At 35.3% G+C, this 45866-nt stretch carries 44 protein-coding genes; 33 read left to right on the top strand and 11 right to left on the bottom strand.

Going from position 1 to position 45866, the window contains the following annotated elements; all coding sequences use genetic code 11:
- Positions 1-387 precede the first annotated feature (387 nt).
- The 8 genes from LDM92_RS08180 to LDM92_RS08145 all read left to right on the top strand — a co-directional run bounded on the left by LDM92_RS08180 (position 388) and on the right by LDM92_RS08145 (position 9760).
- Positions 388-1236 (top strand): helix-turn-helix domain-containing protein, encoded by an 849-nt coding sequence (locus tag LDM92_RS08180; protein ID WP_223902805.1) that lies wholly within the window; start codon positions 388-390, stop codon positions 1234-1236.
- Between the two features lie 506 nt (positions 1237-1742).
- Complete coding sequence (locus tag LDM92_RS08175) at positions 1743-3224, top strand: hypothetical protein (RefSeq protein WP_223902804.1); 1482 nt, start codon at positions 1743-1745, stop codon at positions 3222-3224.
- 410 nt (positions 3225-3634) lie between these two features.
- Complete coding sequence (locus tag LDM92_RS08170) at positions 3635-4840, top strand: ABC transporter substrate-binding protein (RefSeq protein WP_373868658.1); 1206 nt, start codon at positions 3635-3637, stop codon at positions 4838-4840.
- A 27-nt stretch (positions 4841-4867) separates the two neighbouring features.
- Positions 4868-5746 carry a branched-chain amino acid ABC transporter permease gene (locus LDM92_RS08165; RefSeq protein WP_034979008.1) on the top strand — a complete coding sequence of 293 codons (879 nt, stop codon included), beginning with the start codon at positions 4868-4870 and terminating at the stop codon, positions 5744-5746.
- An 8-nt stretch (positions 5747-5754) separates the two neighbouring features.
- Positions 5755-6711, top strand: a complete 957-nt coding sequence (locus tag LDM92_RS08160) for a branched-chain amino acid ABC transporter permease (protein WP_223902802.1) — start codon at positions 5755-5757, stop codon at positions 6709-6711.
- A gap of 3 nt (positions 6712-6714) precedes the next feature.
- Complete coding sequence (locus tag LDM92_RS08155; RefSeq protein WP_046331508.1) at positions 6715-7497, top strand: ABC transporter ATP-binding protein; 783 nt, start codon at positions 6715-6717, stop codon at positions 7495-7497.
- A complete protein-coding gene (locus LDM92_RS08150) occupies positions 7498-8208 on the top strand; it encodes an ABC transporter ATP-binding protein (protein WP_223902801.1) in 711 nt (236 codons plus the stop codon).
- Positions 8209-8557: 349 nt separating this feature from the next.
- A complete protein-coding gene (locus tag LDM92_RS08145) occupies positions 8558-9760 on the top strand; it encodes an ABC transporter substrate-binding protein (protein ID WP_370448879.1) in 1203 nt (400 codons plus the stop codon).
- A gap of 72 nt (positions 9761-9832) precedes the next feature.
- Here the strand turns inward: LDM92_RS08145 and LDM92_RS08140 are convergent, their stop codons facing one another.
- From LDM92_RS08140 to LDM92_RS08130, 3 genes are read right to left on the bottom strand one after another with little or no spacing between them, the layout of a single operon-like run.
- Positions 9833-10687, bottom strand: coding sequence for a class I SAM-dependent methyltransferase (locus LDM92_RS08140; protein ID WP_223902800.1), 855 nt, complete (start codon positions 10685-10687; stop codon positions 9833-9835).
- Between the two features lie 27 nt (positions 10688-10714).
- On the bottom strand, positions 10715-11359 hold the full coding sequence (locus LDM92_RS08135) for a histidine phosphatase family protein (RefSeq protein ID WP_223902799.1): 645 nt from the start codon (positions 11357-11359) through the stop codon (positions 10715-10717).
- 24 nt (positions 11360-11383) lie between these two features.
- A complete protein-coding gene (locus tag LDM92_RS08130) occupies positions 11384-12043 on the bottom strand; it encodes a M57 family metalloprotease (RefSeq protein ID WP_223902798.1) in 660 nt (219 codons plus the stop codon).
- 201 nt (positions 12044-12244) lie between these two features.
- Between LDM92_RS08130 and helD the strand changes: the two genes are divergently transcribed.
- Positions 12245-14539 (top strand): RNA polymerase recycling motor HelD, encoded by a 2295-nt coding sequence (gene helD / locus LDM92_RS08125; RefSeq protein ID WP_223902797.1) that lies wholly within the window; start codon positions 12245-12247, stop codon positions 14537-14539.
- A gap of 9 nt (positions 14540-14548) precedes the next feature.
- Entirely contained in the window at positions 14549-14998 is a 450-nt protein-coding gene (locus LDM92_RS08120; protein ID WP_223902796.1) for a GNAT family N-acetyltransferase, read from the top strand.
- Positions 14999-15013: 15 nt separating this feature from the next.
- Here the strand turns inward: LDM92_RS08120 and LDM92_RS08115 are convergent, their stop codons facing one another.
- The gene (locus LDM92_RS08115) at positions 15014-15586 is read right to left on the bottom strand and encodes an SGNH/GDSL hydrolase family protein (RefSeq protein WP_223902795.1); all 573 of its coding nucleotides are present in this window, start codon (positions 15584-15586) and stop codon (positions 15014-15016) included.
- Between the two features lie 94 nt (positions 15587-15680).
- On the opposite strand from LDM92_RS08115, the gene coaA reads away from it, so the two are divergent.
- The 4 genes from coaA to efp all read left to right on the top strand — a co-directional run bounded on the left by coaA (position 15681) and on the right by efp (position 18430).
- Complete coding sequence (coaA, locus tag LDM92_RS08110; protein ID WP_045927456.1) at positions 15681-16595, top strand: type I pantothenate kinase; 915 nt, start codon at positions 15681-15683, stop codon at positions 16593-16595.
- Positions 16596-16669: 74 nt separating this feature from the next.
- Positions 16670-16867, top strand: coding sequence for a hypothetical protein (locus LDM92_RS08105; RefSeq protein ID WP_223902794.1), 198 nt, complete (start codon positions 16670-16672; stop codon positions 16865-16867).
- The gene (locus LDM92_RS08100; RefSeq protein WP_238480662.1) at positions 16864-17658 is read left to right on the top strand and encodes an ornithine cyclodeaminase family protein; all 795 of its coding nucleotides are present in this window, start codon (positions 16864-16866) and stop codon (positions 17656-17658) included. The genes LDM92_RS08105 and LDM92_RS08100 overlap by 4 nt, the downstream gene beginning before the upstream one ends.
- Positions 17659-17857: 199 nt before the next feature.
- Positions 17858-18430: an elongation factor P gene (gene efp, locus LDM92_RS08095; RefSeq protein WP_223902792.1), complete on the top strand. Its 573-nt coding sequence runs from the start codon at positions 17858-17860 to the stop codon at positions 18428-18430.
- An 82-nt stretch (positions 18431-18512) separates the two neighbouring features.
- Here efp and LDM92_RS08090 read toward each other — a convergent pair whose 3' ends face one another.
- From LDM92_RS08090 to LDM92_RS08080, 3 genes are all read right to left on the bottom strand, one after another.
- On the bottom strand, positions 18513-19055 hold the full coding sequence (locus LDM92_RS08090; RefSeq protein ID WP_223902791.1) for a helix-turn-helix domain-containing protein: 543 nt from the start codon (positions 19053-19055) through the stop codon (positions 18513-18515).
- An 83-nt stretch (positions 19056-19138) separates the two neighbouring features.
- Positions 19139-19390, bottom strand: coding sequence for a hypothetical protein (locus LDM92_RS08085; protein ID WP_046331516.1), 252 nt, complete (start codon positions 19388-19390; stop codon positions 19139-19141).
- An 11-nt stretch (positions 19391-19401) separates the two neighbouring features.
- Positions 19402-20844, bottom strand: a complete 1443-nt coding sequence (locus LDM92_RS08080) for a sugar porter family MFS transporter (RefSeq protein WP_223902790.1) — start codon at positions 20842-20844, stop codon at positions 19402-19404.
- Between the two features lie 623 nt (positions 20845-21467).
- Here LDM92_RS08080 and LDM92_RS08075 point away from each other — a divergent pair.
- The 9 genes from LDM92_RS08075 to LDM92_RS08035 all read left to right on the top strand — a co-directional run bounded on the left by LDM92_RS08075 (position 21468) and on the right by LDM92_RS08035 (position 31618).
- Complete coding sequence (locus LDM92_RS08075) at positions 21468-22868, top strand: sugar porter family MFS transporter (RefSeq protein WP_223902789.1); 1401 nt, start codon at positions 21468-21470, stop codon at positions 22866-22868.
- Between the two features lie 39 nt (positions 22869-22907).
- On the top strand, positions 22908-23822 hold the full coding sequence (gene iolE / locus LDM92_RS08070) for a myo-inosose-2 dehydratase (protein WP_223902788.1): 915 nt from the start codon (positions 22908-22910) through the stop codon (positions 23820-23822).
- 156 nt (positions 23823-23978) lie between these two features.
- Positions 23979-25841 carry an FAD-dependent oxidoreductase gene (locus LDM92_RS08065; protein ID WP_223902787.1) on the top strand — a complete coding sequence of 621 codons (1863 nt, stop codon included), beginning with the start codon at positions 23979-23981 and terminating at the stop codon, positions 25839-25841.
- A gap of 115 nt (positions 25842-25956) precedes the next feature.
- Entirely contained in the window at positions 25957-26670 is a 714-nt protein-coding gene (locus tag LDM92_RS08060) for an isocitrate lyase/phosphoenolpyruvate mutase family protein (RefSeq protein WP_223902786.1), read from the top strand.
- Complete coding sequence (locus LDM92_RS08055) at positions 26660-27535, top strand: isocitrate lyase/PEP mutase family protein (protein ID WP_223902785.1); 876 nt, start codon at positions 26660-26662, stop codon at positions 27533-27535. Before LDM92_RS08060 ends, LDM92_RS08055 begins: the two co-directional genes overlap by 11 nt.
- A 14-nt stretch (positions 27536-27549) precedes the next feature.
- Positions 27550-28713, top strand: a complete 1164-nt coding sequence (locus tag LDM92_RS08050) for an MFS transporter (RefSeq protein WP_223902784.1) — start codon at positions 27550-27552, stop codon at positions 28711-28713.
- Positions 28714-28834: 121 nt separating this feature from the next.
- On the top strand, positions 28835-29857 hold the full coding sequence (locus tag LDM92_RS08045; protein ID WP_122051852.1) for a Gfo/Idh/MocA family protein: 1023 nt from the start codon (positions 28835-28837) through the stop codon (positions 29855-29857).
- Positions 29858-29883: 26 nt separating this feature from the next.
- Positions 29884-30747, top strand: coding sequence for a sugar phosphate isomerase/epimerase family protein (locus tag LDM92_RS08040; RefSeq protein WP_122051853.1), 864 nt, complete (start codon positions 29884-29886; stop codon positions 30745-30747).
- A gap of 19 nt (positions 30748-30766) precedes the next feature.
- Positions 30767-31618: a TIM barrel protein gene (locus LDM92_RS08035; RefSeq protein WP_223902783.1), complete on the top strand. Its 852-nt coding sequence runs from the start codon at positions 30767-30769 to the stop codon at positions 31616-31618.
- Positions 31619-31953: 335 nt separating this feature from the next.
- On the opposite strand, the gene LDM92_RS08030 is transcribed toward LDM92_RS08035, so the two are convergent.
- Both LDM92_RS08030 and LDM92_RS08025 read right to left on the bottom strand, forming a co-directional pair.
- Positions 31954-32802: a TIM barrel protein gene (locus LDM92_RS08030; RefSeq protein ID WP_223902782.1), complete on the bottom strand. Its 849-nt coding sequence runs from the start codon at positions 32800-32802 to the stop codon at positions 31954-31956.
- A gap of 11 nt (positions 32803-32813) precedes the next feature.
- The gene (locus LDM92_RS08025) at positions 32814-33671 is read right to left on the bottom strand and encodes a TIM barrel protein (RefSeq protein ID WP_223902781.1); all 858 of its coding nucleotides are present in this window, start codon (positions 33669-33671) and stop codon (positions 32814-32816) included.
- A gap of 378 nt (positions 33672-34049) precedes the next feature.
- Here LDM92_RS08025 and LDM92_RS08020 point away from each other — a divergent pair, with 378 nt between their 5' ends.
- The 10 genes from LDM92_RS08020 to LDM92_RS07975 all read left to right on the top strand — a co-directional run bounded on the left by LDM92_RS08020 (position 34050) and on the right by LDM92_RS07975 (position 44740).
- Positions 34050-34910, top strand: a complete 861-nt coding sequence (locus LDM92_RS08020; protein WP_223902780.1) for a PRD domain-containing protein — start codon at positions 34050-34052, stop codon at positions 34908-34910.
- A gap of 12 nt (positions 34911-34922) precedes the next feature.
- Positions 34923-36797 carry a glucose PTS transporter subunit IIA gene (locus tag LDM92_RS08015; RefSeq protein WP_223902779.1) on the top strand — a complete coding sequence of 625 codons (1875 nt, stop codon included), beginning with the start codon at positions 34923-34925 and terminating at the stop codon, positions 36795-36797.
- Positions 36798-36811: 14 nt separating this feature from the next.
- A complete protein-coding gene (locus LDM92_RS08010) occupies positions 36812-38239 on the top strand; it encodes a 6-phospho-beta-glucosidase (protein ID WP_223902778.1) in 1428 nt (475 codons plus the stop codon).
- A 250-nt stretch (positions 38240-38489) separates the two neighbouring features.
- On the top strand, positions 38490-40589 hold the full coding sequence (locus LDM92_RS08005; RefSeq protein ID WP_238480661.1) for a BglG family transcription antiterminator: 2100 nt from the start codon (positions 38490-38492) through the stop codon (positions 40587-40589).
- Positions 40546-41001: a PTS sugar transporter subunit IIA gene (locus LDM92_RS08000; RefSeq protein ID WP_223902776.1), complete on the top strand. Its 456-nt coding sequence runs from the start codon at positions 40546-40548 to the stop codon at positions 40999-41001. Before LDM92_RS08005 ends, LDM92_RS08000 begins: the two co-directional genes overlap by 44 nt.
- Complete coding sequence (locus tag LDM92_RS07995) at positions 40998-41276, top strand: PTS sugar transporter subunit IIB (RefSeq protein WP_034978948.1); 279 nt, start codon at positions 40998-41000, stop codon at positions 41274-41276. The genes LDM92_RS08000 and LDM92_RS07995 overlap by 4 nt, the downstream gene beginning before the upstream one ends.
- 14 nt (positions 41277-41290) lie before the next feature.
- Positions 41291-42556: a PTS ascorbate transporter subunit IIC gene (gene ulaA / locus LDM92_RS07990; RefSeq protein WP_223902775.1), complete on the top strand. Its 1266-nt coding sequence runs from the start codon at positions 41291-41293 to the stop codon at positions 42554-42556.
- 10 nt (positions 42557-42566) lie between these two features.
- Positions 42567-43199 carry a beta/alpha barrel domain-containing protein gene (locus tag LDM92_RS07985; RefSeq protein WP_223902774.1) on the top strand — a complete coding sequence of 211 codons (633 nt, stop codon included), beginning with the start codon at positions 42567-42569 and terminating at the stop codon, positions 43197-43199.
- Positions 43200-43206: 7 nt separating this feature from the next.
- The gene (locus LDM92_RS07980; RefSeq protein ID WP_223902773.1) at positions 43207-43824 is read left to right on the top strand and encodes a KpsF/GutQ family sugar-phosphate isomerase; all 618 of its coding nucleotides are present in this window, start codon (positions 43207-43209) and stop codon (positions 43822-43824) included.
- Positions 43825-43849: 25 nt separating this feature from the next.
- Positions 43850-44740: a dihydrodipicolinate synthase family protein gene (locus LDM92_RS07975; protein ID WP_223902772.1), complete on the top strand. Its 891-nt coding sequence runs from the start codon at positions 43850-43852 to the stop codon at positions 44738-44740.
- Positions 44741-45074: 334 nt separating this feature from the next.
- Here LDM92_RS07975 and LDM92_RS07970 read toward each other — a convergent pair whose 3' ends face one another.
- Positions 45075-45296, bottom strand: a complete 222-nt coding sequence (locus LDM92_RS07970) for a hypothetical protein (protein WP_122051959.1) — start codon at positions 45294-45296, stop codon at positions 45075-45077.
- Positions 45297-45314: 18 nt separating this feature from the next.
- Positions 45315-45734, bottom strand: a complete 420-nt coding sequence (locus LDM92_RS07965; RefSeq protein WP_223902771.1) for a hypothetical protein — start codon at positions 45732-45734, stop codon at positions 45315-45317.
- Positions 45735-45866 lie beyond the last annotated feature (132 nt).

Here is a 45866-nt window from a genome sequence, read left to right as displayed (position 1 = left end):
ATTCATCATTACGATCCAGAAGAACTGCAAAAGTATGATGTAGTTGTTGATTTTAATCAATACCAATTTAACGATAAAAAATAAATTATAAAAAATTTTAAAATTATTTACTTAGTGTCGGTATCGAATAACATCAAAAGAAGGCTATTTATCCTGCTAGTATGGTCATAAACGAGATTTCAATAATTATATTTGTTTATAGAGTTTGTCATAGTAGGGTAGATAATTTTCTGATTTACAACTTTTAAAGCTGCATGCAATAACCCAATTTACCTCAGTATTATATAATCTTTATTTTTAATTTTATGATACTTTTATATTTTTTGATTATAATAAAATTAAAAAGTGTAATATTTGATAGTTAATCAAATAGTTGAGGAAATTAAAATGACAATTGGTGAATTACTAAAAGACTGTCGCATTCAGCAAAAGAAAACACAAAAACAATGGGTTAATGATGTGGTAAGCCCGTCATTTTATGCAAAAGTTGAAAAAAATTTAAGCAGCATTTCAGCAGATAATTTAATTGAGCTATTAAACGTTAACAAAATTTCATTAACTGATTTCTTCGATAAGTTAAACCACCAGGCGAAGACTGTACATGATGAAAATCTAGAAATTGATAGGATGGTTAATGAAGCATATTATCAAAATTCTGTGCATGATCTGCAGCAAATACGAAATTTTGTTGCAGAAAGTGATTTTCCAAATAAAGAAGATAAATTAGATATAATTGATATCTTTATTGCAATAATCAACAAAAATCTTTCCAGTATTGATAGTGGCGTTATAGATAGATTGAAAGAAAGAACGTTTGATGTTTCTCATTTTAATTCTGATAGTTTAAGACTGTACTGCAACCTTATGAGTTTTTATGATTTAGATAGTAATTTATTGATTTCAAAAAGAGTAATACGTCAGTTTATTGGTTCAAGTAGCATAGATATTCAGAAGTTAGTTTTATCTATAATTATTAATATGATGATTTTGTGTATTCGTAACAAAAAATTCGAAGAAACAGCATTTTATGTTAGTAGTGAACAACAAATCAAAACAAAACCAGATATATTTTTCTATAAAACTATTGCTCCAGCTTATGAGAATATAATCAAATATCATTATGATCAAAATCCCAAGTATCTTGATGAAGTACAAACAATAACTAAATGTGTAAAAATTGCTGGCATGCCCAGTTATGGTAAAGAACTTGAAGAACTAATGATTGCTAATAAATAAAATTTTTAAATGTCATATTAAACCATTAAGAGTTAAATATGACATTTTTTATATGCTTATATAAAATCGTAATAAACTTGAAGTAAATAGAAAGGAGTAAGAAAAGGGAGCAAAATTATTACGTGAATTAATTCCAATTGGAATCAATTTAGATTAATTAGAAACATGGGAAAAATGTTTTGTAAGTTAAGCGAAGATTTAAAAATTAGGTCTAAAGTAGACGATCATATTTATGAAGCATTTGTAGATGGATTATTTATAAAGTTTAGACCAGGAAAAAATTATAAAGAAAGATGATAGGAAAAATGTTTTAAAAATGGCAATCAAGCTGGAGGGAATCGACACTAACAAAAAACAATATTTAAAAAAGAATAATGGTTTAAAAAGCAAATATTAAAATATGTTCAAGAAACTGATCAGGTCATTTGAAAAATGACAGCGCTAACTATAATTAAGTTAAAAGGTGGTCTGCTTGAAGGAGCTGAACAGAAAGTTTGGTGATCTTGATGCAAAAATTAAAAAATATGCGCGTTGGACTAATAGAACTTTGTGCGACACTTATTATTGGCGGTTTGATGATAATTGCCGGCACTATTTTAGGCTTGGATTTAGCTTCCTTAATTATTAAGTTATTTAGCGGTTTAATAAAACCAAATGTGCCGAATTTTAACGTCATTAACAGTTTTCTGCGGATCAATTGGAGCATGCAAGTGGCTATGTTACTGGCAGTTCTAATAATTGTTGGCGGCATAGTAGTAACTTATAGGCTAACCAGAACCATTTTAAACAGTTTAGAAAAAGAAGATATTCCTGCTTTTCATAAACAGAAGTGGCTAGAAATAATTGCACTGGCAGCTGGACTAGCTCTAATAGGTGGCGGCTATTTAGTATTGAATTTGCCCGTCCAAAATCTGTTTAATCCTTTATTACCGGCATTTGTCACAATTGTGTCAGGTACTTATTTACTTTGCCACTCGTTATTAAGCTTGCTGCCTGCAACTTGGTTTAACAAAATTAAGTTAACTAAAGGAAAAACGCTGCTGGGACTCCATCATTATGCTGGCGTTTTTACTATCATTTCACTACTCTTCGCCTTGACTATGGGCGCTCTTGCTTTAAGTCATGACGTTAATGCTTTTCCCCAAGATATTAAAAGGGGAACTTATTATGATGGCGTAATTGTCAGCAACACCGCCAATATTAAAAACGATGTTGCTCAATTAAAAATTAAAAAGCAACAAACTTATCATTATAAAGAAACAAAAAGACACTTTTATTTTGTTCATAATGAATTGGCAGATAATCCAATTAAGTACGTGAAAAGCACCGGCCGACGCAATTTTCAAGTCAAATCTATTAAGTTAGACCAATTGAATAAAAATTCTCTAGCAGATGACAGTTTCCGCGAACTCGTCCCTAATAGCAGTCAAACAAATAAAACAATTGCACTTTGTTCAACTGCAGAATTAAATAAGATTAAAGGTAAAACTAAATATCTGACTTTGGTGCAGCTAAACAGTTTTGATAGAGATTGGCCATTTTTACTAAAAATTGAACATAAACAGGCTCAAAGTAGTCTTACCTATAGTCGACTCTACAGCAATTCCAAGGCAGCTCTTTATCAGCTGGCACTGGGGATGACCAGAGAAATGAAGATTTTGGGCTTCTCAATGGCATTTGTGTTTGGTGCAACTCTGTTTGCTATTTTGATAATAGAGGTAATAAAATTTGCTAAGAAAAACCGGGATGTTGATCAAAAATTAAAGACCCAAAAAGTATCGCAGGAAAGCAGCACTTATGGAACGGGACTGTTGTTCTTAATTCCAGCGGTTTTTGGTGTCTTTGATGCTTTGTTTGGTCTAAAAATCTTTAATCAGGTTTTGCCAACAGCATATTATGAAGTTTGGCTGCCAATGGTGCTCATGATTATAAGTTATTTCGTTTTATACGTCATTGTTGTATTTTGGCGAAAAAAAGCTGTATTTTAAAAAATCTAATTAGTAAAACGCACGCCGTCAACAGCGTGCGTTTGTTTTCACAGGCAAAGCAACAAAATTAATAAAAAATACTGAGAACTTAGATAAAAAAATTGCAAAATTTTCTTGACATGCTAATGTTCTTTTTTTATAATTCTAAGTATTAAATTAAATTTTGGGAGGCGATTTTAATGAAAGCTAAATATTTAAGTAAACGAACTAACATTAAAAATATTATTGCCCAGAGTTTAATTGCCTTGTTGTTGTCGTCTAGGACTTAGCATGATTAAATTACTTTTAGTGATTTTACATGAAAAGCCCTTGTTTGCGTCTTAATGAATGGGGCTTATCTAATAACTGATCTAAGCCTCATTCATTAAATGAATGAGGTTTTTAGTTACCAGACTATTGAAAAGGAGAAAATGATGGGTAAATTTTCAAAAAGATTGTTGCGTGTTCTGACAGTGGGAATGGCTGGCTTGGCACTAGCTGGCTGCTCAGTTGCAAAAAGTGGGGGCGGCAAGGGTACGCACCAAGATAAAGATGTTGTCAAGGTTGGTATTAACATAGAGCTGTCTGGTACTGCTGCTGGATATGGTAGTGCTGAAAAGCAAGGGATAGTGTTAGCAGCTTCTGAAATTAATAAAGCTGGTGGAATTAACGTCAACGGGCATAAAAAGAAGCTTAAATTACTTATCCGTGATAACAAATCCGCAATTGCTACTTCGGCTTCGGTTGCTGCACAACTGGCAACCAAGGATAAAGTGGCTGCAGTTATAGGGCCGGCTACTACTAATTGTGGTACCGCTGAAATTCCTAATATTACCAAGGCTTCTGTTCCCGGCATTAGTCCATCTGCAACGGATCCAAACTATACCAGACAGAAAAATGGCAAGGTTCAGCCTTATGTCTTTAGAGCTTGCTTCCAGGATACTTTCCAAGGAAAGAGCGCTGCTAAATTTGTCACCGATAAATTAAAAGCCAAACGAGTAGCAGTTTATGCTGATAACTCCAGTGATTATGGAACTGGTTTAGCAAAAGCCTTCAAAGATACTTATAAAGGCAAGATAGTTGATAGCCAAACGTATTCTGCAGGTGATAAAGATTTCAATGCTGTTTTAACTTCATTTAAATCTAAGAAAATCGATGCTATTTATGTACCGGGCTACTACACAGAGTTGGGTTTGATCATTAAACAGGCACGGCAAATGGGTATTAAAGCTCCAATCGTTGGTGGTGACGGTATGTGTGACCCTAAACTTGTTCAAATATCAGGTGCTAAAAATGCAACCAATATTTACTACACCACACCATTTTCAACTAATGTAGCTGCCAAGAATCCAGATTCAAAAGCTGCTAAGTTTATCAAAGCATATAAAGCTCGCTACCATGCAGATGCACCTACATTTTCAGCATTAGCATACGATGCAGTTTACTTAGTAAAAACTGCTATTGAAGAACAAAAATCAGATGATTCGGTTAAAATTACTGAAGGTCTAGCTAAGATTAAAGACTTTGACGGTGTTACTGGCAGAATTACTATGGACAAATTCCACAATCCAGAAATGCCAATTGCTATTGAAAAATTGACTAACGGTAAAGTAAGCGACTCATTCCGTGTTGAGTAAATAAGAAAAAGAAAGGAGTGCTTAAATTTGCAAACAGTTTTACAGCAAATCATTAACGCCTTGTCGCTAGGTTCGATTTATGCCCTGTTGGCTTTAGGTTACAGCATGGTTTATGGCATTATTAATTTAATTAACTTTGCTCACGGCGATATTTATATGCTAGGTGCATTCTTTGCCTACTATGTGATTAATGCTTGGCATTTTAACTTTATTACAGCACTGCTTTCTGCAATGATTATTGGTGCAGTTTCAGGCGTAGTGATTGAGTATTTTGCTTACCGGCCACTACGTAAGTCGCCTCGTATAGCTGTACTGATTACGGCTATCGGCGTATCGTTTTTACTGGAAAATGGCATGTCATACTTTGTAGGATCAAATGCTCGCAGCTTCCCCCAAGTAATTGAACAGGTTAATTACAATATCGGTGGAGTGCAAATTTCAAATGTTCAGATTTTGATTTTGGCTACTGCTTTAATCTTGATGGTTTCCTTGCAGGTCATTATTCAAAAGACCAAAATGGGTCGGGCGATGCGTGCAGTATCTGTAGATCCTGCTGCGGCTGAACTAGTTGGTGTTAATGTTAATCATACGATTTCATTTACCTTTGCTTTAGGTTCGGCTTTAGCCGGTGCCGCAGGTATTTTAATTGGAATGTATTACAACCAAATCGATCCTTTAATGGGAATGACACCAGGAATTAAAGCCTTTGTTGCTGCTGTACTGGGTGGAATCGGCTCAGTGCCAGGAGCTTCTATTGGTGGTTTCTTAATCGGTATCTTGGAAACATTCTTCCAGTCTATCGGTTTGTCGGCATATAAAGACTCAGTTGTTTATCTAGTATTAATAGTCATTTTGCTGTTCTTACCTGCTGGTATTTTTGGCAAAAATGCTAAAGAGAAGGTGTAGGTGGCAAAATGAAATCTAATTGGAAATACATTTTGTCGTGGCTGTTATTAATGGTAGGCGGCTTTTACTTAATCAATGCGTTGATTATGGTTGGCGTGATAGATGATTTTATTGAAAACATGCTGGTCACGATTGGAATAAATATTATCTTAGCTACCGGTTTAAACCTGATTATCGGTTTTAGTGGTCAATTTTCTCTGGGTCATGCCGGTTTCATGGCAATTGGAGCATACGCTACGGCGATTATTACTCAACGCATGAGTAGCGAAGCTGGCTTTTTAATCTCAATGTTTGTAGGAGTGCTGATAGCTGTTGTGATTGCTGCGATTATCGGTACGGCAACTTTCATTCGCTTAAAGGGCGACTATTTAGCTATTGCGACTTTAGGAGCAGCTGAAATTATCCGTAATGTCATTAATAACTTGAAAATTACTGGTGGAGCGGCAGGATTATATAATATCCCTCAACTATGCTCATGGCCGACTGTTTATATCTTGGTTTGTGTGACCACAATCATTTTGACCAACTTTATTCGCTCAAAAGATGGTCGGGCAATTAAAGCCGTTCGTGAAGACGAAATTGCCGCTGAAGCAATGGGAATTAATACTACTAAATGGAAGCTGGCAGCTTTCGTTCTAGGTGGTGCAACTGCTGCAATAGCTGGCAGTCTACATGCTTCATTTTTACAAACAATCTCACCTTCAAACTTTGGCATCATGGAATCTATCTCTATCTTAGTTATTGTTGTTTTGGGTGGTGTTGGCAGTATGACTGGCACGTTTGTTGCAGCAATTGTTTTAGGCGTTTTAGATACCGTTTTACAAAGTTTCGGTGCGTTAAGAATGGTTATCTATGCTATAGTTCTGATACTCATCATGATTTTCAAGCCATCAGGACTTTTGGGTAACTGGGAATTCTCTCTTAAAAATTTAGCGCGCCATTTTGGCAAAAAGGAAAGGGGCTAGTATATGCCACACTTATTAGATGTTGACCACGTAGTGCGCAAGTTCGGTGGGTTAACTGCAGTTAATGATGTCTCACTTCATCTGGATAAGCACGAACTAGTTGCCTTGATTGGTCCTAATGGTGCAGGTAAAACCACTTTGTTCAACTTGCTAACTGGAATGGTCCAAGTTACTAGTGGAAAGATCAACTTGCAAGTTGATGATCAAAATTATGATTTGACGCATAAAAGTGCTGTGCAAATTGCAGACTTAGGTTTATCCCGGACATTTCAAAATATTCGCTTATTTAAAGACTTAACTGTTATGGATAATGTCCTGACTGCAATGACAAATGAATACAAAGAAAACTTTTTAACAACAGTTTTTCGTTTACCCAGTTTTTATAAAACGGAAAAGGAAATGAAAGAAGCTGCGCAAAAGCTATTAGCAATCTTTGATTTAACGGATAATGAACAAACCTTGGCTAAGAACTTGCCCTACGGAACACAAAGACGCTTGGAAATAGTACGTGCTTTGGCTACTCACCCGCAGATTCTTTTCCTGGATGAACCTGCAGCTGGTATGAACCCAGAAGAAACAGCGGATTTGACTAATCTTATTAAGTATATTCAAAAAGAATTTCAGATCACAGTTTTGTTAATTGAGCATGACATGTCTTTAGTTATGAACCTGGCTGAAAGAATTTATGTACTTGATCAAGGCGAGATATTGGCTACCGGATCTCCTGAAGAAATTAAAGCAAATCCTAAAGTTGTTGAAGCATATCTAGGAGAGGGTGATGACTAGATGGCAATGTTAGAAGTTCGTGACCTGTCTGTAAATTATGGTGTTATTCAAGCTGTTAAGAATGTCAGTTTTGAAATTAACCAAGGTGAAATCGTAACCCTAATCGGAGCTAATGGAGCTGGTAAGTCAACTATTGTCAAGACAATTTCTGGCTTACTTAAGCCCAAAAGTGGACAAATTTTATACCTTGGTGAAGAAATAGATCACAAAAGTGCTCCGCAAATTGTCAGCGCAGGTATCTCTCAAGTAGCAGAAGGTCGGCATATTTTTGCTGGAATGACCGTAATGGAGAATCTGCAGATGGGTGCGTTTTTGCAAAAGAATCATGATGAAGTTTCAAAAACCTACAAAGATATTTTTGAACGCTTTCCAATTTTGCAAAAAAGACGTAATCAAGATGCAGCTACCCTGTCTGGTGGTGAGCAGCAAATGTTGGCCATGGGTCGTGCCTTAATGGCAAAGCCAAAATTATTGCTGCTTGATGAACCCTCAATGGGTTTGTCACCCCTGTATATTCAAGAAATATTTAAAATTATTAAAGAACTAAACGAAAAAGGTACAACTATTTTGTTGATAGAACAAAATGCTAAACAAGCTCTATCTATTGCCGATCGTGGTTATGTATTGGCGACAGGAGTAGTGCAATTAAGTGGTACTGGTCAAGAATTGTTGGCTAACCCGGAAGTACAGAAAGTGTATTTTGGTGGTTAGTGGTAATCAAGTTGTTGTAATGGCAATGATGTTAATTCATTGTTAAGTCAGATAGTGAAAACTATAGAGTTTACATAAAATTCTGAGGAGGTAATTGTGATGGAAACGAACTATTTTAAACAAAAAAGTAATATGAATATCTTTCAAACTCAGGATTTAGTTGCCTTGTTGTTGGAGCGCAGGACTTAACATACATGAATTACGTGATGTAATTTAAAGTAGTTAAGCCCTAGTTTGCGTGCCAATGATTGGGGTTTAACTAATTGATAATTTAAGCCTCATTCATTGATTTGAATGAGGCTTTTTTGTTGGCAATTTTAGTTAAAGAATAGTTAGAAGGAACAAGATGATGGATAATATTAGCGGTATTAAAAAGGTAATGAATGTTGTAATCACTGGCATGGCAGCTTTTATGCTGGCAGGCTGTACTGTTGCTAAAAGCAGTAGTGGGGATGGAACTAAGCAAGATAAAGATTCAGTCAAAATTGGCGTCAACATGGAGTTGTCTGGAGCTGCAGCTGGTTATGGCAACGCTCAAAAGCAAGGTATTCAATTAGCAGTTAGTGAAATTAATAAAAAAGGCGGCATTGATGTTAATGGTCGTAAGAAAAAAATCAAACTGATCATGCGTGATAATAAAACTGCTATTTCTACTTCTGCTTCAGTTGCCGCCCAATTAGCTACAAAAGAAAAGGTAGCAGCAATTGTAGGACCAGCAACTACTAATGCCGGCACAGCTGAAATTCCTAATATTACTAAAGCTAAGGTACCAAGTGTCAGCCCTTCAGCGACAGATCCAAATTACACTTTACAAAAGAATGGTAAAGTTCAGCCATTTGTTTTTAGGGCATGTTACCAAAATAATTTTCAAGGTGGTAGTGCAGCCAAGTTCGTAATGAATAACATTAAGGCAAAGAGAGTGGCTGTCTATACTGACAATTCAAGTGACTATGGTAACGGTCTTGCTAAAGCATTTAAGAAAACTTATAAAGGCAAGATAGTTGATAGTCAAACATTTTCAGAGGGTGACAAAGATTTTAACGCTGTATTAACTTCGTTTAAAGCTAAGAAAGTCGATGCTATCTACGTTCCCGGCTACTACACTGAAGTTGGCTTAATAATTAAGCAAGCGCGTCAAATTGGAATTAAGGCACCAATTGTCGGTAGTGATGGCATGGCTGATCCGAAGCTGGTACAGATTGCTGGTGCTAAAAATGCAAGTAAAATCTACTATACTACGCCATTTTCAACACAGGTAGCTGCCAAGGATCCAACTGCTTCTAAATTTATGCGTGATTTCAAAAACCGCTACCATGAAGAAGCACCAACTTTTTCTGCTTTAGCTTATGATGCGGTATATATGATTAAAGAAGCAATTGAAAATGAAAAATCTGATGATTCTGCAAAAATCACGAAGGGTCTGGAACAAATTAAAGATTTTACTGGCGTAACTGGAAAAATCACTGTAGATAAAGATCATAATCCTGAAAAACCAATTGCTGTAGAAGAATTAATTAATGGTAAAGTGGGTAAAACTTTTAAAATTGAATAAGACTTATTTTTAGGTAATAAAAAGGTTAGCTTTGCTAGAAAGCTAACCTTTTTGATTGTATTAATACTGATTTTACAATTTTTGTGCAACTACTGAAAAAGTCAATGGAATCTGTGGTGAATCAGCTGGAAGTACCCAACCTTCTAGGCTTTTATCATAGATTAGTGATGGCAAAGACTTCCAATCACTAATTTTATGCTCTCCTACGTTTTTAATGGTTAAACCAGCAGCAATTAATGAATTAATAATTTCTGCAAAATCATGAGCCCAATTATGGTTTGTCTGATGCTTTATTTTCCCATTAGAATTTGGTGTATATGAAGCATCTGATTGATAAGTAATCTCAGTGCCGCTAAAGTAACCCAGCTTAATTTCTAACCCGGCATTATCAAGTGCAAATAACAAAGGGTGATTGTCACGAATCATGAATATTCCACCAGGAGCCAGGAGTTGACCAATAGATTTTGCCCATGATTTTAATTCTGGCAGCCAAGTAATTGTACCTGCGCTAGTCACAATTATGTCGAATTGTCCTAATTTTTCCGGCATAGCTTTTGTGGCATAGCGGGCGTCGCCTTCAACGTAGGTAATTGAAGTATTAGCCTCTTGGGACAATTTGCGTGCATACTTTAAGGCAGCAGGTGAAAAGTCCAGGCCGTAAACGTCTTTAGCTCCTAAGCGCGCCCAACTGAGCGTATCATCTCCAATATGGCATTGCAAATGAAGTAGTCGCTTATTTTCAACTGAATTATGAGTCAAAAATGGTCTGAGTACGTCTAAATCACGTTTAACAGTTGTAGTTATAGCATTTTGGTCTTTAGCAAACTGAGTAAGATCGCCATAACCACCATTTGCATGTACATCAGCGCGATCATTCCAGTTATTTAAGTTGTCAGCAACGTCAGAGATATCATTTTTTGATTGCATAAAATATTCTCCTGTTAATTGAGGGCATCAAAGCTTTAATTTGTCATAAGAAACAATTTTCTTCTCTTGCTCCGTCATATTCATCACTGTAATTGAAGCGTTACGAGGTCGTTCTTTAATATCAAAATCGCTGTAACGATCGGCAATACTATGAATGGTAAAACCGTGAGTTACGAGCAAAATATTTTCAGCCCCATCTAATTGACTGATTAATTTAAATCCCTTATTTATTCTGTGCCAATACTCTTTTGCATTCTCTGCATCATGAAAAGGGTCGGCTTCTTTAATCCAGTCTTTCACCGTGTCTAATGATTCATTTTTGAGCATTTCAGCATGGCTTTTATAACCGTGAGGACCACTGATCATTTGCCAAGCAGCATCTGAATCCATACCCTCAAAATAGCCGTAAAAATGTTCACGGAAAAAAGGAGTTGCGATATGTTGAATTTCATCACGGTTAACATTGTGTTTAATGATGATATCACAAGTGTCGCTGGCTCTTTTCATATCACTTGATAATGCAATGTCAAAAGGCACATCTTTTAAAGCTTCACCAACTTGGTCAGCACCTGCTATTCCTTTTTCTGTTAGTGGCGTATCACACCAGCCTTGCATTTTATTATAGCGGTTAATAAAGGTTTCACCGTGACGTACTATATATATTCTTTTCATTTTACTCCTCACAAATCTAATTTTTTATTCTTTGTATAACTTTTGAACATTTTCAACGTCAACAGGCTCAATTGGATACAAAGAACCGGTAGGATACATTACAGACACTCCATTATTATGTTTTAGTCCGATTGCATGTCCCAATTCATGTTCTACAGTATTTAAAATACGTTGGTAAGTATAACTATATGGTGAAAAATTCTGTAAATAATAAATATTTAACCTGGTAACTGCGGAATACATCATTCCGGTTTTCACATAATAATGAAAAGTAGTATAACCCGCATAATTAGTATTTGGGCTGTAAACCTGCTCAATTACGATATTAGCTTTTTTCTTGCTTTTGGTTTCAGTAAAAGTAAAGGCTTTGGTATCATTCCATGCATCAATTGCATCTTTAGTGGCTGAAATTAATTCTTCATTATCATTAAGATCAATGTAAACAGTGGCTTTAGGCTTTTTCCAGTGCCAAGAAGAAGCTATAGCAGCTGTATTCTTTTTCTTGGTCTTTTTAGTTTTCTTTTTAGCTTTTTTTGCCTTTTTAGTAGTTTTCTTAGCATAAACAGTCTGAGAAGGCCAACTGAATACTGAATTTTCAGCAATCGGAGCAACTGTACTTTCAATTGTAAAAGTTACAACCAGCGCACATGCTAATTTTGATAAAAAATGACCAAATTTTTTCATACCTTAATCAACTCCATTACCTTACATTATATAGGAAAAATAGAAAAAGTTTCATAATTTACTGATTTTAACGCATAAATTATAATTATTATCAAAAAAATTTGGAGATTGTACTGTTTAGCAAAAAACAAATCCGAGATTTTAATATAAACCGATTTCATGGTAAAATAGAATGCAAGTTTTGGAAAATTAGGTGAGTTTATGACAAAAGCGATGGATGATAAAGAATTTGAGCAAAAGCATCTCGACAAGATTTTAAAAATGATACGGGCTAAAAAAGCAGAGTTGTCCTCGTCAATTAAGTCGGCCGAAGGAGAAGCCCAAGATCTTAATTCACACTTTTTTGATGATGTAAAATTAGATTATGACGGCTATTCAACATCTATGGAGACTGCGTTGTCTATTCACCAGCAACAGCAGTTGCTTGATGAACGTCAAAATGCTTGGCAGCATGCCGCAAAGCAACTAAGCACTGTTCAAAAATTAGAGCAAAAGCCATATTTTGCCAGAGTTGATTTTAAAGAAACTAATGAAAAACCAGAAACTATTTATATTGGTCTGGGTTCTTTTGCGGACAAAAATAATCATTTTTTGATTTATGATTGGCGCGCCCCAATTTCATCAATTTATTATGATGGTAAGATTGGTAAGGTTTCTTATATGTCGCCTGAAGGTGAAATTACCGTTGATATGACCAAAAAACGGCAGTTTATGATTGAAAACGGTAAGATTATCAACATGTTTGACACCAATGAGTCTATTGGTGATCAGATGCTGCTGGAAGTTTTAGGTGAAAAATCCGGCACGCAAATGAAATCAATTGTGACAACGATTCAGCGTGAGCAGAACAAAATCATTAGGAACACCAGTGCAGACTTATTGTTTGTTCAAGGAGCGGCCGGTTCAGGTAAAACTTCTGCAATATTACAGAGGATTGCCTATCTGCTGTATCGCTATCGTGGCAACCTTACCAGTAGTGACGTCATCATGTTTAGCCCTAATCAACTGTTCAACGATTATATCAAGAATGTTTTGCCCGAGATGGGTGAACAAAACATGGTGCAAATGACTTACTGGCAGTTTGTGGCTAGAAGACTGCCGGGTATGACCGTTGAAAATTTGTTTGATCAATTTGAAGATAGCCAGGCTGATTCCGCAATTAGTCAATTTAAAGATTCTACAAATTTCTTTAATTTACTGCATCATTATGCTAAACACCTCAACAATCATGGTGTAATTTTTAAAAATATTTACTTCCGCAATAAAAAGAAACCATTTTTTACTAAAGAAAAAATTAGTGAACTCTATTATTCATTTAATTCCAATTATAATTTGAGCAATAGAATTGATGCTACGCGAGAAGGATTAATAAAATCACTCAATCGCAAGATTAACAGCGAAACAAAAAAGGCCTGGGTGTCAGACGCCATCCAAAATCTTAGTCAAGAGCAGCTAAATGCTTTATATGATCGTCCAGACCAAGAATTTGAATCAGAGGAAAAAGAGGAAAAGTTCCTCAGCCGTAAAATTGTCGTTAAGGCACTTGATAAGGTTTTCCAGCAAATTAGGCGGAATAATTTTATTAATATGCGTGCACAATATTTAAGCTTTTTACGTGCTGTTCCTAAAATGACTGATCTAAGTAAATGGCAAATTGAAGAAGCAGATTGGCAAAAACACATCGAAGAAGTTAAGCAATGTTTTATGAAGCATTATATTCATATGAATGATGTTTCAGCCTACTTGTATCTTTATGATCTGATCACAGGCCGTCATGTAGATTATGAAATGCGTTATGCTTTTATTGATGAGATTCAGGATTATACGCCGTTTCAGCTGTGCTATCTGAAATATAATTTTCCTCGCGCTAAATTTACGATGTTGGGTGATTTAAACCAGGCTATTTTTACCAAAGATGAAAGTAGAAGTCTGCTTAAGCAGATCAGTGGTTTATTTGATCCTGAAAAAACTGATGTCGTCCAATTAACCAAATCGTATCGTTCAACTAAGCAGTTGACTGAATTTACCAAACAAATCCTGCGACAAGGTGAAAAAATTGAGTCATTTAACCGTCAAGGGCCAAAGCCAGCTCTTTGGCCACGTTCTGATGATGCTGCTGCAATCAATGTACTGGAACAAATATTAAATGAAAATAGTCAAGCTAACATGACAACCGCAATTATTACCAAGGACTTGGCTAGTGCCAAAATTGTGGCAGAAAAGCTCAAAGAAGACAAAGTGAAAGCAACGTTAATTGCCACTGCCAATCAGCGACTAGTTGATGGCACGTTGGTCATTCCATCTTATTTAGCTAAGGGCTTGGAGTTTGATGCCGTCATTATGTGGGCTGCCTCAAAAGAAAATTATCATCGCATTGATGAAACGCAACTTGTGTATACAATAACTTCGCGGGCGATGTACAAGCTTGATATTGTTTATACTAACGAAAAGAGTCCACTTCTTGAAGTAGACCCGAAAACTTATATAGAAAAGTAGGAATTTTTGATGACTGACAGTGAGAAATTCACCTTCAAGCGGATTGCGCAAATGACAGGACGCGAAATGTTTTGTGTAGCTCGTTTACGAATAGATACGTTTGTAACCGAACAAGAAATAACAGTACCAGAGCTTGACGATCAAGATTTGGACTCAATTCAGGTTTATTTGCTCAATGCTGAAAAAACAAATGCATTGGCCGTTTGTCGTATTTTTCATGAAAATGGTAAGTGGATGCTAGGTAGAGTAGCAGTAGCTGCAGCAACGCGTGGGCAAAAATTAGGAACCAAAATGATGACACAGGTTCATGAATACCTGCGTGATCACGGTGCTGATCGGCTTTATTGTCATGCACAATGGCAAGCAAAACCCTTTTATGATTTTTTAGGCTATCACACTGAAGGCGAGCCATTTGTAGAGGCTGACATTAAGCATGTTATGATGTATAAAGATTTATAAAAATGATAACTTGCACTATATTTGTGCAAGTTTTTCTTTAATTGCCGTCACTACCAGATCAATTAAAATTTTGTTTCCGGCAGAAGTGAGATGCTGCCCATCTTCTTGATAATATGAAGATAAATTTTCTAACTGGCAAAAATTGGCGATCAGGTTAATAAAGGGAATATTATACTTGCGAGCACAATCTGCGGCAATTTGATTGTATGCTTTCATATCTTCAAGATTATAGTATTGCATGATGTCCTTGTTTTTAGGGTCTTCATAAGAGGGACCTGCAATAATCATTCTAGCAGCACCGATATTTTCAACCATGTAATTCAGGTTCTTAGCATAATTAGTGCTGCTAATCCCCCAAGCACTTGACATGTCGTTTGTACCATATTCAAGCACTACTATGTTTGCATCTTGCGGAATTAAATTTAAGCGTTTCTTGCCTTCAGCAGTAGTGGCACCGCTTAAAGATAAGTTTATAATTTGCGCATTTGCACCTAATTCTTTTTGCACGCCAGCAGTTATGACATTAGTATCACGGCCAGCATGGTAGCCATTAAATATAGAATCGCCAAATAGAATTATCTTTTTCATAGTTTTGCCTTTCTTTTTGATTAGAAGAATTAATTAGGAAACTTTATACTTTTATTCTACTATATTAATGAACATAAAATTTAAGGACATTAGGATGAAAAATTATTTACAATTTAACAGAGAAAAATGGCAGTCTTTTTCTGCCACTGAATCAGTTAAGATTACTAAAGAAGAACTGGCAAAGATAAAATCTTTAGGAGATATTATTAATTTAACTGATGTTCAAGAAGTTTACAGCAGTTTAATTAAGTATCTTTATTTAGTTTATCAAGGGAAACGGTCATTGCAACAAAAGCAAAGCGAGTTTTTGCAGCAGAAAGTTGCCAGCGCGCCTTTTATTATTGGTATTTCCGGTTCAGTAGCAGTGGGTAAATCTACCACAGCCAGACTTTTACAATTATTGCTTAGCCGGACATATCCTGATTTGAAAGTACACCTGATGACCACAGACGGTTTTATTTATTCTAATCAGGAATTGGAAAGACGTAATCTGACTGACCGTAAGGGCTTTCCTGAAAGTTATAATATGAAATTACTTACCGACTTTCTGCAAGATGTATTGAGTGGCAAAAAAGATATTGTTTATCCCCTTTATTCTCAAGAATTGAGTGATATTGTGCCTGGGGAATATGGTCATGTGTGTGAACCCGATATTTTAATTATTGAGGGCATTAATACGTTGCAGCTGCCAACCAATGGCCAAATTGTGACGAGTGACTTTTTTGATTTTTCAATTTATATTGATGCTCCTGAGGACCTGATTGAAAAGTGGTTTATGCAGCGTTTTGTCAGGGTAATGGAACTAAATAAGAATAATCCGCATAATTTTTATTATGAGATGGCTAATGGCCCTAGGGATGAAGCCTTAAAGTTTGCAGAGGAAACTTGGCAAATGGTGAACTTGGTCAACTTGCGTGAATATATTGCTCCAACCAAGCAACGCGCCAATTTAATTTTGCATAAAACTGCAGGTCATGTTATCGATCAGATTTATCTTAAACAAATCTAATGTGTACCTTTTAAAAGAGTAACTTATAATAGGCTTTGAAAGTGTGAAGTTAAGAGTAAATACAGGAGGAACAAATGTTACTGTTAAACAGAAGTGATATTGAAAAATGTTATTCCTTAAAAGACTGCATTGCTGCAGTGGCCGATGCTTTTAAATATTTTTCTGCCGGTAAAGTAGACGTGCCGTTAAGAACTCAGATTCTTAAGCAAAATGGTAAAGATACCTTCTTGTGTATGCCGGTTTTTGTGAAGAGTATGATGCGGCATGTGTGAAAGTGTTGAACATGTTTCCTGAAAATATTAATCAAGGCTTGCCTTCAATTAATGCTCAGGTGTTAAATATTGATACCAAAACTGGAGTAGTTAATGCTATTTTGGATGGTAATTATGTTACCCAATTGCGCACAGGTTCTGCTTCTGGCGTGGCGCTGAAATATTTGGCAAAAAAGAAATGCAGAAAAGGTGCATTAATTGGTACGGGAGGTCAAGCTGCTACACAGCTTGAAGCAATGCTGATCGTACGTGACCTGGATGAAGTTGCAGTCAGTGACCTTGATTTTGACCGAGCCCAAAAGTTTGCTGGAAAAATGCAAGAACAATTAGCGCAATACCATACCAAAATCACTGCAGTTAAGACAGGAAATGAAGCCGTGAAGAATGCAGATGTGATTATTACTGTTACGCCTTCAGCTAAACCAGTTTATGATGCTCAGTTTATTAAAAAAGGCGCAACAATCTGTGGTGTTGGTGCTTACCAGCCACAAATGGAAGAGACCCCGGCCGAGCTAGTCGCTAAAGCAAATAAAATTTACTTTGATTCTAAAGATGCTGTTTTAGCAGAATCTGGTGACATAATTATCCCTTTAAATAAGGGCATGGTTGCAAATACTAGTTTTACTGGCGAAATCGGTCAAGTAGTCAGTGGCGACTTAATTGGGCGTGAAAACGATGACGAAATAATTTTCTTTGAAACTGTTGGCATTGCAGCTCAAGACCTGATGGCAACGAAGTCTATTTATGATAAAGCCGCAAGGCACAAAGTAGGTACACAAGTTAATATGTAATTTCATTACAAGTAAATATTTTTGGTTTATATTAAAATCATAAATCATTGATTTAGTGGTGTTGATAAAGTCCAAATTTTGTTATACTAATCATTATGAATGAGATTTATTTACTATTAATTAAAAAATTTGCTTTACCTCCAGCGTGGTTTTCTTGAAATCAGTAATTAATTCAGAAAAAGATTTAGAGGAGTAAAAAATGGTACAAGCAATTAACTTAAAAAAAGGTATGGTCTTTAGTCAAGATGGTAAACTAATTCGTGTTTTAAAGGCTAATCACCATAAACCAGGAAAAGGCAACACTGTTATGCAAATGGATTTGCGTAATGTTGAAAGTGGTGCTGTGGTTCATAAAACTATGCGTCCAACCGAGAAAGTAGATTTAGTCGAAATCACCAAAAAAAGTGCGCAGTATCTTTATAATGAAGGTGATATTTATACTTTCATGGATACTGAAACTTATGAACAATATGAAGTTTCAGCGGAACAACTAGGTGATGATAAACTTTACCTGATGCCTAATATTGAGGTTCAATTGGAATTTGCTAATGACAGCAAGCTGCTTGGTGTGGAATTACCATCAACTGTCACAATGAAAGTAGCTCATACTGAACCGGGCATTAAAGGCGCTACTGTTACCGGTTCTGGCAAACCAGCTACTATGGAAACAGGTTTGGTAGTTCAAGTCCCAGACTTCATTAAGGAAGGTGAAGAACTGGTTATCAATACTGCAGAGGGTGCCTACAAGTCAAGAGCCGAAGGTGGCAAGTAATTTTTAAAATATAATATAAGCTAACAAAGCACTTCACAAAATTAATAGTGGAGTGCTTATTTTTTGATGTTTAAGTTAAAAATTAGTAATACTTTTTTCTGAACTGCCCAGGTGACATTCCTGTTGCTTCCCTTATTTTCTTATATAAATGGGATGCATCTGTAAAGCCACAAGATATAGCTATTTTTTCTAGAGGAATAGTTGTATCTTTCACAAGTAAACTTTCAGCCTGCTTTACACGTATTTTTAGTAAATAACTATGAATACTCAAACCAGTATATTTTTTAAAGTCACGTGCTAATTGCGAGGGACTCATTGAGCACTTTAAAGCAATGTCATTAACAGTAATTTTCTTATAGTAATTCTGATCCATATATTTAATAGCAATTTTAATATAATTAGGAGCAGAATGAAATTCACTGGAATGGTTAGTAAGTTCGTGCTCTTGAGTAGCAAATAGGTCACAAACTAAACTGTAGGTTAGATTAGATAAAAAGGGATCATTTGTACCATCAGAGTTTGTGGAAATTAGCCGAAAAATGCGACTAAATAAGTTTTCAGTATTTTTGTAGGGTGTAAAGACCGGAAGAGTGTTTTCAATAACTTCATTGAAAATCTTTTGCATAAAAGGACTGTTAAAGTGTAGAAAATAAAAATCACTGTCCGTTACAGCCTTATAATAATTGAATTCTTTACAATCTAACAAAACTATTTGCTGTTTCGCAATAAACACCTGGTTACGAAAAAAAATTCCATTTCTCCTTTTTTGATATATATTATTAAAAAAGAATCCATAAAATCTCTTTTTACTTTATAGGGGTAAGTCACTAGATATTCTGCCCCAAACATAGGGTAAAAGAATATTTCATGTGCTAAATCGCTGGGATTATTAAAATAAATTCCCTTTTCAATAGTAACGCCACACTCATTTTGGGGAATAAAATCCGAGTATTTATTCATTTTGTTCCCTCTTATTTATCTGAACTTTGATTTACATGACGATTCTGAAAACAAGATTGAAGCTCTTCAAGAGATTTTCCTCTTGTTTCAGGAATAAATTTAATCGCATAAAATAGCGAAAAGATGTTTAGTACAGTAAATACAATAAAGGTATTACTAAAGCCAATATTAGTCAATAATATTGGGAATATATAACCTACTAAAAAATTTGACAGCCATAAGAAGAAAGTCGCAATTCCCATAGCCATTCCGCGAATGCTTTGAGGAAAAATTTCTGACAGAAGTACCCAAACAATGGGTGAAACTCCTCCTTGGAAAAACATTAGAAAAATAGCCATCAGTAAAAGCATAACATAGGGGAAAATCGGACTTTTAATTAATAAAATCGAAAGTATGCTGATTGCCAACATCGTTATAGTAGTTCCACAAATAGCAGTTATTACCATTTTCCGTCTATCTATTTTGCCCATTAAATGAATGCTGGCAATGGTTGCAAGAGTTGAAATGATACCATTGCTAATATTTGCAATTAAAGCAGCAGAATGGCTAAACCCGGCATTGCTTAAAACAGTTGTGCCATAAAACATAATTATGTTTATACCAATAGCCTGTTGCATTACCCCCAATCCGATACCAATCAATATTAGACGACGAATCCAAGGAATTTTTAAATCCTTAAAGGTTGCCTTTTTCTGTTTGCTGCTCAAAGCTAAAGATTGCTTAATTCTGACGATTTCGGCTTTAGCATCTTCTTTACTGTTACGAATTTTCTCTAAGACTGAAAGTGCCTGATCGTTTTGGTGCTTAGTTACTAACCACCTTGGCGATTCAGGTACTTTATGTATACCAAATAAAAGCAGAATTTCGGGTATGAGACCCACAGCTAGCATGTATCTCCAAATGCCGCGATAACTTCCCAGCATTACTCCGAATAATGCATTGATTACATAAGATAGTAATTGTCCACTTACTATCATCAATTCATGATGATTGACAAATTTGCCTCTTATTTCTGGTGTAGACAATTCAGCTAGAAAAACAGGACTAATAACGGACTCTGCACCAACTGCCAAGCCTAATATAAAACGACATAAAATCATTACTAGAGCATTAGGGGCAAAAGTACAACCTAAGGTACCCAGAATAAAGACCCAGGCAGAATACATTAATACACGTTTTCTGCCAAAATGATCTGAAAGTTTGCCTCCAATGACTGCACCAAAAGCAGCGCCTAGAGTGATACCACTGGTAACCAAACCTTCATCTGAAGCGTTTAAATTAAGCTGATCAGGTTTACTCATGAAAGAGAGAGACCCATTTGTGGCTCCAGTATCTATACCAAATAGCAAGCCACCTAAAGTAATTATCCAACCATAACGTTGTAATCTTTTTTGCTTATCTTTATTTATGTATACATCTGCTTGATTGGGAGATGTATCTTGTTCATTGTTCATTGAATCACCATATTCCTAATTTTAAAAAATCAAGTTATAAGTGATGCAATAACCAAAAATAGGCTCGTGAGTAATTTTTATCATTTTTTACAGGCTATTTCAAGGGTATTCATTTTTTAAAAGAAAAATAAATATAATGAAAACCGCAACACATAAGAGATAAAAGAAGCTTATATGTTTTTAAAATATTTGTTAATGAAAGAGCAAACTTGATCAAAAAATACTTTTTTTACTTAATAAAAAGATTAAAAGTACATTTTTTAAGCATGAAAATACATCCTTCTAATTTAAAATTGCTTTTTTAGCAGTGTAAAATCTACTTTTTTAAAAATATTTTATATATATTTTATTTATTAATACTAAAAATAAATAATAAATAGAAGCATTTATATGTACTTTTAAAAATATGATTTTTATAAAATATGTTTATTAATAAATAAAAGCGTTTGCAAAAGAAATAACGAACTTTACAGTAGGTTCCAGTGATTGCAATCACTGAAAATAGAAGAATTTTTCTATATTTCTTAGATTTTTATTATTTGCTCGTAATAAGAAATAGTCATATTAAGGTTTTAGTGTGCTTTAGTTGTTAAAGCATATTAGATAAAAAATGGAGATTGTAAATGCAAGAAGATAGTTATGAAAATAATCACCATGGTTATTTAGTTTTAGTTGCATGGATTGCATGTATGGGTGCCTTGTGTTTTGGCTTTGATACAGGAGTTGTAAATGGTTCCTTAGATTTTTTAGCTAAACCAAGCCAATTAAACTTGTCATCTTTTGAGCAAGGAGTCGTTTCCAGTGGTCTTACTTTCGGTGCTGCGTTTGGTGCCGTTTTTGGTAGCCCATTGAGCGACAAAATGGGCCGCAAGAAATTAATGATCTGGCTAGGTGTTTTATTCACGCTTACAGGGTTAGGCTGTGGTTTCGCACCTAATACTGGTGTCTTAATAATACTAAGAATAATCATGGGGTTGGCAGTTGGTGCAACTTCTGCTTTGGTTCCTGTTTATCTAGCGGAAATTTCACCGGCAAAAGAGCGTGGTAAATTTGTCAGCATGAATCAGTTACTAATTGTTGGTGGTCAAGGCTTATCATTTCTTATTAATGCCATTTTAGGCAATACGATCGGTGTCCACAATGCAGGTGTTTGGAGATTGATGTTGGGAATTACAGCAATTCCAGGTATTTTACTTTGGTTTGGGATGTACTTAGTGCCTGAAAGTCCGCAATGGTATGCCAATAAGGGAATGTTTGGCAAAGCGCTACAGGCTTTGTATCGTGTTAGAACCAAGGCTCAAGCTGAGGCAGAGATTGATGAACTAAAAGAAAATGCTGCTGAACTAGAGCGGGAAAATGCTGAAAAAGCATCGTTTAAGGATTTTAAAAAACCGTGGATTTTTCAAATTGTTATTACTGGTTCCTTATTGGGAATTTTTCAACAATTCGCCGGTATTAACTCTGTAATGTACTACGGCACAAAAATTCTGACCTCTGCAGGATTTGGTAGTAATACGTCATTATATATGAATATTGCTAATGGCGTATTTTCAGTCATTGGTGCCATAGTTGGTATGTATACAGTTGATAGGCTGGGTAGAAAGCCATTATTGTTAATTGGTTATATTTTCTGTGCCCTTGCCTTGATAGTTGTAGCGCTGATTGGCAGTTTTGCGCTCCATACCTCTTGGGCTCCGTATGCTGTTTTGCTAATTTTGCTAGTTTATATAGTTATTGACCAAGGTACTTTGGGTCCTGTAACTTGGTTACTTAACTCTGAAATCTTCCCAGCCCGTTATCGCGGATTAGGAACCGGAATTACCATCTTCGTTTTATGGATGGCTAACTTCGTAGTAGGGCTTTTATTCCCAGTTATTCTATCAGTTTTGGGCATTTCATCATTCTACATTTTTGCTGCATTTTGTTTGCTTGGTGCATGGTTTGTCAAAGTCAGAGTACCTGAAACAAAAGGGGCCTCTTTAGATAGTATAGAGAAGTTCTTCCATAACAGATACGACAAATAGGAAATTGTGATTAATAAAGAAATATGAAGGAGAAAAATTATGTCTGAATATGATGTAAATAAAAATATAAAGTTAGGCATTTGTCCTATTGGCTGGCGTAATGATGATATTCCATCAATTGGTGCAGAAAATACTTTTCCCCAACTTTTAAGTGATGCCGCTTTGGCTGGCTTTAAAGGAGTAGAGATGGGAGGATTTTTCCCAGGACCAGATGAAATTAATTATGAGCGTAAATTACGCCACATTGAAATTGCTGGTCAATGGTTTAGTAGCTTTATTATTAGAGACGGACTTGAAAAAGCAACAGCGGACTTTGAAGAACATTGTAAAAAACTGCAGGCTCTTGGTGCACATATTGCAACTGTTTCAGAGCAAACTTATTCCATTCAACAAACAAGTAAGAACATTTTTAAAGACAAGCCGTATTTTACGGATGAAGAATGGGAAAAAGTGTGCGCTGGTTTGAATAAGTATGGTGAAATTGCTAAAAAGTATGATGTTAAAGTTGCATACCACCACCATTTAGGTACTGGTATCCAAACTTTGGCTGAAACGAAGAGACTAATGGATAACACCGATCCTGACAAAGTTGGACTTGTTTTTGACACTGGTCATGCCTATGTTTCAGAAGGTGATGTCATGCCTATGCTTAATGAATTTGTCGATCGCGTTGTTCATGTTCACTTTAAAGATGTCCGTAAAAATAAAGAAGATGATTCAAGAAAGAAAGGTTTGTCCTTCCAAGATTCTTTCATGAATGACATGTTTACCATTCCTGGTGATGGCAGCATTGACTTTAGGCCGGTATTTAAAACTTTAGCAGACCATAAGTATACTGGTTGGATTATGGTTGAGGCTGAGCAAGACCCTAAGAAGCATAATCCATTTGAAATGGCGTTAAAAGCTCATAAATATATGGAAGATGAGTTATTTGCACCATACCAAAATAACTAGAGTTAGATTAAAGATAAATTTAAATGAATTAAAAGGCATGCTTATATTACTTGTACACTTAATTAATAACAGAGCACACTTGTTTAATTTGATTTTATTAAGTTAGTTTTCGCCTAAATTGCCTTTTTATAAAAAATAGTGAGGTTTTTAATATATATGATTATTGATAAGTCCATTAAATGGGATAAAGTCTATGACGTAGTAGTTTTAGGATTCGGTGGCGCAGGCGCCAGCGCAGCAAGGTTTGCTGCTGATAATGGGGCTAAAGTACTTCTTGTTGACAAAGCACCTGAAGGCCATGAGGGAGGCAATACTAGGTATTCAGGTCAAAATGTTGGTTATACACCTGACCCACAAAAATTCAGAACCTATTATAAAGCCCTTGCACAAGGTTTTCACATTGATGAAGACGTAGAAGATACTGTCATTAACGGTTTGGCAAACATGAAAGATTACTTTTCTAAATACTTGGAAGTTGAACCTTTTGTATTTGGTGAGCATCCAGATGACAACCCTTTGTCTCATACAGCAGATAACCAAACTACTGCCACACACCCGGAATTTCCTGATTCTTCTGCTTCAGAGCTAATGACTGTTCATAATGGTATGTTTGATTCTGCTTTATGGACTGTACTAAGGGAAAGGGTTTTAGATAGGATTGATAATATTGATGTTTGGTACGATTCACCAGCAGTACATATTCTTCAAACTCCTGATAAAACTGTAGTTGGTGTTCAGATTAAAAGAAAAGGCAAGATCAGAAATATAGGTGCCCGCAATGGTGTGGTTTTGTCAACTGGTGGTTTTTCAAACAGTAAAATTAAGATTCAAGACTTTATTGGTGAACACCATTTAGCTCCTGTTGGTACGCTCTATAATACTGGTGATGGTATTGATCTTGCGCTTGAAGCTGGTGCCAGATTATGGCATATGACGACTTATAACTCTGCCGGCATTGTGGGAGACCTGACTTTGCCTGTCAAAGAAGGAGAACGCAGTGTTTTTCAACCAGCAGATATTGATGCCAAAGAAATGTACACTGGCAGCATCTTTGCAGTTGGTGATGATGGTACAAGATATTGTCGTGAAGATATTTTCAGTATTGAAGGCTGGTTTTACAATCACGGTCAATGGCGTACACCTCAGGCCCCGATCAAGCCATACGTTGTCTTTGACCAAAAGCAATATGAAAGGCTAGCCCAAATTGATCATGTTCCTTATCAGCGTGCGCTAAATAACTTCCTAATTAGCGCAAATAGTGTTGCTGAATTAGCTGCAAAAATTAATGTCAAACCGGAAACGTTAACTTCAACAATTGATACTTTCAATTCTTATGCAGAATCGGGTAATGACTTAGATTTCCACAGAGCAGCTGCAACTTTAGAAAGATTTGATACATCAGATACCATTTATGCTTTGCCAATGGTCCAATCTGTTGCTCAAACTCACGGTGGTCCAAAAAGAAATGGCAAAGCCGAAATCATGGATCCGTTTAACAATGCCATACCGCATTTATACGGAGCAGGAGAATTAGGTAGTAATATTGTTAGAATTTATCAAGGCGGAGAAAACCTGGCTGACTGCTTGATATTCGGTAAAGTCGCCGGTGAAAATGCGGCTAAGGCTAAGCACGATAAAGATGATCTGTTTGGTAATGGTAATGATGTTGCTACAGGTGCTTCTGCCAAGGAAGATCCTGATTTGGCAAGTGATTTAAAGAAAAAATACACTTTTGAGCTTGGTAAGAACCAATATCTTGGCGTAAGTTCTGCCGGTATGGGTAATGATATAGTAGTGCGCGTTACAGTAGATGACAATCAAAACCTTAAAAACATTGAAGTTTTACAAGAAAGCGAAAGTGAAGACTACGGTAAAAGAGCGGTTAAAGCTTTACCAAAAATCATGGTAGAGAAAAATACTTATGATGTTGATGCAATTTCTGGTGCATCTTCATCCAGCAGAGCTATGAAAGAAGCTGTTAAGCAAGCTTTAGACTCAGCCAAAGAAAAAAATAAATAAAGTATAGTGTTTTAGCAAAATGTAATTTATAGAACTCGCAGTTGACTTTTCAGGATGGCACAGTATACATTCAGAAATTAATCTCTGCGAGTTTTTTTAATAATTGGAGAAAATAATGTTAAAAGGAATAATACCTGTAACTATCTCTGCTAACTTAATTAAAAACTTGGAAAGTGACCAACCGCTTTTTGTCAGTGGTAGATTACTAGCCATAATGACTTTAGGAAAAGATAATGAAGGTTTAATTACCAGGCGTGAGTATTTGCAATATTTTAATACGCTTAGTATAGAAACAGGAGCAGCTTTAATTGCAGATGGTCAGTCCGGTTTTGGCAATGAACTTAGTGCCTGGACTACCGCAAAGGAATTGGGAAATGCAGGGGCACGTTACCTAGTCCTTAATGATCAAAAGTGGCCATCCACCTCTATTGAAATAGCAGGAACAATATCGGAAAAGGTTTTTATAAATATGGTTAAAGCAGCAGTAGCAGGGGGTAAGGACTACGATTTACAAATTATTCCAAAATTAGAAGGAATAACAAAATATGGTTATGCAGAATTAATAAGCAGAATCGAATTACTTTTAAAGATGGGGATTAAGCAAATTATTGTTGCTAGATTAACCCGAAAAGAATTGGTGCAATTAAAAGCTGAAAAATTTTTCTCAAAAATTGGAATTGAATTGGACAATACGGACTTAGATCTAAAAGAGGTCCAAAAATTTAAGCCAACATTTATAGTGCCTGTAGAATCTGTTATTGCAAATACTTTAAGCTCAGAACAACAGTTGTACGAATTTTATAGTAAGGAGAAGAATTATGAAGAATAAAGGCAAAACGATGCGCTTAATGTTTAAAAAGCTTGTTCATAACAGAACGGAAATCCTTAAAATGCCTGTAGTTGGGGACGGCTTATCAGCTAAAATAAGTGCAAAAGCAGGCTTTAAAGCAATCAATGTAACCGGATCTGCTACTAATTTCGCATATGGTAAACCTGATATGGGTTTTGCTGATTTTTATATATTATTCGATCAGGCCCGCAAAATTATTGAAAATGTTTCTATTCCAGTTTTATGTGATGTGGGCACTGGCCATGGTGCAAAGGAAAATATAGCACGAACAGCTCGTAGCTATGAAGCGATTAACGCGGCTGGAATTTACCTTGATGATGGTGTCTGGCCTAAGAGCTGTGGTCAAATGTCTGTGACACAAATAGCGTCAGTTTCCGAAATGGAGAAAAGAATACATGCTGCAGTTGAAGCTCGAAAAGACCCTGACTTTATCATTATGGCTCATTCTTCGGCTAGAGCAGTTTGTGATATTAATGAAACTATTGCTAAACTGCGTTCTTATTGCATTGCAGGCGCTGACATGTTATATATTGACAATGTTTCATCTGAAAAAGAATTACAGCAAATAGCAAAAGAATTTTCAAAAATACCACTATTAATCAATTCTATTAATTTAGCAAAAACTTTTAGCTGGAATGATTTGCTTAAAATGGGTTATAGCATGGCAACTTTCAAAGAAGAAGCAATTTATGCGAGAGTAAGTGGTGAGCAAGAAGTTTTAAAACAAGAAGAAAGTAATACCGCTACTGTTTCACTAAAAAAGAAAATTATTAGTGCGCCGGCATTCGCAGAATTAGTTGATACTGAGCAGATGAACAGGCTTGAAAAAGAACTAATTTTATAAACTGGGATAGTAATATGAAAAATAAACATCAGATAATCAAGTTTATCATTATTATTATTCTGTTTTGGTTTGCACAATATGTTTATGTACCTTACCAAACACCATTTCTAGCTGCTATTAATGTTGCTTCCAGCTTTATCGGAATTGTGGTTGGGGCCTATGGCTTCTCGCAAATGCTATTGAGAATTCCTTTGGGAATGCTGGCAGATTGGCATTTAAACCATAAGTTGCTAATTACGTTAGGAACGTTATTAGCTGGCCTGGCTTCAATTATGAGGGTACTTTTTCCTAGCGGTATTGGTTTTTTATTAGGTAACATCTTTTCAGGAATAGCTAGTTCAACCTGGCTCTCTTTTATGGTTTACTTTTTAAAACTACGTTCAGATGTGAGCAAAGTAGAAAACATGGGTATTCTGGTAATGGCCAATAATTTAGGAATGCTGCTCGGCTTTGTGATTTCAAGTTTATTTTATGAAAAAATAGCCATGAAAGGCCTATGTATTTTAGGCGTACTAGCCGGTATATTAGCCTGCATTATGACCATAACGTTACCAACTTTTCAGTTCAGCTATAGTTCTGGAAAGAATTCTTTTATCAACTTAATCAATGTCTTTAAAAATAAAACTTTGCTAATCTGTGGCGTATTAGCTTTTATTCAACAAGGAATACAGATGGCTACTACCATGTCCTTTACCAGCCAGGTGATTAAAGAAATCAATGCACCGTCTTATGCTGAAGGATTATCCTCGATCATTTATATGTGTTCGGCTGTTTTATTTGCCCGCATAACGTCTTCAAAGTATATTGCCAAATTTAGTGACCGAAGTATTTTAATAGTTAGTTATATTTTACTGGCGCTTTACTGCTTTGCTATTCCTTTGGCTAGGCAAATCTATTTAATATATTTGTTACAGGTTATACCTGGAGTTGGCACGGGAATATTATTTGCCATTCTTAATGCAGCAGCGATTTCTAACGTGCCACAGAAGGCACTTTCGACAGCAACAGGTGTTTTTCAGTCTATCTATGCTTTGGGAATGACACTCTTTCCCATTTTTGCGGGACAATTACGTGCACAATATTCAATGACTATTTCTTTTATAGTTATGGGTATTTTGGCTTTAATGGGTAACTGCATTGTGATCATTTTTTGGCAAAAAAAAAGTAATAATAATTAGCCGTTTTTTACATTTTATGAATATTTATATACATTGAGGCTCCAACTGAAAGCTCTATAATGAAATTTGTAACAAGTGAGCGAAAGCGCTTACTAATACTAAAATATATAGGAGGAATATTATGACACTTAGAATTGGTATTATTGGCTGTGGTTATAAAGGCTCAGACCATATTGACCGTGTCGCTAATAGAATTAATGGCGCCACTCTAGCAGGTGTTGCTGATATTAAACAAGAACTTGCTGAAAAATATGCTCAAAAATATAACTGCAAGCATTTTGAAACGGGTGAGGAATTAATCGAGTCACCTGATATTGACGCTATCATGGTAGTTACTCGTCCACACGATACTCATGTACCCTTTGTCTTGAAAGCTCTTGAAGAAGGAAAGTATGTCTTTAGTGAAAAGCCGCTTTCAACTTCAGCAGATGATTGTAAACGCGTTGTTGAAGCAGAAACCAAAATTGGTAAAAGATTGGTTCAAGTAGGCTTCATGCGTCGTTATGACAATGGTTATCGTCAAATTAAGAAAGCTATTGACGAAGGCACTTATGGCAAGCCATTACTTTTGCACATGACACACAGAAATGAAACAACTGTTTCTGATTACTACGATAATGATGCCATTGTTGAAACTGCTATTCACGAATGTGACATTATGCACTGGTTAGTTGGTAGTGACTATGACAAAGTTTCATGCTTTATTCCTGGAGCACAAACCAAATACACTCACGAAGGTTTGCATGATCCCCAAGTGATGACATTTGATACTAAGAATGGTATCCATGCTGATCTAGAAGTATTTGTTAATAATCATAACAGTTACGATATTAACTGTGAAGTTGTCTGTGAAGAAGGAACTATTGCATTAACCAGCCCAATTTTCACTCAAGTAAAAACTCAAGAAAGAGCACAAACTGCAATTCCACAAAATGATAGTTTCCGTTTCCGTCAAGCCTTTGATTCAGAAATCCAAGATTGGGTAAATGGTGTACTAGCTGATCACCTTAACCCGACAGCTCCAACAACTTGGGATGGTTTAATGGCATGTGTAGCTGCCGATGCTTTAGAGAAATCACGTGACAATGGTTTTGTCAAAGAACCAGTAGTTTTGCCTGAAAGACCAGATCTTTACAAGAATTAATAATTAAAAAGGAAAAAGAGATTTTTATGAAATTAGCATATGATGCTTCAATGTTTCGCGATAGTACGCCACTTCACGAAACGATTGATAAAGTAGCAGAGCTAGGATACAAATATTTGGAATTAGCTCCTAGAACTGATTTCTTCTGGTTTTATCAATATCCTAAAGCAAATTCCGCTATGATTACAAATGTTCGCAAATGGTGTAAGGATGCTGGAGTTGAAATTTCATCTTTGGTTCCTGTCCAGCAATGGTCCTCACCTAACGAACAAGAAAGACAAGCAGCTGTACGCAATATGAAGAGGACAATTTGGCTTGCCTCTGAACTTGGGGTTAATACCATTAATACTGAATTTTCTGGGGATAAATATAATTCTGTTGCTTCAGAAGGTCAGTGGTATAAATCCATGGAGGAATTGCTTCCTATTTTTGAAAAGGAAGGAATTAGACTTGAAATTCAAGCCCACCCAAATGACTTTATTGAATCCAGTTATGCTGCTGCACAGCTTATTCGCTCACTCAACTCTGATAATGTTGGCCAAGTATTATGTTCGGCACATGCCTTTTATTCTGATGGTGGTAAAGGTGATGTCAGAAAGCAAATTTTAGATTCAAAAGATGTACTGAGTCACGTCCTAATTGCAGATACGTTTAATTTTGCTGGTTCTTATGGATTGAGATATACTATCAACCCGCCTGGTGCTCCTGTAACTATTCATCAACACTTAAATCCTGGTGAAGGCGAAGTTGATATGGATGCCTTTTATTCTACGCTTCGTGAAATTAACTTTGATGGAATTGTGACCAATAATGTGTTTATGTGGCCTGATCGCATAGAATGGTCAAATGAAAAAACTTTGAAGTCTATTAAAGATGGACTCCACATTTAATGAAAGGAGGAATACCTGGATGCTTACATACAATGACTTTTGTATCAATAGAAAATCTGCCCCTGGATTAGACTTAAAAGATTTTATTAACATGGTGGCTGATCTGAACATTAAATATATTGAGTTGCGTAATGATATAACAGGTGAAGTCGATAATTCTACCATTTTAGATGGTTATCAACCTGAAGAAATAAAGCAGTTGCTTGATGAAAAAAATATTCAAGTAGTAGATATTAATGCTCAGGGAAATATGGATCTGGCGGAGAGCTTAGAAGAAAACCTGAAAAGTCTTAACGAAATGATTGATATTGGCAAAGTTTTGCACGTGAAAAATATTCTGTTCTGTCCAGTTAGAGATGCAAATGACAAGAGAACGAGTGCAGAATGTCGTCAAGGCGCTATTAATAATATGAAGGCTTATTCTAAACTCTTAAAAGAAAATGGCATGAGTGGTTTGCTCGAGCCTTTGGGATTCATGGATTCATCCTTAAGAACACCATGGCTTGCACAAGATATTATTAAAGCTGCCAAAGTCGATAACTTCAAGTTAGTAGCTGATAATTTCCACTATTATTTAGCCGAGGTTACTAAAGAAGACTTTGAGACTAAAGTAGATCCTAAAATGGTTGGTTTAGTTCATTTAAGCTCAGTTGTTAATCAAAAGCCACGTGAAGAATTAGGTGATGCTGACCGAATCTTGGTAACTAAGAATGACATTATGAATGCCTTAAATCACGTAAAAATGTTTGAAGAAAGTACTTATAATGGCTTATATTCTTTTGAACCATTTTCTCCAGACTTGTATAAATTGGATGCAGAAAAAGCCAAGAAAGAAATTGTTCGTAGCATAGATTTAATTAATGCCCAGTAATAAAATTAATATATATCTCTCAAACAAATTCAATTCGTTTATCTAAAAATAACTTTCAAAAAGAATATTGAACATTTAAAAATAGATGTTCAATATTTTTATTTTTGATTAATTTGCTTTTTAGAAGAGCATGGGGCAAGCAGTTTGGTGAACCATTTCAAGTAATGAAAGTATAACCAGTGATTACGTATATTATAAAAAGTCTGGATACCTAGACCTATTTGGAATAGTGATTTTAAAATCTAATATGTCTTTAGGATAAAAAAACTGTTGACAGCTTCTTAAGCGAATCTTTCAACAGTTTTTAGGATTTAAGCGATTTTAGATCTGGTTTTCTAACCGGCAATTATTTTTTCAATACTGTCTGCAATTTGTTGTTTGCATTTATCATAACTCCAATTATTAATTTCAGGTGCACAAGGCTCAAATGAATAAAGACCGAAATAGTTGCTCTCCTTAAACCAATTTGCTTGTTCAATAGATTTCATCACGTCTTCTTCATTAGCAGAGATAAAGTAACGATCGGCATCATCAGCTTCTTCTGGAGATTTTGCAGAAGTAATAGAACTTAAATGAATTAAGCCAACACGGCTGACATCGACCTTTTCGTAAAAATCATCTTTAGTAACCTCGGCTTTATAATAATGGAAGGTATCTGCAATTAACTTAAAGTTTTTAGCATCCGCTTCTTGTAAAACCTTTTGTGCAACCCACGGGAAACGCAATGATGAGTCACCAAATCCTAAAGGTTCTACCAAGCCATTAACTCCTACTGCTCCAAGAACATCTGAATAAATCCGAATATTGTGAACTAGATCGTCAAATTTTTGTTCATCAGTACGAATATCATCCGCATTTCTGATAGGAGTAAACAAAATATGATCAGCACCAATTTTTTGTGCAATTTCAGCTAATGCAGTAACTCCCTTTAATTTGGTATTCCAGTCACTACGATCATCAAGGTTAAATTCGGCGGAAATATTAGCTACATGAACATCATAATTGCGCTGCAAATTATTAAACTCTGCAATGCTTAAGTCATCCAAAAAATTGCTCCCGTGATGTATGTCTGTTCTTAATTCGATATTATGAACTCCGACATCATTAGCTAATTTTACAAAGTCGGGCAGAGATAAGCCACCTGCACAGCAACGATTAATACAAAAGTCATTTAATTCCAACATAATAAATCCTCCTAAATATTTTTAATCAGGTTAATGCTCTTGGTAAGATTTTCCTTGGCAGTTTCATAATCCCACTGGCGAAGTTCATCTGAGAATGGCTCAAATGAAAATAGACCGTCGAATTTGCTGTTTGAAAACCATTTAATAGTGTCAAAAGCATTGATATGATCCTGATTAGGATCACTTAAAAGCATGCGATTTTGATCTGTCAATTTAGATTTTGGCATCTGGACCTCGATTGTACTCATATGAATGAGACCAACTTTATTAACATCAAGCTTATTATCTAAATCATTACGAGTGACACCGCCCATGAACCAGTGAAATAGATCAGCTACTACTTTAAAATTGGTTGCACTAGCTTCTTCGATGATATCAATAGCTCTAAATGGTGTTCTGATTGAACTTTCAGGGAAACCCAGTGTTTCAAATAAACCAGACATACCTTTATCTTGAAGCCTTTTTGCAAACTCTTTAATGGTTTCAACACCTTCATTAAATTTTTCGCTGTCACTTCTATCATCGAACTTGTCCATTACCGGACAGAAAAGAATTTTTTGGGCGCCGATTCCCTGAGCTATAGTAATCATCTCATTGAGATCATTTAAATTATTGTCTTTCTGGCTCAATAAATCCGTATTACCGAGCGAGTTGATATCTTCAACTTGAACGTCGTATTTTTGTAATAGATCATTAAAATCTGAAATACTCATTCCATCTAAGATATTTTTATTATCAGGTTCTTTACCTAGATCATTTCTTAATTCTACATGTTTGATTCCTAATTCACTTGCTAATTTAATAAAATCAGCAAGTGGTAAACCGGGCGCTGATTTACGATTAAGACATAAATTTGAATTATTAATCATATTAAATACCTCCATTTTATAAAGCGCTTTCCATCTGTAATGGTAGGAAATAAAAAATAGAAGGTAAATGTAAAAAAGACGCAAGTATTTGTACTAATTAATAGAAAATATAAGAGATGTAAAAAATTTGATGGAAGAATTTAGTTTTTGCTGGCTACACTTTTATTTATTCTGAGCAAATGAAGCCAAACTTTACTGGCACAAAAATCAAGCAAACATACGAACTCAATAAAAATTTGTCTGATTTTTATTTGAAAGAGTTTACAAGAAATGATATACTTATATCCATTAAGGACGTTACTTTTTACAAGGCGTTACTTACAGTTTTTTTGATGAGCTGTGGGTAACGCTTTTTTTATAACGTTTTTTGGAAAAGAGGTGGAAAAATTGTGGATTTTGAAGAATAACTTGAACAATAACGCTATTTTAGTTGAAGATCAGTCAAAAAATGAACGAATAATTTTAGGTAAAGCAATTGGCTATGGCAAAAAAATTGGCTGCGTTATCGACCTTGAAAAAGCTCAAATAGAAAAGAATTACGTTATATTTGACCATGATTCCGTTAAGGCCTTTCAAGAATTAATAAAAAGGATTGACGATGCCAGTATTGAATATGCACGTCAAATTATTCAAAAAGGTGAACAAGAGCTAAATCTTAAGTTTAATGACATGCTACTATTGACTCTTTCTGATCATATTAGTTTTATGCTAAAAAGGGTTAAGCAAAATTTGAACTTTAAAGCTCCATTAGAATGGGATGTTAAAGTTATTTATCCTGAAATTTTTAAATTTTCTGAAAATGCTGTTGAATTTTTACGCGAACAGACAAAGCTTGAGATTCCACACTCAGAGGCAACTTATATAGCTTTGCATTTGATTAATGTCAATTTTTCGATTAATGACATGGATACAACTATTTCCAGTACTAAAATTATTGATCAGGTTTTGGCGATTGTTTCTGATTATTACCAGAAGGACTTGAAAGAAGATTCATATAGTTATAAGCGCTTTATCAATCACTTAAGATATTTTATTTTGCGTGAACTAAATCATGAAACGTCCAATTCAAAAAATTCAATTTTAAAGGTTATAGAGGCTAAATATGCCAGTGATTTTCAGTGTGCAGAAAAAATTAAAGCTTTTTTGCATAATAAATATCACTGGCAGATCGGGGAGGATGAAATGCTTTATCTAACCTTACATCTTAACCAATTAACACTTGTTGATAATAAAAAATAATATGGAGTAAAAATGAAAAAAATAGATAAAGAAGCAAAAACGATCTTGAAATATGTTGGTGGCTTGGAAAATGTTAATAGTTTGGTTCATTGTGCTACAAGACTTCGTTTTGTATTGAAAGATAACAGTAAAATTAATAAAGATGAGTTAAATAAATTACCGAGTGTTTTAAGCGTCGTTTTGAGTGGTGGGCAATGCCAGGTTGTAATTGGTCCCAATGTAACTGAGTTTTATGATGTTATCAAAAAGCTGATGGGTGGAAAAAATAATTCTGAAGCAGAAGGTAAGCAGGATGAAAAGTTTTCACTAACAAAAGTTATTTCCGGTGCATTTTTGCCTTTAATATCCATTATGGCAGGGGCAGGAATGGTCAAAGCTTTATTAACAGTGTTAACAACAGTTCACTGGCTATCACCTACTAGTACACTATATTTAGTTTGTTCAGCTGCAGGTAATTCTATTTTTTATTTTTTACCGGTATTTTTAGGTATTACACTATCTAAGCAATTTAAGGCTGACCCATTCGTAGGAGGTGCGTTAGGTGCAGCGTTACTCGAGCCTAATTTTACAGGACTAATAGGAAAACATGGACTGCATTTATTTGGATTAGACTTAGATCCGATTGATTATTCAATGACAGTTTTTCCAATCTTTGTAATTATTGCTGTCTATGCTTTACTTAATAAATTGCTGAAAAAATACATCCCACAACAATTACAATTATTTTTAAACCCAATGATTTGTTTGCTCTTATTGGTTCCGGCAACTGTTTTAGTGTTTGGGCCATTTGGGACCAATGTAGGTAACTGGATTTCAGCAGCAATTATGTGGTTATTTGGTAAAAGTAGGTTAATAGCCGGATTAGTATTAGGCGCTTCTTATCCATTCTTAACTGTTTTAGGACTACATTGGGGTTTTACGCCAATTACTCTGCAAAATTTAAAAGCCGTTGGTGGAGATGTAGTAGAAGGAGTTAATGTTTGTGCTGTCTGGGGACAAATAGGAATAGCTTTGGGTACTTTTCTTTATAGTGTTTATAAGCAAAAAAACACGAAACTGCGTGGCGTCTCAGGTTCGACGGCTATTACAGGAATTTTTGCTGGTGTCACTGAACCAATTTTATATGGTTTGATTATGCAGTCAAAGCGTTTAATGATAATTACTGCCATCGCTGGTGGCGTTGGTGGAGCGGTCAGTGCATTATTTCATGTTATGATGACCTCCTATGTCTTTCATAATATCTTTTCTATATTTATGTTGTCATATAAACCAATTGGTTTTATGGTTTTAGGTTCAGGTATTTCACTTGTATTGGGTGTTCTTTTGACCTTCTTTTGGGGATTTAAAGACCAAAATACGGATTCAGATGGAATGGCAGCTGACCTCACTCAAGCAGTAAATAAAGATCAAACAGTAGAAAAAAATGATCATCAGGCTTTAGTAATCACTTCTCCATTTTCGGGTAAAGTGCTTAATCTTGCTGATGTTCACGATGAAGTTTTTGCAAATGAGAGTATAGGCAAGGGAATAGCTGTTATTCCTAATTCTAATAAAGTAACAGCACCTTTTAATGGTCAAGTAATTACTGTAATGCCTACTAAGCATGCTATTGGCTTACGCAGTGATACAGGCGTTGAGCTTCTTATTCATATTGGACTTGATACTGTTAATTTAAATGGTAAATATTTTAACGCTTTAGTAAAAAATGGCGATAGAGTCGAACAGGGACAGGAAATTTTAGAAGCAGATATGGAAAAGATAAAAAAAGCTGGTTATACGCTCGAATCACCAATTATTATTACAAATCCTGAAAAATACCAAATTGATGTTAGCGTTAAGGAAGATGATAGTATTCATACTCAGGATCAAATTATGTTTGTACAGTAGGAGATAAACTGCAAATGGAAAATAATTTTTTATGGGGCGGAGCTCTATCTGCTAACCAGGTCGAGGGCGCATATCTAGAAGACGGAAAAGGATTGGATATTTCAGATTTACTAACTGCAGGAACTGCAACAACTAAGCGGAAAATTACAACGTCTGTTAATGAGAACGAGTATTATCCTAATCATAAGGCCATAGATTTCTATCATAACTATGAAAGTGATATTAAATTAATGGCAAAAATGGGCTTTAAGTGCCTGCGTGTCAGCATTAATTGGTCAAGAATCTTTCCACATGGCGACGAAAATGAGCCTAATGAACAAGGATTAAAATTTTACCATAACTTATTTGAGACGATGAAGCAATATAACATTAAGCCCATCATAACATTGTCACACTTTGAAATGCCTTATTATCTGGTAGAAAAATTTGGCGGGTGGCGTAATCGCAAGTGCATCGCATATTTTGTGAAATTTGCTAAAGTTTGTTTAGACAATTTTATGCAATACACAAATTATTGGCTGACGTTTAATGAAATAAATAATCAATATTTAGTAGAAAATCCTCTTTTCCCATACACTAATTCCGGCTTAATTTTTAATGCAAATGATAATAAGCGTGAAATCATGTTCCAAGCCGTTCATAATGAGTTTGTTGCGGGAAGTCAGATTGTGAAATATGCTCATTCTTTAAATGCCAATCTTAAGGTAGGCTGCATGGTGGCTGCTTCACCCTATTATCCCAACACTCCCAACCCAGAAGATATTCTGAAAGCGCAAAAGTTAAACCAATATCAAATGTTTTTCTCTGATGTACAGGTACGGGGCAGATATCCTAATTTTATTTTAAAAGAATGGCAGGAAAAGGGTTATCACATTGAAATCACTGATAAGGATTTAGGCGATTTAAAACATGGATGTGTTGATTACATAGGTTTCAGTTATTATTTATCAAGTACTGTGAGTGCAGACCCGAATAGAAAGAGAATTGGTTCTGGCAATGCTGCCAGTGAAGATACAGTTGTCAATCCGTATTTACAGAAAAACAAGTGGGGCTGGACTGTTGATCCGATTGGGCTGCGAATATGGCTAAATCAAGTTTATGACCGATATCAATTACCATTGTTTTTAGTTGAAAATGGTTTAGGTGCCGAAGATAAACTAACGTCAGATTATAAAATACATGATCCATACCGTATAAATTATTTAAAAGATCATATTATTGAAATGAAAAAAGCAATTGAAATTGATGGAGTCCCTGTAATTGGGTACTTGGTTTGGGGATGTATTGATTGTATTTCATTTACAACAGGCCAAATGTCCAAACGCTATGGATTAATCTATGTTGATTTAGACGATAGAGGCAAGGGTACGCTGAAACGTTATAAAAAGGATTCATTTGATTGGTTTAAAACTGTTATTAAAACAAATGGCAAGAAGCTTTAAAATTTTTGCTAAATCGTAAGAATTGAATGGAATATTATTTTTAAAAACATAATTCTGATTTGTAATCTGAATTATGTTTTTTTTATACAAATTGGACTAGGTAGACAACATCTAAATATGCATATGAAAGTGTATCATTTTTCAGTTTTAAATGTGCAACAAGTTTCATTGCACTCCCTTTATTATTTATTTGAGAGTTAGAAAGCAGGTGAAATATATCTTGTTGTATCACGAATACTTGTTACTAAAAATGTTAACAAATTCGAACTCTTTATTAAGTATTAGCCAAATAACTAATAAACTTCAAATAACTAAAAGAACTGCCTATTCAGCTATTAACGGGTTAAACGAATGGCTTGAGCTGCATGACTTAAATAAGATTATGACAGTTAGAAATCATGGTTATTTTGTTCAACCATACGAAATTTCTGAGATTGAGAAGGATCTTAAACATGATTTGCAGCAGGGAAAAGTTAAGCTGCCTCAATCGGTTAGAGTAATAGCAATTGAATTTGCTCTTCTTTGCAGAAATAATAGGGTTACTATTGAATATTTAAACTCTCTAAACGGAGTAACGAGAAGAACCACTCAGAGTGACCTAGCGAAAGTTAAAAAAGACACTGAAAGCAGAAATTTGAAGTTAGAGTTAGAAAAAAATGGCTATTTAATCACAGGTTTAGAGGAGGAAATTCGCAAATTTGCTTTACAAAAACTAGCTAATATTCAAGGAACAATGATATTTGATAAGATTGCTCCATTTTTGAGTTTAGAAACTAAAGAAAAAGTAGAAATTGAGCAAGTACTTTTAACGGTTGAACAAAATATTGGTTGCTTATTAACGGATGAGTCAGTTTTTCAAGTTAAAGAGTACATCTGTTTTTCAGTTAAGAGATACAGGAATGGACATTTTTTAAAAAATAACAGGAATAAAAAAATTAAAGGTAGCGGTAAGTTCGAGCCTTTAATTTGTGATTTGCTGAGTTATCTGGGTATATCTGCAGAACATTTAAATGCTGAAAGTCAGCTTCTCTGTAAAATAATTGATTCAAGGCAAATCAGCAAAATTAGCAAAAATTTTGAATCACAAGAAATGTCAAATATTGCGACACAAATCATCAAGCGCTTTTCAGTAATTTCTGGAATTGATTTGGTAAACAATAAGAGCTTGCAAAATGCACTGACGACACATTTGGTAGCTGCTCAAAGAAGAGTTTTATACAATGTTCAGTTTTTAAATTCTAGCTTGTTAAATGTCAGAAAAAAGTATCCAGAAATTTACCTTTTAACTAAAGAAGCCGTTCAACCCTTTGAGCAGTACCTAAAAAAATCTTTAACTGCTGATGAAATAGAGTTGATCGCAGTTTACTTTGGCGGAGAAATTGAACTGCTCAAAAATGCAAAAAGTCAAAGTCCTAAAGAAAAAATTACTTTGGTATGCGGCAGTGGAATTGGGACGTCCCGCCTTTTAAAAATTCAACTGGAAAAAATGTTTCCTGATCAGTTAAAGATAAAGGTTATTACAAAGCAAGATTATGAAAAACAAGCCAGAGTTCATGCAGATTTGGTTATAGCCACTTTACCAGTAACAAATAAAGGTGCTCCAATTGTAAATATCAATCACATTCTAACTGACTATGATTTACAAACAATCAGACAGCACCTGGCTTCTAAAGCTCAAACTTCGTCTTCTGCTCATAATTCTCCCGCTGTTAAAACAACGCAAATTTTAGACATAGTCAGTGAATATGCCCATGTGAAGGACTTTACTGGCTTGACAGCGGCACTGCAAAGTTATTTTTCTCAAAAAAATGTTCCTTTTAAAAAAGAGCAAAACAATTTACCGTGCTTAAGTGAAATCTTGCCGGAAAGAAGAATTGCTTTTGAAAATGGCACTTATTCTTGGCAGGAGTCAGTAAAAGTCACTGGAAAGCTACTTGAAAAGGATCATATTGCGGATGAAAAATATACTCACAAAATGTGTATGCAAATAGAGAAGTACGGGCCATACATGAAAATTATGGATAATGTCATGCTGCTTCACGCAAAGCCAGATAACCCTACTAAATTTTCTGTGCCTGGTATGAGCCTGGTTTGTTTTACCCCACCTGTTAAATTTAGCAATGATATCAAAGCAAAATATGTTTTTAGCCTTTATGCACCAAATTCTAATTCTCAATTGAAGGCGCTAACACAATTAACTGAAATTTTTTCTAATAGCAGTTTATTAGAAGAATTTGAACATGCCGAAAATGCACCTACTTTTATTAAACTCTTTGAATCCGTAGAGAAAGGAGATGAAAAATTAAGTGACACCACTAATAGACCCGAAATTGATTCAATTGAATGTTAGCGCAAAAGATTGGCGTGATGCCATTTTAAAAGCAGGTCATCCCCTTGTTAAAAATAGTTTGGTGACAGATAACTATTTGAAAAGCGTCATTAAAATAGCAGAAGAAATGGGCCCTTATATCGTATTTATGCCTCATGTTGCTTTATCGCACGCCAAGATAGAAGACGGGGCATTAAAAGATGGAATAGGATTGACTGTTTTAAAAGAGCCAGTCCCTTTTCATAACAAAGATAACGATCCAGTTAAATATATTTTTACCTTAAGTTCTACAAAAGCAAATGGGCATCTGGATCAAATGGCACAGTTGGTTAACTTACTTTCAAAAAATGACTTTTTTGAAACAGTTAGTCATGCAAACAATGTGCAGGAAATAATTAATTATGTAAATGAATTTGAAGGAGAAGAAAAATGAAGAAAGCAATAATTACATGTCGGGCAGGTATGGGTACCAGTACAATGTTAACGGTACAAGTTAGAAATGTAGCTAAAAAGAATAATTGGGACCTTGATGTTAGTCATACCAGCATAGACGGAATAGGCAGCTTTAATGGTGACTTTATCATTGCCTTGAGCGATGTTGCTGATGATTTAAGAGCCAAAGAGAAAAAAATTCCCATAGTAGGTATTAAAAATATGATGGATCAGAATGAAATTGAAGCTAAATTAGCTCCTCTTATGAATGAATAAAACAGGTGAATGAAATGTTAAATTTTATTATTAGTTTTCTAAGTCAACCTGCTGTGCTACTAGGTTTTGTGGCATTTATAGGATTGGTTGCTCAAAAAGATAAAGATTGGACAGATGTCACTAAGGGTACAGCAAAAACTGTTATCGGATTTTTAATATTTGGTATTGGTTCAAGTACTTTAACTGGGGTTTTGCAAAACTTCAATGTTTTATTTCAATCAGCCTTTCATATTCACGGCTTGATTGCTTCTCCTGAAGCGGCCACAGCTGCTGCACAAACGAAGTATGGTTTCGTTGTTGCTCTGATTTTAATTCTGGGCTTTGTAATGAATATCGTTTTCGCTAGAATTACACCATTTAAAAATATCTTCTTTACAGGTCAACATAGTCTGTATTTTGCCTGTGTTTTAGGCCTGGTTCTTAAATTTAGTGGACTAAGCAATTTATGGGCCATTATTATTGGAGGGATTATTTTAGGTCTCTGTGCCAGTGCTTTACCTGAACTTTGTCAGCCATTTATGCGTCGAATTACCGGTAACGATAATCAGGCGATTGGTCACTATAACATGTTTGGCTACGCATTGTCAGGTGCGATCGGCCTGCTGTTTAAGAAACACAAAGATGAAACTACAGAAAACTTTAACTTGCCCAAATCACTTTCGATATTCAAAGACTTCTTGATGGGTCTTGCAATTATCATGTTGATTTTATTCTATGTGTCAGCGTTGGTTGCTGGTCCGGTAGTAACCGGTAAACTTTCTGGCTCAGTCAATTGGTTAGTTTATCCGTTTATTCAGGCTATGACATTTACTGCTGGAATGGGCGTTTTGATGTATGGTGTTGGAATGTTCCTAGAAGAGATTACGAATGCCTTTGTTGCAATTTCAACCAAGTTTATTCCAGGCTCACGTCCAGCTTTAGACGTTCCAACAGTCTTTCCTTTTGCACCAACTGCAGTCTTGGTAGGTTTTGTCAGTTCTTACACAGCAGGACTTGTAGCTATCGGAATAATGATTTTATTCCACAGTCCAATTGTGATTATTCCAGCAGCCCATATTTGCTTTTTCTCAGGCGGAACTGCTGCAATTTTTGGCAACTCAACAGGCGGCTGGCGTGGAGCTATTGCAGGTTCTTTCGTGGTGGGTCTTTTGTTAGCATTCTTACCGCTAATTCTAGTACCCGTCTTCCAACAAATGGGTATCAATAGTTCAACTTTCCCGAACATTGATTACAATATTGTCGGTTCACTACTTCATGGCGTTTTGCAACTGTTTCATTAGGAGTAATTAAATGTTACAAAAAAATATTTATGTAAGACAAATTAGTGATTTAAACATAATGACAGTGGTGCGAGATACACCTGCAGAAACTTTGCGTGTTGCAAAAGCTTGCTTTAAAGGCGGCGTTAAAGCGATTGAAATTAGTTTTACTGTTCCCACAGCTTTAGAGGCTATGAAGCTGGTTAAAAAAGAAATACCTGAAATGGTAATATGTGCTGGGACTGTTTTAGATACTACCACTGCTAGATTAGCTATACTAGGCGGTGCTGAATTGATACTTTCTCCTGCTTTTGATTTGGAAGTAGCACAAATTTGCAATTTGTATCAAGTGCCTTATGCACCTGGTTGCAATAGCGTTACGGAAATTACTACTGCCTTAAAGAATGGCGCTTCCTTTATTAAAGTATTTCCTGGATCCAGTATGGGTGGAGTAAAAGAAATTAAAACAATTAGTACGCCTATTCCTTACATGCCAATTTTGATTTCTGGCGGTGCTTCTGTAAAAAATTACCGTGACTTTCTCGCTGCTGGTGCCGATTGTGTCTGCTTTGGCTCAGCTCTAACTGGTGATTCTGAAAAAATAACTAATAATGCTGTTCAGTTAACTAAAACTTTAGCTGATTTTCGGTCAGAGAAGAGGTAGCAATAATATGGATATTATTTCAAATATACAAGATGTCATTGAAAAAGAAATTGCGGCAATTGAACAGGTAGAAAAAGATTTACCTCTTAATAATCAAAATTATGAAAAAGTAGTTAATAAAATTATTTCTTTAAAAGGAAACGGCAGATTAATTTTTACAGGGGTAGGTAAGTCAGGTCATATAGGTAAAAAGCTAGCTGCCACATTTGCCAGTACTGGTACGCCTTCATTTTTTGTGCATGCTACAGAAGCCATGCATGGTGATCTGGGAATGATTACCGCTTCTGACTTAGTTATTGATATATCAAATTCGGGAGAGACTAAGGAAGCTGTTCAAGTAGTTGCACCAATTCAACGATTGGGTGCAGAAGTAGTCGCATTAACTGGTAATCAGGGCTCAACTTTGGCCAAAGACTGTGATTACTTATTATTGGTCCATGTAGATGGGGAAGCAGACCAACACAACTTGGCTCCTACTAATAGTTCAACTTCTGCGTTAGTTGTTGGAGATGCAATTGCATTGACAGTCTCCAAAGCTAAGGGATTTTCTGAAAAAGATTTTGGCAAATTCCATCCGGGAGGAGCATTAGGCAAGAGACTCGTTAAAGAAGGAGTTATTAAATAAAAACATCTATGAAGGAGATGGCAAAATGTTCAATGGTATTATTACTCCGATTGTAACGCCATTTAATCGTGATAAAGAACAGTCAATTAATTACCAGGCAGCTCAAGTGTTAATTAACAAATTAATTAGTGCTGGTGTAAGTGGTATTTTTGCTCTTGGGAGTAATGGTGAATTTCACGTTCTAACTCACGCTGAAAAAATTGCTTTTGTGAAGGCCGTGGTTCAATATGTCGATCATCGTGTGCCAGTTTTTGCAGGAGCTGGGGCTTGTTCAACAAGTGAAACGATTGCTTTATCCCAAGAGATGGAGACTGCAGGAGCTGATGCCTTATCAATAATAAATCCGTATTTTATTAAACCGCAAGATGATGAACTATTTGACTTTTATCGTGATGTAGCAGCAAGTGTTGATCTACCAGTAATTATGTACAATATTCCTAAAAATACCGGTTATAATATTCCGGTTAATGTAGTACGTAAACTTGCTAAAATTGAAAACATTGTTGGGATTAAAGACAGTAGTGGCGATGTGGATTTAATTCGTAAATATCAAGAAGTTGCTACTGACAATAAGTTTCAAGTACTAATTGGTTCAGACTCAAAGATTTCTGTCGCTTATAAAATGGGTGTAAAAGCTGCTATTGCTGGAACAAGCAATTTAATTCCGAATGTTTTAGTTAACCTTGACCATGCCTTAAAAGATGGCAATGAGCAAAAAGCAGCAAAGTTACAAAAAAGCATAGATGTTTTACGCTCAGTTCTAAAATTAGGGACAGTACCTGCAGTTTTAAAGCGATCCGTAGAATTAGCTAATGTTGCAAATGCAGGCCCAGCACGTAAACCGGTGAGAGAAACCACGACTCAGGTTGATCAGGAAATTATTAAAATGCTCAAATATTATGGTCTGCATTCATAGTAAAGCTAAACTAATTAACTTACAATTCTCACGTTAACTTTGCTGTCACTATTTCATGATTATTCACTGCAATAGAAGAGACAACATCTTATACTGAAAAGCAATGGTAAACATGATGCAACGATAAATTTTGCAAGCATAGTGGCAATAGTGGATTTAGAAACTTTAATATTAAAAAAAGACTGATAAATTTCGTTTGTGAAACGCTGATTTATCAGTCTTTTTGTGTATAACAATCTTAGCTAATGTGTAGAAAAAATTTTTACTAGCCCTTTTTATTCACTTCAGAGAAACTGTTTTTAACTTTTTGGGTATTAATTGGCTCTCCAAATACTTATTTATTTTTTCTAGAACTGTTATGAATAAATAATTTACGAGTATCAAAGGTAGTCTTATGGTAAATTGTATTATATATCTTTCTTTTTGGATGAGCCCAACCCATGCCACGTTTACCATAGTTGGGAATAATAGCTCTTTTGATAGCCCTTGTTGCTCTTCCCTTTGTTCTGGCAGAGATAGACTTTCTCAAACTAGGCTTTCTGAAACCGATTTTAATCATTACTTTTTCTTCTCCTTAATCTTCCCATTTGCATAAGGTGTAACCTTGGCTAATAGCCCTTTTTAATGATATTTTGGTTATATTGCCATGCGCTCTTCGAAGCCCACGGCAACTCGGATTAAAATGATATCTTTTCCCTGAATTAGGAGCTATATAGACTTTACGTACATTACGTCTGGCGACACTTTTACGCTTTTTTTGCTTTCTTTTTGCAGCTACCTTCCTTTTGCGAGTAGCTCTTCTTCTTTTAACAGTTACTTTTTTAGTAACTAGTTTTTTCGCATTATTTTTTACTACTTTTGTCGATTTTGCAATAACAGTTTGTTGAGAATCTTGTATACTTGTGTTGCCAAAAACAAAAGTAGTGAAAAAAGTTATAAAAACTACTACCAAATAAAGCCAAATCTTTTTATAAAAAGGTTTTTTATACTGCATATTTTACCTCTCAAATAAACTAATTAGTTCTTTAATATAATCATATCGCATATAGGAAACTGTCAAATTTTTTGTGTAAATAGATTTTTCTCGTAGATTGATTTTTTAATCTTTTATTTAATCAAAGTAGGA

Origin of the sequence: Lactobacillus laiwuensis, assembly GCF_019972835.1 — a bacterium.
GTDB lineage: Bacteria > Bacillota > Bacilli > Lactobacillales > Lactobacillaceae > Lactobacillus > Lactobacillus laiwuensis.
Note: the sequence above shows the minus strand (reverse complement) of the source record. Positions and strands in the feature narration are given on the sequence as shown.

Coding starts and splice junctions, on each gene's coding strand:
- LDM92_RS08180 (WP_223902805.1), top strand. CDS start 388: ATGACAATTGGTGAATTACTAAAAGACTGTCGCATTCAGCAAAAGAAA.
- LDM92_RS08175 (WP_223902804.1), top strand. CDS start 1,743: ATGCAAAAATTAAAAAATATGCGCGTTGGACTAATAGAACTTTGTGCG.
- LDM92_RS08170 (WP_373868658.1), top strand. CDS start 3,635: ATGATGGGTAAATTTTCAAAAAGATTGTTGCGTGTTCTGACAGTGGGA.
- LDM92_RS08160 (WP_223902802.1), top strand. CDS start 5,755: ATGAAATCTAATTGGAAATACATTTTGTCGTGGCTGTTATTAATGGTA.
- LDM92_RS08155 (WP_046331508.1), top strand. CDS start 6,715: ATGCCACACTTATTAGATGTTGACCACGTAGTGCGCAAGTTCGGTGGG.
- LDM92_RS08150 (WP_223902801.1), top strand. CDS start 7,498: ATGGCAATGTTAGAAGTTCGTGACCTGTCTGTAAATTATGGTGTTATT.
- LDM92_RS08145 (WP_370448879.1), top strand. CDS start 8,558: ATGGATAATATTAGCGGTATTAAAAAGGTAATGAATGTTGTAATCACT.
- LDM92_RS08140 (WP_223902800.1), bottom strand. CDS start 10,687: ATGCAATCAAAAAATGATATCTCTGACGTTGCTGACAACTTAAATAAC.
- LDM92_RS08135 (WP_223902799.1), bottom strand. CDS start 11,359: ATGAAAAGAATATATATAGTACGTCACGGTGAAACCTTTATTAACCGC.
- LDM92_RS08130 (WP_223902798.1), bottom strand. CDS start 12,043: ATGAAAAAATTTGGTCATTTTTTATCAAAATTAGCATGTGCGCTGGTT.
- helD (WP_223902797.1), top strand. CDS start 12,245: ATGACAAAAGCGATGGATGATAAAGAATTTGAGCAAAAGCATCTCGAC.
- LDM92_RS08120 (WP_223902796.1), top strand. CDS start 14,549: ATGACTGACAGTGAGAAATTCACCTTCAAGCGGATTGCGCAAATGACA.
- LDM92_RS08115 (WP_223902795.1), bottom strand. CDS start 15,586: ATGAAAAAGATAATTCTATTTGGCGATTCTATATTTAATGGCTACCAT.
- coaA (WP_045927456.1), top strand. CDS start 15,681: ATGAAAAATTATTTACAATTTAACAGAGAAAAATGGCAGTCTTTTTCT.
- LDM92_RS08105 (WP_223902794.1), top strand. CDS start 16,670: ATGTTACTGTTAAACAGAAGTGATATTGAAAAATGTTATTCCTTAAAA.
- efp (WP_223902792.1), top strand. CDS start 17,858: ATGGTACAAGCAATTAACTTAAAAAAAGGTATGGTCTTTAGTCAAGAT.
- LDM92_RS08090 (WP_223902791.1), bottom strand. CDS start 19,055: ATGCAAAAGATTTTCAATGAAGTTATTGAAAACACTCTTCCGGTCTTT.
- LDM92_RS08085 (WP_046331516.1), bottom strand. CDS start 19,390: ATGAATAAATACTCGGATTTTATTCCCCAAAATGAGTGTGGCGTTACT.
- LDM92_RS08080 (WP_223902790.1), bottom strand. CDS start 20,844: ATGAACAATGAACAAGATACATCTCCCAATCAAGCAGATGTATACATA.
- LDM92_RS08075 (WP_223902789.1), top strand. CDS start 21,468: ATGCAAGAAGATAGTTATGAAAATAATCACCATGGTTATTTAGTTTTA.
- iolE (WP_223902788.1), top strand. CDS start 22,908: ATGTCTGAATATGATGTAAATAAAAATATAAAGTTAGGCATTTGTCCT.
- LDM92_RS08065 (WP_223902787.1), top strand. CDS start 23,979: ATGATTATTGATAAGTCCATTAAATGGGATAAAGTCTATGACGTAGTA.
- LDM92_RS08060 (WP_223902786.1), top strand. CDS start 25,957: ATGTTAAAAGGAATAATACCTGTAACTATCTCTGCTAACTTAATTAAA.
- LDM92_RS08055 (WP_223902785.1), top strand. CDS start 26,660: ATGAAGAATAAAGGCAAAACGATGCGCTTAATGTTTAAAAAGCTTGTT.
- LDM92_RS08050 (WP_223902784.1), top strand. CDS start 27,550: ATGAAAAATAAACATCAGATAATCAAGTTTATCATTATTATTATTCTG.
- LDM92_RS08045 (WP_122051852.1), top strand. CDS start 28,835: ATGACACTTAGAATTGGTATTATTGGCTGTGGTTATAAAGGCTCAGAC.
- LDM92_RS08040 (WP_122051853.1), top strand. CDS start 29,884: ATGAAATTAGCATATGATGCTTCAATGTTTCGCGATAGTACGCCACTT.
- LDM92_RS08035 (WP_223902783.1), top strand. CDS start 30,767: ATGCTTACATACAATGACTTTTGTATCAATAGAAAATCTGCCCCTGGA.
- LDM92_RS08030 (WP_223902782.1), bottom strand. CDS start 32,802: ATGTTGGAATTAAATGACTTTTGTATTAATCGTTGCTGTGCAGGTGGC.
- LDM92_RS08025 (WP_223902781.1), bottom strand. CDS start 33,671: ATGATTAATAATTCAAATTTATGTCTTAATCGTAAATCAGCGCCCGGT.
- LDM92_RS08015 (WP_223902779.1), top strand. CDS start 34,923: ATGAAAAAAATAGATAAAGAAGCAAAAACGATCTTGAAATATGTTGGT.
- LDM92_RS08010 (WP_223902778.1), top strand. CDS start 36,812: ATGGAAAATAATTTTTTATGGGGCGGAGCTCTATCTGCTAACCAGGTC.
- LDM92_RS08005 (WP_238480661.1), top strand. CDS start 38,490: ATGTTAACAAATTCGAACTCTTTATTAAGTATTAGCCAAATAACTAAT.
- LDM92_RS07995 (WP_034978948.1), top strand. CDS start 40,998: ATGAAGAAAGCAATAATTACATGTCGGGCAGGTATGGGTACCAGTACA.
- ulaA (WP_223902775.1), top strand. CDS start 41,291: ATGTTAAATTTTATTATTAGTTTTCTAAGTCAACCTGCTGTGCTACTA.
- LDM92_RS07985 (WP_223902774.1), top strand. CDS start 42,567: ATGTTACAAAAAAATATTTATGTAAGACAAATTAGTGATTTAAACATA.
- LDM92_RS07980 (WP_223902773.1), top strand. CDS start 43,207: ATGGATATTATTTCAAATATACAAGATGTCATTGAAAAAGAAATTGCG.
- LDM92_RS07975 (WP_223902772.1), top strand. CDS start 43,850: ATGTTCAATGGTATTATTACTCCGATTGTAACGCCATTTAATCGTGAT.
- LDM92_RS07965 (WP_223902771.1), bottom strand. CDS start 45,734: ATGCAGTATAAAAAACCTTTTTATAAAAAGATTTGGCTTTATTTGGTA.